Here is a 57,671-nt window from a genome sequence, read left to right on the forward strand (position 1 = left end):
GGTGCAGCATTATTATTTGAGAATATTGAAGATGATTTCTTGCAATACTTTGCATGGAAAAATGGTGGTCGTTATTATCAAGGCTTCTATTTAGCTAAACCTGCTTTTGAACTTGGTTCGACCGAGACAGTAAACGTAAATATTAGTGAAAAAGTCTCGGAATATATCCAACGGGAAAAATCATTGATTGAAGAGCGTTTAGGTTATATTTTATCTTGGGAAGAAAAACTGAAACAGTTACTACCACAGTGGAAAGATCCGGAAAATGTTGATGGCTTTATTGAGGTGGTAACAAGTAACTTTAATCAAGAAAGCTTCCGGATGTACGTTTGTGATAGTAATGGACAACAAGTGTCCGCTAACTTTAGAAAACAATCCACAAGTTGGGAAATTGAATCTGATCGAAAAGGATCGAACTGGGCATTTCGTCCGTACTTTTTAGAAAATATGATGCAAATGAAAATATGGAAAAAAGGCATATTATCTGATATATACTCCGATATTGAGACAAGAGAATTAATCCGAACATTTAGTTATCCACTATCTAGCTCATACTATTTATTTATAGATATACAATATACATTTATTTATGAGAATGAATGTTTATTAATTTGAGCACTAACACATAAAGAGGGTTCCGCTAAACCATGCGGAACTTTCGCCATTTATAAACAGAAGAAGTAGGTGTATTCATGCATGTTTATCACCAGTTTGTCCGGCGTATTATTATAAATTATTTACTTGGTTCCTTTGTTGCTGTCTTACTTGTCGGAGGGACGTTTATCTTTACAACGTTAGAAATACCTGAAGTTGAGCTATCTGTTATGCTCGCTACGATTCTTCTGTCGCTTGTTGTCATGATGGGGGCGGAATTATATGTGTTACACAAAGATTTACACTTGATTAAGTTTGCGACGTCTCATAGGGAACTTTCGATGGAAGAAATTACTGCAGCGTATAAACAAACACATCGCTTTCCATTTTTAACGGTGCGTAGAATTTTGTTACCTCATTTCCTTGGATTTTCGATTCCAGCTGGAGCTATCTCTATTCTATTTATTCAAATGGGGATCTTACATGTTTCCTATCAATATGTGGTATATGCGTATATTGGATCTGCTTTAGTTGCCGTTATGCATGGACTTGTTGAATATTACCTGAGCATTGAGGCTATTAAACCAGTTTTAGCTGATATAAGAAAAAAAGCAAGGACGATGCACCAAGTTGAACTATCTACACATGGTTATATACTCGTAACAATTAGAAAAACGTTAATAGCTAGTGCTTTAGTAATTGGTGTATCACCAATCTTATTATTTACGGTAGCTGCTCAAATTCGTTTAGAAGAGGTGGCACCTGAAATTGCCGCTGATTATTGGAATTGGGCTGGAGCAATTATTGTCATGAGCATGTTGTTCGCCTCTTTGAGTGCATGGTTATTTGCTAAATCAATTCAAGATCCAATTACAGAATTACAAGTTTCGATGAAAAAAGTACAGGAAGGGAATTTAGCAGTAGATGCACAAGACAATTATTCCAATGATTTTTCAAAACTAATCGATGGATTTAATCACATGGTCATCTCTCTAAAGGATAAAGACACGATTAATCAAGAGCTTTTAGAAAGTTTTATTACCACTTTGGCTGCAGCATTGGATGCACGCGATCCATATACAGCTGGTCATTCAATTCGGGTTTCGCAAAATGCAGTGAAAATAGGAGAAGGACTGGGTCTAGATGAAAAGGAATTAATTCTTTTACGCAAAACGGGTCTTCTTCATGATATTGGTAAAATAGGTGTAGAAGATAGTGTTTTACTGAAAGATGGTAAATTAACAGACGAAGAGTTTACTAAAATACAAGCACATCCAGTTTTGGGTGAAAATATTCTTAAACAAGTTAAACCACAAGAAGCAATGGAGCAAATGTTGCCTGGTGTTAGATCACATCATGAAAGATTTGATGGGAAGGGGTATCCTGATCAGTTAAAAGGAGAAGCCATTCCATTGTTCGGACGCATTATTGCAGTGGCAGATGCATTTGATGCGATGACCTCAAACAGGCCATATCGAAATGCGATGCCAAAAGAGCGTGCATATGACATTATAAGAAGTGGAGCAGGAACACAGTGGGACGCTGAGTGTGTATCAATCTTTTTAACACAACATGGGCAAGCTAAATAAAAAACAGGGTAACGACAAAAGTAGTCGGCACCCTGTTTTTTTATAAGTAGATAGGGAAAATAACCAAATCATGCAAACCTCTTTGTTGGTCTTTCTTGCAGTCTTCAGAAATTTCATCGCCTCGAACTGCTTACTTCTATTTTGTTGGCTTTTTGAACTCATTATTATAAGAATACCAATCTCCAATTCGATCGACATCTTCTTCTTCAAGCTCAGCTAATATATAGTTTCTCCCAAAAAAATTATTAAGGATAGAGCCTTTTAAAGTGGCCAGCCCTTGTTCGCGATGAAGTATGTGCTGCTTCTTTTCAAAAGCTTGAATACGCTTTTGCTTTAGCATAATCGTTTCTTTTGATAACTGACGCATCTGCAGTGTTAACATGGATTCGGTAAGCTTGAAACCAGTTGTGCGGTGAGTCAGGATACCTAACAGAATAGATAAAGCTAATATGATAAGTGGAATCCATATCCAATCGATAAAGAAGATACCTACAGCAATTGATGCAAGTATGGGAATCCAAGTTGAACGTAAAAGATAGTAAGGTAATGCCCGTTTTGGTAAGGCTGTATAGTTCTCAGGTAGATCACTATACTCTGGGATTATTTCATCTAAAAAGTCGTGTATCTTATTTTTGCTTAATAGAGGAAACAGAATCGTATTTGTTCCTTCTTGTTTATCTGTTTCCCCACCTGCAATCTCAACAAAAATTGTTGCTAATCCTAGCGGTTGGCGAATAATAGATTGTGTGATACCGACAGCTTGAATACGTTTCAACGGAATAGTTGTCTGTTTCTTTTCTAACAATCCGCGCGTAATATATAACTCCTCTTCATATCTCGTAATTGTGAAATTTCCATATTTTATCATCGTACCTAATATACCAACTAGCCAAACGCCAATAAAGAATAGGATCGATAATAGCACAATTGTTTCAATCGCTTGTGATATAAGCCAAGTGGTTGTTTCTTGGTAGAATTTATCTGGAATAAGTGTTTCAACCTGAGATGAAAGAAAAGCTAGTAATGCTAAAATAATTCCAAAACTTCCAGATGTTGTTCCTGCAATAAATAATTTGCGAAATGAAATTGTTCGAGATGGATAATCCCCCTCAGACTTTGTGTCGTCTTCAACGAGTTTCTCTTCACTATTAGTTGTAGTAGGTCGCTTTGCTTTTAATTGATCATGCAACCATTGACCTTCCGTAAATGTAACCGCACTTAGTGCCGCATCAACATCTTGATCACTACCAGCCGTTTCAATTTGTACTTTGGTTAATCCGAAAATACGGTGGATAATATTCTGTGATAGATCTATCGATTGAATTCTATGTTTAGAAATCGTCCTTTTTTTACGAATGAAAATACCTTGTTCAATCCGTAATTGATCTTCGTCAAGCTGATAAGTGAATTTCATCCAACCTATGACGTTCAAAACGATGAAAACAATAGTTAAAACGATAACGCCTAGTATGACATACTTGAAGAATCCATCATTAGAAGCTATTAAAATAATCGGAAGTAAGCCAAAGATAGATTGTCTTATCGTGTTTATTGCACGAAAAATAATTGCCGCTGGATGTAGTCTTTTTGGTTCAGACATCATCTTGCTCCACCCTCGCTAATTCAGAAATTTGATCGCGTAATGCGGATGCTTCCTCTTCAAGTAATGCTGGTATCTCATGTGTTGTTGCTGCAGTTGAAATCGTTAGACTTGATAAACCGTACCTTTTTAAAATTGGTCCTTGCTTAGTATCGACGTGTTGGACGCGAATCATCGGTACAAGTGTACGTGTGACAATAATAATACCATGTTGAATATAAATCTCTTGATCATAGATTTGATATCGCCACCTGTTCCAACGTATTTTCGGAATAAAGAAAATAGTGACGATGCTCTCTACTATGGTTATTACCAATAAACCAATTGCGTACCAATAAGAAAATGAAAAAATATTAGCTAAAACAAATAAAGCAATCGTAACAATAAGTGGAATGAGTGCCATTAGAGTAGCATTTAATTGCCAAGCTTTAATTGCATCTTTTGCAATCCGTTCTTTTGGTGATTGTCTCAAAAAATATCTTCCTCTCTAGAAAAATTAGTCTACTATATATACGGAAGGAAAAGGTAAATCGTTTCATTAATCTATACTTTTATTTTTTTATCAAACGCCAATTAATAAGAAATAAACCTAGACTTGCGATTAGAAGAACCCAATAAGGTATGTTAATTGCGATACCAAAATCAGGAATAAGAAAAAAGACAGCAAACAAAGTACTTATCGAAATTGTACTAACTAGCCAGAGAATAAAAAACTCTTTCACCTTATGAATTTTTTTAAATGCACTCCAACGTAGATACTGAACACATAGCCAAATAAATAATAAAGCCAGCAAGACGGAAAGTACACCTTGTATCAGAATGGATGGAAGATAGGTAGTTCTAAGCGCTTCACCAATGCCAAAGATATAAAATAACACAACTCTTATAATACTAGAGGCAAAAATAAGTGCAGCTAAAAACGACAAAATTCCAGTACTAACAAAAGTAATTCGTTCTTTCGTGACCATTTTTGGTAATTCGCCTACGATCTCATATGCATATTGTTTCGGATTATCACTGAAGATATCTTCAGCTGGCCGCCCCTGATCCTGAGCTATTAGTAAATGATCGAGTAGCTCCGTTAATATTTCCTCTGTTGCTTGTTCGGATTTATCATAGGAGAGTCGAATATATACAAGCATTTCTTCATAATAATATAAATTTTCATCATTTAACTGTTTGCGTTTTTGATTGTTTTCTTCAATTAAGTCTTTTACGTGCATCAAAATTCACCATCTTCCTTTAATAGTTGATCAACGGGTGATTTAATCATCTCCCAGTTCTGTTTAAATAGTTTAAGTGCAACATTGCCTGATTCTGTTAAGGTGTAATATTTTCGATTAGGACCACTAACTGACTTACGCATTTCACCCGCAATTAATTTCTCTTTTTGTAAACGTAATAAAATTGGATAAATTGATCCCTCACTGACTTCTAGGCCTTGTTCTTCCAATTTAATCGATAATTCGTAACCGTAGACTGTTTGTCGCGAAATAATTGCTAAAATGCATCCTTCTAAAATTCCTTTATATAATTGACTTCGAATTGCCAAAAAAATCATCTGCCTTTATCAGTAACTTGTTATACATAATAGCGTAACATGTCTTTCGCTAACTTGCAATGCATAGTAGTGGAATATGCTCTTTTTATTTTTAGAAGTAACATCGAATAAGTAGAACTCTGTGGTAAGAGGCATAAAGTTCTTACCCGCTCCTCAAATGAAATTGACTCCCTTTCCGCAGGCACGGCTTCAGCTAACTCGGATAAGCACAGTACGCTTTCCGAGTGGATCTTCAGCTCACGCTGTTCCTTCCTGCAGGAGTGTCGCCAATTTCACTTGATCCGCTAGTTTTGTCTTTACACATTTTATGAACTACAAATAAACACATTAGTCATTAGTCTCTTGAAAATATTTCGATTGATTCTGTGTCTTACGCTTAAAAATAGTTCCACTAATTAGCGAAGGAAGCAAATGCTTGACACTCCTACGGGAACAGCGAATGTTTTTGATGGGATGAGTAATCGCAATCCCACGAGCCGAAGATCCACTTAATAAAGCGTTCTTTGGACCTGCGATTACTCGGCCCACCGAAAACATTTGCTTTATTAAGTTAGCTGAGGCCGTGCCCGTGGAAAGGGAAAGCATTTGTTTGCGTAGCGAGTAAGACCAAAATGTTACGTCACAGTTGATATATACTCTGGTAAAAGGTAATTGCTATGTTAATTCTTTCATTGACAACAACCTTTTAGAAATCAGACCTTTTTAAAGAATGTACGTAATAGAATAAATATAATCCAAACACAATACAGCAAACGATTAGCGTTTAATTTTTAACTGAGTAAGTTGAGTTAGTTATATTAAATCTAAGCAATATGATAGAAAAGAGCTAAAAAAAAGAGGTCACACAATTTGTGTGACCTCTTTACTATTAGTCGGTTGTATCCTATTTTGATAGTGAACGTAACGAGATTTTTTACTGCTATTTCACGTCCATATAGGGCTTATTAATATAATGATATACCCAACCCATTAAGAAATGTCCACCAATAATGTTACCAATTGTGACAGGTATTAAGTTAAAAATAGCACCACTAATAGAAATAGTATCAGGATGGTCTAATACTAATGCAATCGCAAATGTACACATATTTGCAATACTATGTTCATACCCAGAAATGAAAAATCCGAATACGAAAAGCATCATTGTAAATAATTTTGCGCCATCTCCTTTCATTTTCATCGGAATGAAAAAGGCGAGACAGATAAGCCAATTACACAATATTCCCCGAAAAAAGAGTTCCCAAAAAGGAATGTGCATTTTCTTGGCTGCCGCATCCAGTAAATATGTATTAACAGAGCTATCTGCAAAAAGACCAGTTGCATAAATAAAGATCGCAAAGCCAATTGCACCAATAATATTACCTGCATATGTTGCTCCCCACATACGGAAGACAGTTATCCAGTGCATTTTTTTGTTTAAAGCTGTTATCGTAAAATAAAACGTATTACCTGTAAATAAATCTCCACCGCCATAAACAATTAAAATAATCGCAGCACCAAATGTAATAGCGGCCAAAGGATAAGCAAAAGGAGAACCTTCAAGATAAAAATAATTTCCTGTTTTAAAGGCAACAATAACACCAAAACCAATAAACATGCTTGCCAATGCAGCCCGAATGAGATAGATCAAACGACTATGTTGAAACGTTTTTTGCTTCTTTAATGCTAGTTCTTCAACTTGTTTTAATGCTTCCATTTCCATTTTATCACCTGAAAACCTATAGAATTTTATGTCATTTATTCTTTTCCAAAGTCTGTGAAGTATTATACAATTTTATCATACAACTATTTGTACATATGTTCAACCATCAACCTGAGATTTTACACACAGTATTTGTTTTCTTTGTTTCTGACGTGTAAAGTGTAAGCAAATAAAGTTCTACTGAGAGGAGTACAAGTTAATGAAAAACTCGGAACGATTTATTATTGCTTTTAATAAAATTGAAGCTTTTTTTGATAAAGCAATTAATGAAAAAAGACACCTTTCTTTTTATCGATCTGTTCAATTGTTAAAAAGGTCAAATGCGATAGTAGATCGGTATCAAGACGATTTATTAGAATATGCAGAGCTACGGAATGCTATTATTCATGAACGAACCGATACCAATTATGCGATTGCGGAGCCACACGATGATGTAGTCGAAAGAATGGAAAAAATAAAAGAGAAGCTGACTGCACCAGAATTAGTAATACCTAGGTTCTTTAAGGAAATGCGTCAAATTCAAGCAGAGGCTACTTTAAATGATGTTTTACAGGTTATCCGCGAAACAGACTATTCCCAATTTCCTGTTTATCGTGACAAGGAATTCATTGGCTTGTTAACAGATAAAGGTATCACGCATTGGTTAGCGAGACATGCAAAAGGAAATGCAGATCATTTATTTCAAACCGCAGCATATGAGGTCATAAAAGATGATGATAGAGCACACAATTATAAGTTCATTAGTAAATCAATGAGTATATATCAAGCCGAGCACTATTTCCTAGAGCAAATAAAAGAAACAAAACAACTTGACGCATTGCTGATCACGGAAAATGGTAAGCTAGAAGAAACGTTAATAGGTATGATTACATCAAAAGATTTAATTGAGATCCCTTAAATAGTTTATTTTTAATAGGGTGCTCAAGTAGAGCGCCCTATTAAAAATAAACTTAGTCTTTTTCGTGCATAGTAAATGAAGAAACAGGAAGAGGAGTAATTGGATCAAGACAAGTGATACTACAAAAACAATTTAAATCTACTGTTATGCAGATACCGGTAGATTGGAAATCTTTAATACTATTACCAGGGAAATAATCACATACATCACGACCACCCGGACATGGAGTAGATCCACCAGCTGTAACTGGAAGTAATAGTTCTAGTTTGACACAGCATTCACTACCTTCGACAAATTTCTTCGCGCGGAAGATAGGTGTTTCGACACACCCAAAATAAGTGTTGCCTGACTTTCCTAGCTCATCTTGAAAGACACCATTACCAATAAAAGGTTTACAATCTTGACAATAAAGAATGAAAGGTATCGTTGTATTAGTACCATTTACCGTTTGTGTTTGTGGTGAAAGTAATTGTTGTATAGACTGTTCACAACTCGTTACGCAATGATTATTATTATTCGCAACTTCATCTTGTGCATCGACAATTTGTTGGACAATGTCACATACACATTGATCAAATTCTGTATTTAGATTAGTACTCAAGTTAATTCCTCCCTTCTATTGAAGATACTTTACTATACGCAATAGAATAGGAAAGGATTGAGATAGATATCTAGTAAATATAAAAATAGGATAATGACTGCGTCTAAATATAATAAAACTATTCGGTTACCCCCTGATAGATTTTCTGTAATCGTTCTTCAAACAATTCAAGTTGGACGATCCTTGCTTCTCGTAAATATTCTTTTCCATCTACAAATAACAGTAGAACAGGGACAGTGAAAATAGAAAACTTGCCAGCAACTTCAGGCAATTGATCCACCGCTACATGTCCAAGTGCGATTTCTGGATACCTTCTCATAATAGCTTCTACTTGCGGTAATAAACTATGACAAACACTGCAATTCTGCTTTGAAATATAGAGAAAAGCTAGGTTATTTTGGTTAATAAAGTGATCTAGTTTGTTGATAGATTTAATTATCTGAAATGTAGTCATGATCTATTCCTTTCCTATTCTGTATTTTAGGTATGCTAAATTTGTCTTAAAAAAGATGGGGATAGTTTATCATAATTTCTATAAAAGTACATAAAAATAGTTATTTGTCGATTATATGTCGAAAAAGAAAGAAAAACATTTAAAAAACTATACATTTTTATAAATCGCGACCGATAATAGTAAAGTCAAAACAAAACAAATTAATATAAAAATAAAGGGGAGTATAAAATGAAGAAATTAACACAATTTAAATCGATTCGAACTAAAATTTTACTTGGTTTTTCAATTATTATCGTATTAATCTTTGGTTATAGTGCTTATAATATTATTTCTTCAAATATTATGCAGACAGATACAGAGGATATTACAGATCATCAATTGCCATTATTAATTGCAGATGAGCAATTAAAATTTAATATAGTTCAACGAACAGGATTTGCACGTGCATATTTTTTATATGGGGATCCACTATATAAAGATTTGTTTAATCAACTTACTGAAGAAAGTGTTGCATTACAAGAAGAGGCCTTAAATTATAGCGATTCAGATGAATTAAAACAGTTGATTGCTGCTAGCAAGGAATGGCGAGCTTTAATTGAAGAGAATGTATTTACATTATATGATCAAGGAAATGAAGTAGAAGCACAGGCGTATTTTAAAAGTACTGTAGAGCCAATGGGACAAGAAATTGTAATGGGTTTTATTTCTTTAGTAGAAACAAGAGAAAACCTCATTAGAGAAGCTGGTAATGAGCTTTTAGTTCAAAATAAAGCAAACAGTACAGTAGGTATTGTTATTGGTATAACACTTTTCATAATTGCTGTAATCATTGCATTATTTATAGCTAAAATTATTACGAAGCCAATTAAGCGTGTTAATGAACAAATGAATGAAATTGCGAGTGGTAATTTATCAATAGAACCGTTAGAAGTTACTTCACAGGATGAAGTTGGCCAGTTGATTGAGGCTATGAATCAAATGCAAGTGAATTTAACAGAAATTGTTGCTGAAATTCAAGAAGTTTCTGGAGCTGTCGCAAGTCAAAGTGAAGAGCTGACACAATCTTCTAATGAGGTGCGAGAAGCAAGTGATCAAGTTGCTACGACAATGGAAGAATTATCATCTGGTGCTGAATCACAAGCTGATACAACAACAGACCTTGCGAGTTCAATGGCAGATTTCTCAACTAAAATTCAAGATGCTAATAAGAAAGGTGAAGATGTATATCAAGCTTCACAACAAGTCATTACGTTAACAACAGAAGGTAGTCAATCAATGAATAGCTCGATTGAGCAAATGCGTTCGATATTTGATGTTGTGACAGAAGCAGTTAATCAGGTTAAAGGATTGGATACGCAATCAAAAGAAATTTCAAAACTAGTAAGTGTTATCAAAGACATTGCAGAGCAAACAAATTTATTAGCTTTAAATGCAGCAATTGAAGCTGCTCGTGCAGGTGAACATGGAAAAGGGTTCGCAGTTGTTGCGGATGAAGTTCGTAAGTTAGCAGAGCAAGTTGGCGTTTCTGTAACGGATATTACAGGCATAGTAGGGAATATTCAAAAAGAAACTAAATTAGTAACGTCTTCGCTTGAAGGTGGGCATAAAGAAGTTGAAAAAGGTATGAGCCAAGTTACTTCAACTGGAGAAACATTTAAACAGATGCACAGTGAATTAAATGGTATGGCTACAGGTATTCGTGATATTTCGAATAATTTAGAATTAATAAACCAAAATAGTGATACAATGAATAATGCAATTGAAGAAATTGCTTCCGTTTCGGAAGAATCAGCAGCAGGAATTCAAGAAACAGCAGCTTCGATCGAACAAACAAGTACATCGATGGAAGAAGTTGCAAATAGTTCAGGTAAATTAGCAAAACTAGCGGATAGTTTAAATAAAGTTACTGCTCGTTTTAAATTGTAAGTTTCAAAAATCCGATCAGCTTGCTGATCGGGTTTATTTATGTAATGCATAACGCTTACATTGTTGCGTAATGAAAAAACATAAAAAAAAATAAAAGATTTTTATGCTGTGTTTCTTCATATTTAATAATGAAGTCTAAAATGCAATGCATATGCATGTTAACTAATTGCTAGTGAAAAATAAATCATGTATACTTTTTTATATTGTTTGATATAAAGAGGATTCATAAAATAATCGATTACTACTTTATGAAAAATAAACGTTTTTAATTTGAGGAGGTCTAGACACTTGTCTGCATTACATATTGCAATTATCGTACCGTTTTTATTTGCATTAATTGTGCCGTTGTTGTACAACAAAATACCAAAAATTCACACGGGTTGGTTTGTTTTAATTTTACCAACTATTTTATTTGCCTATCTAATAAGTTTTATTCCGACACTTTCAGCAGGTGAAGTTGTTGTTAGGAAATTAACTTGGGTACCGTCACTCGGTATAAACTTTGATATACGTTTAGATGGTTTGTCCTTACTGTTTGGGTTATTGATTACGGGAATAGGTGCACTTGTTGTTTTATATTCCATTTTCTATTTAACCAAAAAAGGGGAAGCACTCCATAATTTTTATTTCTATTTATTAATGTTCATGGGTGCGATGCTCGGTGTTGTATTATCTGGAAATCTAATGGTTATGTATGTATTTTGGGAACTGACAAGTTTGTCATCATCTTTATTAATTGGTTATTGGCATCACAGAGAGAAATCCCGTTATGGTGCACAGAAGTCAATGCTCATAACCGTGACCGGTGGTTTTGCAATGCTCGCTGGTTTCGCCTTGTTATATGTTATGACAGGAACATTTACAATAACTGAAATTATTGCACAAGCAGACGTTGTAGCAGCTAGTAATTTGTTTATCCCTGCTATGTTACTTATCCTTCTAGGTGCATTTACCAAGTCGGCACAGTTTCCATTTCATATTTGGTTACCGGATGCGATGGAAGCACCAACACCAGTTAGTGCATATTTGCACTCTGCAACAATGGTTAAAATGGGCATCTATCTTGTTGCTCGATTAAGTCCTGTTTTCTCAGGTGCCCCTGAATGGTTCTGGATCGTTTCAGGTGTTGGTCTATTAACCTTACTGTGGGGTTCATTTAACGCAGTTCGACAAACAGATTTGAAATCGATTTTAGCATACTCAACGATCAGTCAATTAGGAATGCTTATGAGTATGTTAGGGGTTGGCTCTGCTGCTGCATACTACGGTTATGAAGCTGGTTATACCGCTGCAACAGTTGCTGCGATCTTCCACTTGATTAACCACTCGACCTTTAAAGGTAGTTTATTTATGGTTGCTGGTATTGTTGACCATGAAACAGGCACAAGGGATATTCGGAAATTGGGTGGTTTAATGACCTTTATGCCAATTACCTTCACCCTTTCGATTATTGGTGCTTTTTCAATGGCAGGAATTTATCCGTTTAATGGTTTCTTAAGTAAAGAAATGTTCTTAGCTACAATGTTAAACGCTACCGAAATTGCTGACTTTAATATGCAAACATTTGGTATATTATTCCCGGTAATTGCTTGGGTAGCAAGTGTGTTTACCTTTATCTACTGTATGGTTCTTGTGTTTAAAACATTCACAGGTAAATATCAGCCTGAAAAATTAGAAAAAAAGCCACACGAAGCACCAATTGGTATGTTAATCCCACCAATTATTTTAGCTAGTCTTGTTGTCTTGTTTGGTCTATTTCCAAACATATTGTCACACAGTATCATTGAACCAGCAGTTCAAGCGATTTATCCAGCTTCCTTAACTGGAGTGGAACATTTTGATATTCATATTTCAGCATGGCATGGAATCGATTATGCACCATTGCATATGACAATTGGTATCATTGTAGTTGGTTTATTGCTTTATTTAACACTGCCAAAATGGCAAAAAATATACCAGTATTTACGCTTGCATCAAAAAGATCCAGTCAACTATGCCTATGACTACTTATTAGAGAAGTTGGTTGTTGTTGCAGCTAAAATTACAAATATCCAAATAACAGGATTGTTACGTGATTATTTTGTATACATGTATGTCTTCTTACTTGGGTTAACCTTCTATACGATGTATCGATTTAATGCTTTTGCAATTGATACAATAAATGTTGCACCAATTCCTCTTTATGTATGGTTTGTGGTTGCTGTTGTCACAGCAGCTGTCATAGTAGTACCATTCATAAATAACAAGGTGGTTGCAATTATATCTGTTGGTTTTGTCGGGTTTTTAGTTTCTCTATTTTATGTTTTATTCCGTGCTCCAGACTTAGCGTTAACTCAACTATTAGTTGAGACGGTAACAACTGCATTGTTCTTGCTTTGTTTCTATCATTTACCGGAATTACGAAAAGAAAAGTCTAAACCAACATTTAAATGGGTTAATGTTATTATCTCAGTTGGTGTTGGTGCGTTGGTAACGGTCATGGCTTTAAGTGCTTTGTCATTTGGAAATAAAAAACCATTTGAGTCTATCTCCCAATATTATATCGATAATGCGCATGATCTTGGCGGTGGAGATAATATTGTTAACGTCATTTTAGTTGACTTTCGTGGTCTTGATACGATGCTAGAAATTCTAGTATTGGGGATTGCTGCGTTAGGTGTTGTAACATTAATTAAATTACGTATGAGTGGAAAGGAAGATGTTTAAAATGAAAAATAATTTATCTTTGCATACAATTACGCAAATTGCAGTTTTCATTGTACTCTCCTTTTCCTTTTATCTTTTATTCGCTGGACATAGTAATCCTGGCGGCGGTTTTATTGGTGCGTTGATGACAGCATCAGCGATTGTACTGTTGTACATTAGTTTTGATCTAAAAACAATCAAGAAAGTGTTACCATTTTATTATCCGTATTTTATAAGTACAGGATTACTCATTGCAATGGGGACAGGAGTAAGCAGTACGTTGTTTGGTTATCCCTTCTTAACCCAATTCTTTGAATACGTAAATCTACCTATTCTTGGTGAAACAGAGTTAACGACTGCATTAGTGTTTGATATTGGTGTATTTCTCGTCGTGATTGGTGTAGCTCTATTAATTATTACAACGATTGCGGAGGATGAGGACTAATGGAAATTTTAATTGTCGTATTAATTGGTATATTGTTTTCAGTTGCAACTTATTTAATTTTAACAAAAAGTTTATTCCGTGTTGTCTTAGGTACCGTACTGATCTCACATGGTGCGCATCTTCTCATTTTAACGATGGGTGGACTTGGTGTCGGATCAGCTCCGCTATTAGGTGAAGAGGCTTCTAGTTACACAGATCCGTTACCACAAGCATTAATTTTAACAGCAATTGTTATCAGCTTTGGTATGACAGCATTATTATTAGTAATGACATATCGTACCTATAAAGTACATCAAACCGATGATTTAGATAAATTAAGGGGAAGATCAGATGAGTAATTTTTTAATGCTGCCAATATTGCTGCCAATGTTTATTGGCACGCTATTAATCTTTTTTGCAAAAAAACATAAATTACAACGTGTGATCGCTGGAACTGCAGCTATAGCACAATTAGGCGTAGCGATATACTTAGGCTATATCGTATATGTCGATGCAAGCCAAATCATCACGCTAGAAGTTGGGGATTGGAGTGCACCATTTGGTATTGTGCTAGTAGCAGATATGTTAGCGACAATGATGGTTTTACTTTCCAGCATAGTTGGTGTGGTTTGTTTATTCTTCGCATTTAAAACGATTCATAGCGAACGAGAGAAATTTTACTTTTATCCATTCTACTTTTTCTTACTTACAGGTGTGAATGGCGCATTTCTAACTGGTGATTTATTCAATTTATTTGTTTTCTTTGAAGTAATGTTAATCGCTTCTTATGTATTAATTGTTCACGGTGGAACCGGGTATCAATTACGTGAATCCTTTAAATATGTTGTGATGAATATGGTTGCATCTGCGTTTTTCCTTGTGGGACTCGCATTGTTATATGCAACAACCGGAACATTAAATATGGCTGATTTAGCTGAACGCGTTCAAGTAATGGGACAGGAAGGCATTCTAAATGTTATTGCGATCGTCTTTTTGTTTGTTTTTGGGGCAAAAGGCGCCTTGTTTCCACTATATTTTTGGTTACCTAAGTCATATTACGGACCTCCAGCAGCAATCTCTGCGTTATTTGGTGGTTTACTAACGAAGGTTGGTATTTATGCGATCATTAGAATGTTTACATTAATATTCATTCATAATACAGGGTTTACACATACTATTATTTTGGCACTTGCTGGCGCTACGATGTTTTTTGGTGTCCTTGGTGCTGTATCGCAATTTGATTTCAAACGAATCCTCTCTTACCATATCATTAGTCAAGTTGGTTACATGGTAATGGGATTAGGCATCTACACGCAATTAGCTTTAGCAGGTGCTATTTACTATATTGCACATCACATTATTGTGAAATCTGCATTGTTTCTATTTGCCGGAGCAACAGAAAAAATTACTGGAACGACAGATTTGAAGAAAATGGGTGGTTTATTAAAAACTCATCCATGGGTAGGATGGCTTTTCTTTATATCAGCTATGTCTCTTGCTGGTATTCCGCCACTTAGTGGGTTCTTCAGTAAATTCGCATTGATTTTGTCAGCTATACAAGAACAGAGTTATGTGATTGTTACTGTGGCATTAGTTGTTGGTATTTTAACCTTGTTCTCTATGATGAAAATTTTCATGTATGCATTTTGGGGAGAACCAACTATACCAGTTGAAAAAGTAAATAGGAAAGAAATGTTTTCCTTATTACGTCCTATTATTCCATTAGTAGCTTTAACAGTTTGCTTAGGATTTTTCGCGGAACCAGTATTTCAATACTCACTAGGTGTTGCTGATCAAATTCTAGATCCAGCTAATTATGTAAATGCGGTCTTAGGTTCAAAATAGATCATGAATTAAAGGGGTAGTGCAATGGCTTTACAAATCTTATTAAACCTTAGTATAGCGTTAATATGGATGTTATTAACAAGTCAATTTACTTTTTCATCCTTTCTTATTGGATATGTGATAGGTGTTTTATTATTATACTTATTCCGACGCTTTCTTCAATTTGATATATATTTCTCTAAAATTATCGCTTTTGCTAAACTAGTTATACTTTTTCTAAAAGAAATGGTAATAGCAAATATTGATGTTGCAAGAATTATTATAACACCAAGATTAAAAATGAATCCTGGGATCATCGCTTATCCAACAGAATTAAAATCGGGATTAGAAGTAACGCTGTTAGCAAGCCTGATAACATTGACACCAGGTACACTTGTAATGGCTTTCTCAGATGATCAAAAAACGCTCTATATTCATACCTTAGATATTGACAGTAAAGAAGCTGTCATTGCAGGTATAAAATCCACCTTTGAAAAAGGGATTCTGGAGGTGACAGAATAATGCTAGAAACGGTTGCTTGGATCGTATTAATGTTGTTATCTGTTGCCATCGTATTATGTTTCATTCGAATGATTATCGGACCGTCTATTTTTGATCGTATTGTTGCTTTAGATTTATTAGGTGTAACTATGATAGGTTTTGTTGGTATGTTAATGATCATTCAACATACGTTAGTATACGTAGATGTAGTATTAGTATTGGGTATCTTATCTTTTGTAGGAACAATAGCCTTATCGAAGTATATGGAAGGGGGTGTTGTAATTGACAGAGATAATAATTAGTTTTTTTGTACTACTTGGTGCGTTGTTTATGCTGTTAGGTGCAATTGCTATTGTACGTTTACCTGATGCATATACACGTATTAATGCAGCAACTAAAGCTGCAACACTAGGTGTTATTGGCATTATGATCGGTGTATTCTTATTCTTTGTATTTGCAGAGAATAGTATAAGCGGGAAGATTTTATTAACAATTATTTTTGTGTTTCTTACAGCCCCCATTTCCGGTTTTATGATGGCACGTTCCGCTTATCATACAAAAGTACCAATATGGAAACATAATACGAGAGATGATTTGAAGGATGCATTGAAAGAAAAAAATTAACTAAAAGGCTTGCTAAAAGGTAACCAATTCCTTTAGCAGGCCTTTTTATTGTTTAAAAGTGTTAATGTTCAACTTAAAGGGAATAAATAAGGAGGTAAAACGAATTTACTACTATTCAAATCATTAGAAATTATGCGTGTTTGTCAAAGGAGTGTGTATGCACGATGAAACCTGCTTTAAGAATAAGTGCTATATATCTAATTAGTGGAACACTATGGATTGTTTTTTCTGATTATTTATTGCAATCGATTTCACAGGAAACAATTATTCAAACGTACAAAGGTTTCATATATGTTTTAGCTACTGCCATTTTATTGTTCTTCATGGTTCGTCAATTAGTCAAAAAGCTTCAAGATGAAATAGATCATCGACTGTTGAAAGAACAAGTGCTTTTTCAGGTAATTAGCGAAAATGAACGATTTCGTCATTTGTTTGAACAAGCTCCTTCAGGTATGATGATTACCGATCCTTCAAAGAATGACAATCCACTTGTCTATGTAAATGATGGTTTTGAAAAAGTCACCGGATATAAAAGTAACGAGGTGATTGGTAAAAACCCTCGTTTTTTACAAGGGAAAGCTACCTCAGAGGAATCAAAAGATAAAATCAAACAGGCTTTAATCAAAAAAGAGTCGATTCAATTAGAAATACAAAACTACAAAAAAGATGGATCGATTTTTTGGAATGAATTAAAAATTACACCGATATTTAATGACAATAACCAATTGAACTACCTTACTGGTATTCAAAACGATATTACAGAGAAAAAGAATCAAACAATCTTAATTAAAAATCAATTAGATTTTGTAAAGACAATGCTCTCGACTACAAACCATTCCGAGATATTTTCGCAATTTACGCAAACGATTGAAAGACATTTAAACGTGCCATGTACTATTCTTCGAATGAATGAGGATAACGAAACATATCAATTATTCGCTTCCACATTAGTAACTGAATCGTTTAAAAAAGTTGTATATGACTTCTTTGGCGATAAGCTAGGCGATAAAGAAAAGATAGAAACATTTACTAAAAAAACACTTGTAGTTGAGGATATTTTAGGAGATGAGAGATTTAAAGCATTTTGGCCAATAGCAAAAAATAATGGTTACCGATCGTTTTGGTCCACACCAATAAAAACAAAAGAAGGAGAAACAATAGGTATCTTTAAGGTGTATAAGCAGGTTGATTTACCCTTTACTGAATTGGATTTACGTGTACTCGAGAGTTATTCATCGATTTTCGCAATGGCAATGCAAAATGTGCAATATAATGAAAAACTACAAAAAAGTGAGCGAAGATATCGTCTCATTGGTGAAAATTCTTCCGATATGATTTGTCTCTTAGATGAACAATTAAAAGTAGAATACTTTTCCCCATCGAATGTTCGTCTACTTGGAGCTGTTGATAAATTTGTCGATGTACAGAAAGCATTAACGGAAGAATCATTGAGTCGCTTAACTTCTTTTATCGAAATATTAAGGGAATATGGCCGACCAGATACGATTGAAGTTGAGCTTAAAGCAATTAATGATACTTGGCATTCATTAGATATTAGTGGAAGTCAATTTTATGATAGTGAAGAACAACAAACTAAAATATTGCTAGTAGCGCGTGATATTACCGAGAGAAAGGAATATGAAAATAGATTAAATCGTCTATTATATTATGATCCGCTAACACAATTACCAAATAACTATTATTTTAAAAAGACGCTCAAAACAACAATAAACAACAGAAAGCCTTTTAACTTATTGTTGTTGGATTTTGATCAAATGAAAGAAATTCGTAGTCTATATGGTGGTGGCGCGGAAGAAATAGTGTTAACTAAGTTAGCAGATGTCATGAAAAGGTCGTTAGCTGTAACCATGATCGCTCGTACTGGTGAATCCGAATTCTCTGTGTTATTAGAAGCGTATCCTGATCTAGATGAATTAAAACGACAAGTGAAGGGGCTTTTACGAGTTTTGGAAGGTCCATGGCATTATCATGTCCAAGAATTTGTCGCGACCGTTAGTATTGGAATTGTCTATTATAACGATCAATCAGCAGATACGATGCGATTTCAAGCTGAATGGGCATTACAAACTGCACGTAAAAAAGGAAAACATCGTTATCACATCTATCTTGATGAAGTATCACAAGGAACACATACGTCGATATCGATACAAAATGATCTTTATCACGCATTGGATCGAAATGAATTTAAGTTGCTGTACCAACCACAAGTGAACGTCAAAAATAATAATGTAGACGGTGTCGAAGCATTAATTCGCTGGGAACACCGAACATTAGGAATGATTTCACCAGGTGAATTTATTCCGATTGCTGAAGATACCGGTTTGATAATCCCGATAAGCGAATGGATTATTAAGGAAGTTTGTCTCGGAATGGTTCAATGGATCAAGCAAGGTAAGGAGCGTAATGCTTCTATTAATATTTCTTATCGACAAATGGAAGAAGAGGGTTTTGTGGATAAAGTCAAAGCAATCTTAGCCGAGACAAAATGTCCTGCTAACCGTTTAACATTTGAAATTACTGAAAATATGTTAATGAATGATTTATCACTATCTTTGCGGGTTTTAAAACAATTAAAAGCAGTAGGCATTCAACTATCTGTAGATGATTTTGGTATTGGATACTCCTCCTTATCCTATCTTAAAAAATTTCCAATTGATTGTTTGAAGATCGACCGTGCTTTTGTTAGAAGTATTCATGAAGATCCAAATGATTTTGCAATCGTACAAGCAATTATGGAGATGAGTCGAGCACTTGGATTAAAAGTTGTTGCAGAGGGCACAGAAACAGAGGCTAACATTCGGATACTACAAAAGCTCGGTTGTGACAATTTTCAAGGATATTGGTTTAGTCGACCAGTTGATTGTAATGAATTAGAAAAAAATGTGACGAAGATCTATCAAGAAAAACTACCTGTTTTTTCTTAATTAGCAGAGAACATTCAATAATTAAATAAAAAGTCTAATGGATGAAGCCTAATTACTAGCTTCTATAGGAGGTAGTAATTAGGTTGAAAAATAAAATTAAATTTAACACTTGAATTTATACCTTGTAGGGTATATGATATAAAAAGTAAGTCGATGTCATGTTGACGAACTTTTTATTTCTCTAATTTTATACCCGTATAGGTATATAGAGTTAATTTTGAAAGGAGTGGAAAATGTGGAAATTGTCTTTGTTAGTCTCGTTATCTTACTTACTTTTCTAGTAATAAAACGAATGTTTCCTGCGAAAGGAATTCGAATGATTACGACAACAGAATTGAAAAAAGAATTAAAGGACAAAAAGAAACAATTGATAGATGTTCGTACGGTTAACGAATTTAATGGCAATAAGATTAAGGGCTTTAAAAACATTCCGCTACATGAATTGAAACAAAAAGCTTTGACTGAACTAAGTAAAGATAAAGAATTAGTTATTATTTGTCAAAGTGGAATGAGAAGCCAGCAAGCATGCAAACAATTAAAGAAATTAGGATATAACCAGGTGACGAATGTCAGAGGTGGCATGAATGCTTGGCAATAGGAGGTTTTATAAATGAAATTAACTGAAACAACAGCAAAAGAAATAGCACATAAAGTGATTAATAAAAAAGAATTATTCATTTTAGATGTACGAACAGAGGAAGCATTTAAGGATTGGAAGATCGAAGGAGAAAATTTCACTTATTTAAATATCCCTTATTTTGATTTAATTGATGGGGTTGAGGGTATCGAAGACCAACTTCCAAAAGATAAAGCTATACTAGTTGTTTGTGCAAAAGAAGGTTCGTCTGTAATGGTAGCAGAAATGTTAGCTAACGCTGGATTAACTGCCTCGTATCTTAAAGGAGGTATGAAAGCTTGGAGTGAACATCTTGAAGCCATTAAAGTTTCAGATCTGAAAGACGGTGGAGAATTGTATCAATTCGTTCGGATTGGAAAAGGTTGTTTGTCTTATATGGTCATTTCAGGCAAAGAAGCAGTGGTGATTGATCCGGTACGAATGACAGATATATTCACGGATTTCGCAACTGAAAAAGGTGTGAAAATAACACAGGTTCTGGATACACACTTACACGCAGACCATATTTCAGGAGGGCGCGCGATTGCTGAACAAACAGGTGCAACGTATTGGTTACCTCCAAAAGATGCAACAGACGTTACGTTTGATTATAAAGGTTTGGTAGATGGTGAAGTTATTACTATTGGTGCAACAAAAATAGCTATTCAGGCACTTTATACACCCGGTCATACGATTGGTTCAACTTCATTTATTATTGATAAGCATTATTTACTAACAGGCGATATCCTCTTTATCGATTCCATAGGCCGTCCTGACTTAGCGGGTATGGCAGAGGATTGGGTAAGAGATTTGCGTGAAAGTCTCTATGAGCGCTACAAAGAGCTGTCTGATGACTTGATCGTATTGCCAGCACACTTTATGATTATTGATGAATTAAATACTGATGGCACAGTAGCTGCTAGACTAGGTGATCTTTTTGCTTCAAATCACGGATTGAATATAGAAAATGAAAATGCGTTTAGAAAAATGGTAACGGAAAATTTACCACCACAGCCTAATGCATATCACGAAATTCGAGAAACAAATATGGGGAAAGTAACACCAGATAATGAAAAACAACGTGAAATGGAAATTGGTCCTAATCGCTGTGCTATCCGATAAAGGGGATTAGGGGGGATTCGTAAATGGTTTTTAGTGATATGAATATAGAATTTGTGCTTGTCATTTTTCTAATTGGATTTATTGGGTCTTATCTTTCTGGAATGTTAGGAATTGGTGGATCGATTATAAAATATCCAATGTTACTCTATATACCTTCACTTTTTGGAATAACAGCATTTTCTGCTCATGAAGTATCGGGTATAAGTGCAGTGCAAGTTCTTTTTGCAACGATTGGTGGCGTATGGGCATACCGTAAAGGTGGTTACTTAAATAAAGATTTAATTATCTATATGGGAGTGAGCATTTTAATAGGTAGTTTAATAGGTGGATATGGATCAAAACTAATGCTAGGTGAAGCAATTAATTTTGTTTACGGTGTCCTCGCTTTAATTGCTGCTGTGATGATGTTTATACCGAAAAAGGGAACGGATGACATTCCTTTTGATCACGTTACATTCAACAAACCGTTGGCAGCATTTCTAGCACTGATTGTCGGAGTTGGAGCTGGTATTGTTGGTGCAGCAGGCGCATTTTTACTTGTACCCATTATGCTCGGTGTCCTAAAAATACCAATAAGAATGACAATCGCTTCATCTTTAGCAATTACCTTTATTTCATCGATCGGTTCGACAATTGGGAAAGTCACAACAGGACAAGTGGAATATATGCCAGCGGTTATTATGATTGTCGCCAGTATACTAGCATCACCACTTGGTGCTAAAACAGGTAAAAAAACAAATGCAAAACTATTACAAATTATTTTAGCGGTATTAATTGCAGGAACCGCAATAAAGATTTGGTTGGATATTTTAGATAATTAAGCTATTTTTTTATAGTCAATTAAATACCTGTACACGTATAAGTATTTATAATAAGTAAGAATAGGAGGATAACTATATGGGAGCAACAAAAAAAACAACAATTGTCTTATTTAGTGGAGATTATGATAAAACAATGGCAGCTTACATTATTGCAAATGGTGCAGCGGCATACGATCATGAAGTAACAATATTCCATACGTTTTGGGGTCTAAATGCACTAAGGAAAGAAAATCACGTTCCTGTTAAAAAAGGTGTCCTTGAAAAAATGTTCGGCAAAATGATGCCTAAAGGTGCTGATAAAATGGGCTTATCAAAAATGAACTACATGGGAATGGGACCAAAAATGATTAAGCAAGTAATGAAAAAGCATAATTCGATGCCATTACCAGACTTAATTGATATGGCTAAAGAGCAAGACGTCAAGCTAATTGCTTGCACGATGACAATGGATTTATTAGGCTTACAGAAAGAAGAGTTACTAGACGAACTAGAATATGGAGGGGTTGCCGCATATATCGGTGATGCCCAAGAGGGTAACGTTAACTTGTTTATCTAATTATAATTAATGGAGGGTGTAAATAATGAAAGAAATTACGGCAGAAGAACTAGCAAATAAAATAGCAGACAAAGAGAAAGTAAACTTAATTGACGTTCGTGAGGAATTTGAAGTGGAAGAAGGGAAAATCCCACAAGCAAAACATATCGCATTAGGCGAAGTTGAAGAACGGATGGATGAATTAGATAAGAATAAACATTACTACTTGATATGTCGTTCTGGTGCTAGAAGTGGTAACGCAGGACAATTTTTAACTGAAAAAGGATATGATGTAACGAATATGACAGGTGGCATGCTTGCTTGGCCTGGTGAAGTAGAGTAATAACTATAAAAGTGTAAAAACAATTAGGAGGAATTAGAAATGGAAAGTACAAAAGTGTTAGATGCAAAAGGTTTGGCTTGTCCAATGCCAATCGTAAAGACTAAGAAGGCAATGGCAGATTTGCAAGCTGGGGATATTTTAGAAGTACATGCAACAGATCAAGGTTCACAGAGTGATTTAACTGCATGGGCTAAATCAGGCGGACATGCATTAGTAAAAGATACAGATGAAGGCGACGTTCTTAAATTTTGGATTAAAAAAGGCGAATAATATTACGCAAGAGAAAGGTGGTAGATTAGATTGTTTCATTATACGGTAGAATCAAATAAAACAATCCAAGAAACGGTACAAGCCTTAGAGGTGAATTTAAAAGAAGAGAAGTTCGGTATCCTTTGGCAATTTGATATTAAAGAAACGTTAAACAATAAAGGAATTGATTTTGAACAACCTTATCTTGTATTAGAAGTATGTAATCCAAAGGAAGCCGCTAATCTTTTAACTAAAAATCAATTGGTTGGTTACTTCTTACCATGTAAAATTGTATTATATCAAGATACAGGTAAGACAAAAATCGGTATGCCAAAACCAACAGCATTAATTGATTTAGTAGAAGAGGAAGCATTAGTGGCATTAGCAAAAGAAATAGAAGATAAGTTGATTCGTGCAATAGACAAGAGTATATAATAAAAGCGGTGGATTCATTCACTGTTTTGCTCAAGTGAAAGTTGAAACGCTTCATGCATTGGCATGGAGCGTTTCTTTTAGCTGAGCAAAAAAAGTAAAAACAACAAAGCAAACTGGTGCAGAAAACGTTTGAATTATAGCGAACGATTTGATCGTAAAGTTAGACTTGAATCATGTAAAAAAAACTGTATAATTGTAAGTCATATAAATTGAATATTCTAATAAATCGGAGAAGGGGAGGATTAATAAAATGGCAAAAACAAAATTTGATGCGCATAATAGATGGCAAATGCCTGATACATATGTCATCCTATTTCTCGTATTATTATTAGGTGTGGTAGCTACATATCTCATCCCATCAGGATCATTCGAAAGAGAAATGATAGATGGCGTAGAGCGTGTTCTACCTGGTACATATAGTGCAGTTGCCGGTTCAAATCTGGGAGTTATGACGTTATTCAATGCTATTCAGATGGGGATGGTACAATCAGCTGATATTATTTTCATGGTATTATTTACTGGTGGTGCTTTTGAAATTATTGAACGATCTGGAGCGTTAAAAGGTGCTATTAATCGAGCAGTACTGTTGACTCGTGGGCGTGAATTCTGGATGATTGCAATTATATCTACATTATTCGCCTTAGGTGGAGCAGTTGGAGCAGTTGCTAACGCAGTAATAGCCTTTGTTGTGATTGGTGTTATTATTGCTCGTACATTAAAATTAGATCCAATTGTTGCAGTAGCCATTACATTTGGTGCAAACTTTGCAGGATTTAATGTCGGTTTTATTAACCCATACACAGTAGGGATTGCGCAGGATATTGCTGGCTTACCTCTTTTCTCAGGTTGGTTGTTACGTCTTGTTGTTTTCATAATTATTCTTTCGATAACGATAGGCTACACATGGCGTTACGCTAAAAAAATTATGGCTGATCCAAGTAAGAGTTTAATGGGTGTCTATGAAGATGAAGACGAAGTAGAAAAACTGGAAGATGAATTTACTATTAGACATAAATTAATGCTTAGTTTTGTTGGGCTTGGTTTGGTCTTTTTTGTTTATGCCTCCACACAATTAGGATGGACAATTAGTAATATGGCTGCTTTCTTTGTGTTAATTGGGATTGTGTCTGGTATTATTGCGGGTATGCACTATAATACCATTGCAATAACCTTTATGGATGGCACAAAGAAACTTGTTTATGGGGCACTTGTTGTTGGTCTTGCCCGTTCAGTTATAATCGTATTAGAGGATGGACAAGTACTTGATACCATTGTTTATGCGTTAAGCGTACCACTTGAAAACTTCCCGCCAATACTATCAGCAATAGGAATGTTTATTTCAAATGGCGTATTAAACTTTTTGGTTAACTCTGGTAGTGGTCAAGCAATGATTTCAATGCCAATGCTTGCACCTTTAGCAGACATGGTTGGTGTGACGCGTCAAGTAGCAGTTCAAGCTTATCAATTTGGGGATGGATTGACTAATAGTATATTCCCTACATCAGGTATATTGATGGCAAGTCTTGCAGTTGCTAATGTACCATGGACAAAATGGATTAAATTTATGTTTCCGTTATTTGTTATTTGGTTTATTATTGCAATTATTACCTTATCAATTGGTGTTCTCATTAATTGGGGACCATTCTAAATAAAAATTCTGCTATGTTAATTACACAAATGTAGATAGTTTAACCATTTTAACGATGATTCCTGCATGAAACAGGATTAAAGTATGTAAAGGAGTATCCTAAAGTGAGACGTTGTTCAAGTGTCTTCTCTATAGGATACTTATCTTTTTTTAAGTAAATTCTATTAATTTTTATCTTATCAAGTTTCACGACTTGCCCCCACTAAACCTTCATATTTAAGTCTTCTAGTTCTAAGTAGTCTAGTTTCACATAAGCATCTTTTATATTTTCTTCATAGTTATCTTTTGTGGATTCAGCAATTTCTAATATCGATATAAGCTTTGGTATATACAGTCGGTCATTCTCTTCAGAAAAATCAGTATGTTGGTATACATCTGACAAGCTTATAGCATTCCTTTTACTTTAATAGTTTGCTTTCTGTGATTGGTCTATTATACTAGAATAGATCAGAAACTTTCATGTCATAAACAAATTTTATTAAAGCGGTGAATAGAATGTTAGAGGATACAGGAGAACGTGTTATTCCTGAAAATATGAGCATAATGAATGATTTATTAATTGAGCACGTTGCAAGATATCACTTTGCGCTTTCATTTATTAGTGGACGTGTATTAGATTTTGCTACTGGAACGGGTTTTGGTACCCATATTATTGCGAAAAAGTTAAAGAAAGAAATAGTTGAAGTAATTGGATTTGATATTAATAACGAGGCTCTGGAGTATGCTAAATATCATTATTATCATCCAAAATCATCTTTTTTTCAAGAAGATGTGACCGATCTGAGTTTACCTGCGCGTTATGGTACATTTGATACGATCGTTAGTTTTGAAACAATTGAACATGTAGAAGCAGAAGAGCAATTTTTATCGAATGTGTATCGTTTATTAAAGCCCGGGGGGAAATTAATTATGTCTACTCCTTTCGGTAATGGAAGAGGTAAACCATGTGGCTCACCGTTTCATATTCATCAATTGACCCCAGAAGAGTTTGAACGTTTATTCACTGATTATTCAACAGTCACCCATTACGTCCAAAATGGTGCACTAATCGAACCAAGAGACCATGCAACATTAGACTATCACCCCATAGGAATTGTAGTTTGTGAAAAATAAAAGCTATCTTCTAGAAAATTATAATTTATGCCTGAATTTCTATAAACTACGACATAGCGTCCTTGCGCTGAAATTATCATTAACTGTGAATTAATAGGATTTCTTGACCCGCTACTCAAGTGAAATTGACTCCCTTTCCGCAGGCACGGCTTCAGCTAAATCGAAAACAAAGTACGTTTTCGATTGGATCTTCAGCCCGTGGGATTGCGATTACTCATCCCATCAAAAACATTCGCTGTTCCTGCAGGAGTGTCGCCAATTTCACTTGATACGCTAATATTCATCTGCCTATCGCTAACAGAGAGTATAAATCTGCACATAAAAATGAATGGATTTAAATCATGTTTTATTAGCTGGAAATTAGCATGTAAATTATTATTTTCATCTAGTTTAATCCATCTTTTCTATCTATACGGATATCGTTTGTAATTAGACATCAGCTAAGGAAGCAAATGGATGACACTCCTGTGGGAACAGCACAAGTTGAAGATCCACTCGGAAAGCGATTTTTGCTTATCCGAGTTAGCTGAGACTGTGCCCACGGAAAGGGAATCCATTTGCTGACGAAGCGGGTAAGAGGGCCTTCTGTTACGTCGCAGTTTCGCTCAACTAGAATCTTAAACAATAATAATTTTTGTGAAGACATATTCCAAAATAAATATTCAGATAAGCTAGACATTAAAATTGTTTGGCTTCTTTTTTGTGTGAATTTTTTTGTTTATTCTAAATAGGAATGAAAAATAATGGACAATCATATTTTAAAGTAGAAAGGTAGGTATGCTATGCAACAAGGAATAGATTTAACTATAGGAATAGTTTTTGGTGCCGGAATGTTATCTTTTTTATCGCCATGTACCTTACCCATTTTTCCTGCTTATTTATCCTACATAACTGGAATGAGTGTAAAAGAATTACAAGAACACAAAGATATAAATGTACAGGCACGTTTATTACTCCATGCTGTTTTTTTTCTATCAGGAGTATCAATGGTTTTTTTAGGCTTAGGTATTGGCGTTACGTTATTCGGACAGTGGCTGCAAGACATATTATCCGGACATTCTGGAATACTTTTGCAACGAATGGCAGGGATATTCATCATAATGATGGGATTATTTGTAGGTGGTTGGTTAAAAATTATGCCACTTATGAAAGATACACGTAAAAGATTTAAAAACAAACCTACAGGCTTAATTGGTAGTTTCTTTATTGGTATTGGCTTTGCTGCTGGATGGACACCTTGTATTGGTCCGATATTCGCTTCTGTATTGGTTATCGCAACTAGTAATCCGACTCAGGGAGCTATTTATACAATTATTTATATTATTGGCTTCGCATTACCATTTTTAATATTCACCTTTTTCTTAAGTTATGCGAAATGGCTTGTGCGTTATACCGGGATTATCACAAGAGTTGGCGGTGCAATGATGTTATTATTTGGTATGTTATTATTCACTGGCCAGTTAGCTAAACTATCAAATTTCTTACTAAAAATTATTCAAGATACATGGTTATCCAATTTAGGTTAGGAGGCGTTTAGTTGAAAAAGAAGATGATGATCCTTATCTTAGCGGGCACGTTTAGTTGGGCTGTATATGACTTTATAAACAATAAGGAAACAGAAGTTGAAATCATACAGCTAACAGAAAATGTGGAAAACCAGATGCAACAAACAAGTGAAGGATTAGATATTGGTGACATGGCACCAAACTTTCGTTTAAAAACAGCAACTGGGGGGAATATAGAACTAACAGCATATCGTGGGGAACGAGTAATGCTAAATTTTTGGGCAACTTGGTGTCCGCCTTGTCGAACGGAGATGCCTGATATGGAAAGATTATATAATGAAAAGGATGTACAAGTTATTGCGGTTAACTTGACACAATCAGAGGCTAAAATAGAAGATGTTACGGATTTTATTACAGAAAATAAATTAACTTTTCCTATTCTTTTAGACGAACAACTAGAAGTAGCGACAACGTATGGTGTTAGACCAATCCCAATTACTTATATGATTGATTCGCAGGGTGTAATTCAAGATAAATCTTTAGGAGCATTGAGTTATGAACAGATGGTGGAAGCAGTAGACAAAATGGAATAATATCTATATAGATTTTATTTTTTTAATATGTGATATAATTAACAAAGTGTAGATTTCATTGTTAAAGCTTTTGCATATTTTAATGAAGAACTAGGAACAGTAAATGTAATTCATTATGCACAATTAGTTAATTTGTGGGATAAATCTTGGAAAAGACTAGACATTTTCAAGTCATTAGATTATAATGATTATAAAATGATAACAATTATAATTAATTGGAGGAATTTATATGACAACTAAAAATCAAACATTACAAGATCAATTAAATCAATTAGTAGCAACACATGGTGTGTTTTTCACGAAGTTACATCAGCATCACTGGTACGTAAAAGGGCATAACTTTTTTGTTCTTCATGAAAAATTTGAAGAATTATATAATGAAGTAAATGAAAAGTTTGATGAATTTGCAGAACGACTTTTAACTATTGGAGGAAATCCTTATTCTACGTTAAGCGAATTTTTAGCTAATGCAACGATCAAGGAAGAGCCTTATACAGAGCATGTTCCAGCTGAATCTATGGTTAAGTCAGTAATTAGTGATTATCAGATAATCCAAAGTGATTTAGCAAAAGGGATCGAACTTGCTGGAGAAGCAGGTGATGATATCACAGAAGATATGTTAATTGGTTACAAAACTAGTGTAGACCAAACATTATGGATGTTATCAGCATATGTAAGCAAATAAGGCTAGACATACAAAAAAGCATTACGACCTTCATTAAGGTCGTAATGCTTTTTTCTTTTGGATTTTTAATAATAATCCGGTTAAATATGTACACTTTTTTGTAGATCATATAAAATACGTTAGTATAATAACGTTAGTATTCCCAAAGGTAGGTGAGAAAATTGTGCAATATAGAAACTTGGGGAAGTCATAAAATTGTAACAATTCTCACCTACATTAAAATTGTAACAGACTATGTTGAGTAAGGGAAGTAATCGATTAAAAATCGGTCCAAAAGAGGAGCGTTTTAGGTCTTAAGATGTAGAAAATCTTCTTATATGTAAGAAGGCAGAGCAAGTAATTTACCTTGCTTTGCCTGTTCATTAATTTTACATTATCTTAATAAAATGACGCACCTACAATAATTAAAAGAATAAACAACACAACTATTAGCGCAAATCCGCTACCAGCACCTGTCGCTACAGGAGTAGCACAACCAGCACCATAGCCGGCACCATATCCACCATGATAACCCATGTTCTATCACCACCTTACTGTCTTAACTACTTATAGACTATGTAAAAAACAATAAGTGTTGAGGGCAAATGACTATATTAATATGAATTGGGCTTTATATAATTATAAAATTGCATAGGAACAGCATTTTACATGCATTTTTGTTTTTTTGAAAATAGTACGTAAGAATATCTTACAAAAGAAGCGAAACCTCTAGAAACCTGTGTTACATTTAATACATAGAAATTGTGAGTATCCCAACAATACTTACAATATTCATTTCATTGCTCTCCGTTTATTTTAAAGTGTCTGCTATGTAAAATTAGCAATAAAGAAGCCAAAATACCCCCTGTGTTTTGGTTTTTTTATGCTCTTTTTTAGTTGGCATTGTTAAAGTATGTTTTTGCTCATTTGATTTACAGGAATTAATGTCCTGGAATGAATTTAATTATAACAAGAGAGTATAAAATATTTTAATACAAAATATGGTAATTAATGATATACTTATCTAAAATAGAAGGAGAGATTATAATGACAAATAACATTGATGCATTTTCGAATAGTTTAGAAAGTTATCGTAATTACACAGAAATGCCTTGGGGAAAGTTATTTTACTCAACAGTTCTCTCACAAATAGAACAACATTTAAGTGGTCAAAAATACGTTTTAGACATTGGATGCGGATTTGGCTTAACGGCTTTATCTTTAGCACAGAAAGGTTTTAAAGTAATGGCAGTTGAACCTAATAAAGAGTTGTTAAACATGGCTAAAGAGAAAGCACTTGATAGCGGTGTCGCTATTGAATTTAGGAATTTAAATATGACACAACTGGATTCTTTTGAATGTACTGTTGATTTTTTAATTTGTCATAATGTGCTTGAATATGTGGACAATCCCGAAAAAGCGATTAGAGACTTGGCTGATAAGACAAAAAATAAAGGATATCTATCGTTAATTACTCATAATCCATTGGCAAACGTATTGAAAAAGGCAATAGTAGATAAATCACCGGCAAAAGCGTTAACTTATATTGGGAAAAAATCAGATTATAGTGCAGTGATTGGTGCAGAAACGTCACTCTATACAAATGATGATATTCAGAAATGGTTGAATAATGCTGGATTTAAGGTCGTGAATCGTTATGGTGTTCATAATTTATACGGATACATAGACAACGAATTTAAGTTTGATCCTGATTGGAATAAACAAATGACTGAACTGGAGATGCAAGTCAGTAGTATTTCTCCTTATCGAGATATTGCTGTTTTCACGCATACAATTGCTCAGCTAACATAATTAAGCTAATCCAAAAAGGAAAAGTAGTATGTTAATTCATGAAATGAGAAAATATATGTGGAACAGTGGATCGAAATGTTCATTTCACAATATAGATCAATCGGTTTAGAACGGAAGGAGAAAGATTTTGTCTGGGTATATAACGATTAGAAACAAGCGGATTTATTATGAGGTTCACGGCGATGCCGATCTACCTGTAAGTTTGTATTTACATGGTGGCCCTGGAGTTGGTTCCTATGACTTCATCGAACAGCAAGGTAAAAAGCTTTCAAAATTCATGAGGGTCATTGCAATTGATCAAAGAGGAGTGCTACGATCGGATCCAATTGAAGATAAAGAGTCATTCGGACTTCTTGATCTGGTAGAGGACTGCGAAACTATCCGTAAACAACTTGGTATCGAAAAGTGGGGTATCATTGGTCATTCTATTGGTGGATATTTGGCAGTACACTATCAATTAAAATATCCTGAGCAGGTGACATATCTTTTGTTTGAATGTCCGACGTTTGATTTGGGAAGTTCTGCGCGATCTCTAATTACAGGAGCAGTTCAGCAATATGAACGATTAGGAAAAGATGGGATGATCAAAGAGTGCCTGATAGCTTCAAAAATAACGGATACCAAAAAGGTATGGGAAAAATGTATAGAGTTTCTTATTGATTTAGGTGAAAATAAAGACAATTTGTATGTCCATGGTGAAGATAAGCATTTTTTTGATCGACTTGTTGAAAAATCCGATATTCCAGAGGTGAATTGGAAAAGGGCCTTCAATCATCAACAAAAACTCTATCAAGAGGGGAAAATATTTGAATCATTGTTAACGAAACTCGATTCTATTACCTGTCCAATGCTACTGATGAAAGGTAAATATGATTGGGTAACGGGTGATGACCAACTGCTCTCGTTTACGAACGGAAAGTCCAATCGTAAGGTAGTTATGTTTAATCAAAGTGGCCACTTTCCGAGGGTTGAGGAACCCAAAATGTATGCCAGGACAATAAAAGATTTCATATCGGTTAACTGAAAAATCATACATATTGACCTGAAACAAACGGTTCCTTTATTATAACAACCTACCACTACTGTTGTTCAACTATAGTGGTAGGTTTGTATGAGTAAATAAAACTTTTAATTTAATAATCTAGGTTAATGGAACTTCCTAATTTGCGGAAGTTCCATTAAGTTTAACAGCGTATTTTATTTAACTAAACCTAATTGCTTTAGTCCGTTAAAAATACCATTATCATCGACACTTGTTGTACGATGTTTTGCGAAAGCGAACAAATCTGTATGCGCGTTTCCCATTGCAAAACCTTCTTCTACAAATGCAAGCATTTGTTTGTCATTCATCCCGTCCCCAAATGCAATCGTACTATCTTTTTCGAAACCAAGAAGTTCAATAACATGTTTAATAGCGCGACCTTTGTTTACACTCTCTCGGATTACGTCATAACTATGCATTAGACCTTCAACATTAACCTGCGAGAAAAAGATCGGTTCATCTGTTTCATATAATCCGGGATCATCTTCATTTAGGTTCATTAGTGTAATTCCTAAAATATTATCCACATATGCCGATGTATATAGTGATGTGTCTTTTAAATCAAAGTAACTAGAAAAATCTTTAATAACATCTGCTTCCATTGATGTCATCAAACTTTTATTATGTGTATATAAAACCATTTCATGCGGATTCGCTTCACAAACACGAAGGAAGTGTTCGACTGTCTCCTGTTTCATGGGTTTGTTCAATATTTCTTTATCTTGATATATAGCATAAGCACCGTTGTAGCCAATAAAAGAATGTACATCTAGTTCTTCAGCAATGTCTATAACTTCATGTAGTGGTCGACCAGTAGCCAAGAAGATCTCTATTCCTTGTTCTTTTACTTGTTTTATTGCATTTTTTGTCGAATCATCAATCGTGTGATCTGCTTTCAAAATAGTTCCATCAATATCTAAAAATAATATTTTATAATTTGTCATGGTAGGCTCCTTTTGTAGTAGACGCTATAATGAAAAGTTTATCATAAATTTGTCATATAGAGAATGGAAATACTGTAGTTTACCATCTAAGAAGAAAATGATATAGTAATGGATAGCTTCACGTTGATAAGTAATTGATTAACCTTATTTTCGTAGTTCGGATAAAGGACTTTAAAACTTATTTAAAAGGGCGAATGTAGATGAATATAAAAAAAATCTTAAATAACAATGTTGTTGTAACGGAAAACGAGCAGCAAAAAGAGTTAGTTGTGATGGGGAGAGGCCTAGCTTTTCAAAAAAAGATCGGTGAAGAAATTGAAAGCGAAAAAATTGAAAAGACCTTTGTTTTAGAAGGAGAAGGTTTTACAGACAAATTAGCAGAACTTTTAAGTGAGATCCCAGAACAGTATTTTGAAATCGCTTATAAAATAATTAATTTTGCAACGAAACGGTTACCGTATGAATTAGATGATTATATTTATGTTGCCCTTACTGATCATTTGAGTTTTGCAATTAGCCGCTTTAAACAAGGGGTTAATTTACCGAATGCCCTATTATGGGAAATAAAAAAGTTCTATAAAGAAGAATATCAAATTGCAAGAGATGCACTTGTTATTATTAAAGAAGAAATAGGAATCGATCTTCCAGAAGACGAAGCAGGTTCTATTGCTTTACACTTAGTTAACAGTCAGCTCTCGGGGGAAAATGTCGAAGCAACCGTGAAAGTTACAAAGATGGTTAATAGTATTTTAACCATTGTGAAATATCATTATAATATTGAAATAGATGAGACTTCGCTTAACTATGAAAGATTTTTAACACACTTAAAATTCTTTGCCTTACGATTCATACGAAATGAGGGTAAGGGACAGGAAAGTATGGATACCTTTTTATTTGAACAGATAAAAACGAAATATAAAAAGGCATATGATTGTAGTGAAAAAATTGTTGCGTTTGTAGCTAAATCATACGATTGGGATATATCAGATGACGAAAAAATTTACTTGAGTATCCATATTCATCGTGTTACCAATAGAGAAGTACAACAGCAACAATCAAACAAATAGATTGATTAGCTAAAACCTAAGACTACATTTCATACAGAAACTGCTCAAGCGTAGTTGGTTTGTATCGAACTGTTAGTTTAGGTTTTTTTATTAGGGAAAGAGAGTGGGATCTAGTATGAATTATAATCAGTTAGCTGAGAAAATTATTCATTATGTTGGTGGAGAAGAAAATATTGAGTCTTTACATCACTGTACAACCAGATTGCGATTTAAATTAGTTGATAAATCTAAAGTTGATCGACAGGAAATACAACAATTATTAGGTGTTATACAAGTGATGGATAGTGCCGGTCAACTACATATTGTTATTGGGAATGATGTTAGTGACGTCTATCGGAAAATAATAAAACAAAGTGAGTTAGACGGTAAAACACAAACTAAAACGCAAGAAAACAACTCTATACTGAATTATTTTATTGATATTATTTCAGGTGTTTTCACGCCATTATTAGGTGCAATGGCTGGTGTCGGTATTTTAAAAGGCATATTGATTTTATCCCTTGCATTAAACTGGTTAAATGAAGATAGCGGTACCTATCAAATTTTACATGCGGCAAGTGACAGTTTGTTTTATTTTTTACCACTTATATTAGGTATAACAGCCGCACGAAAATTTGGCACGGATCCTTATGTAGCTTTTGTTATTGCAGGAGCATTAGTATATCCAGATTTGATCACTACATATGAATCAGGGTTAGAATTAACTTTTATGGGCTTACCTATTTATTTAACGAACTATGCAACATCTGTTATACCGATCATTTTGACGGTTTTTGTCATGTCTAAAATAGAACCACTACTAAATAAAATTTTTCCTAGTGCGATAAAAACATTTTTTACACCACTAGTGTTAATTGCGACGTTGGTTCCGTTAACTTTATTAGTGTTTGGTCCTTTTGGTAACTATGTAAGTGGAGGTCTTGCTGATGGATATAGCTGGATTTATAGTAATAGTGCAGTAGTAGCAGGAATTGTAATAGGTTTCTCGTGGCAAATACTTGTCATGTTTGGTCTGCACTGGGGATTAGTTCCTATCGCAGTTAATAATTTAAGTCAATTTGGTGGAGATACCCTTATTGCGATGTTAACGCCAGCAATTTTTGCTCAGGCTGGAGCGGCGCTTGGTGTATTTCTTAAATCAAAGAAAAAACAGGTTAAATCAATCGCTGCCCCTGCGGCAATAGCGGGCTTGTTTGGGGTGACAGAACCCGCTATATATGGAATTACACTACGTTATAAAAAACCATTCATTATAGGCTGTATTGCTGGAGGGATTGGTGGTGCAATTGCTGGGCAATCAGGCGCAAGTTCTTCATCTTTAGCAGTACCAGGACTTGCTTCCTTACCGGTATTCTTTGGACGCGGTTTTACATTATTTTTATTAGCAATAGCAATAAGTTTCATTTTTGCTACTGTATTTACTTATTTCTTTGGATATCAAGATGAAATGAGCGCACAAACTGCAACTAATAATCAAACAGAAACAGTCATAAAGAATGTAGCGATAGCAAGTCCATTTAATGGGGCACTTCTTTCATTAGAAGAGGTACCAGATGAAGTGTTTGCTTCAGGTGTGGTTGGTAAAGGTATTGCGGTTGTACCAATTGATAAGAAGTTATACGCGCCAGTAACGGGAGTAGTTTCAAGTGTCTTTCCAACGAGTCATGCGATCGGTTTTACATCACAAGAAGGTGTAGAAGTATTGATTCATGTAGGGATTCATACAGTGCAATTAGATGGTGAATATATGGAAGTATTCGTCAAACAAGGTGACCTGGTAGAGCAAGGTCAGCATATCGCAACAATAGAAATCGAAAAAATTACTGCACGGGGATATGATATCATCACGCCGATTCTTGTAACGAATACAGGAGAATATACAGATGTTTTACCAATAGATGAAGAGAATATAGTGGTAGGAGAACGACTGATTACAGTTATTATTTAATTATATACGACTATCACTTTATGTAGGGAGATTTTAATTTGGACGGATTTAATCAGCAATTCATCTATTCCATTTTAATTATTGGTTTAGGTTATTTATTAAAACAAACAAAAATAATCAAAGAAAGTGATGGAGAAGGACTAGCACGTCTTATATTTAATCTTACATTACCAAGCTTAATTGTAGTAACATTTTCAGATATTGTGATTGAGCCATCTTTATTTTTCTTAGTAATAGCGGCAATTATTGCAGGTTTTTTCTTCGTATCCATCGGTTTATTTGTTTTTAGAAATGAACAGAACAGTACAAGAGGCATGTTACTTATGATGATACCAGGATATAATGTAGGCTTATTCGCTTATCCTTTGGTAGAAGGGCTTTGGGGTGCGGAAGGGATTAAATATTTTGGAATGTTTGATGTAGGGAATGCTTTTATTGTATTTGGATTAAGTTATTTAATGGGTAGTTTTTATGCAAGTGAGGAAACCAAGATCACAACGAAAGAAATTACACTTAAGTTAGTAAAATCAATTCCATTGATGACATATATGATTGTATTTCTATTAAATATTATACATATTCCATTGCCAAATGTATTAATTGATACAGCTTCTATTATTTCTGGTGCGAATATGCCATTATCTTTATTATTATTAGGTATTTATTTGAATTTTACTTTTGATAAAAAATATTTGTATTTAGTTGGGAAGTTCCTTGTAGCTCGATTTGGAGTTGGTCTGCTTATTGGAATTGCACTCTTTGTTTGGTTGCCAGTTGATTTAATGTTTCGCTATACACTCTTGATTGCTTTAATCTTACCGACTTCAATGTCCTTATTGCCTTATGCAGTTGAATTTGGTTATGATAAAAAGTTTGTTGGGACTGTATCAAATATCACCATGTTACTTAGTTTCTTTTTAATTTGGTTAATTATTAATATATGAGAGACTTCATTCATTTCGTTTATGTGATCTACATTAAAATAAAAAGTCCACTATTCCTAATTAAGAATAGTGGACTTTGTTTTATTTATTTATGAATACTTCAATTGCTTTAGCAACACCGTGTTCATTGTTACTTACTGTCGTGAAATTACATGCTTGTTTAATGGCCTTTTCAGCGTTACCCATTGCGACACTATGCCCAACAATCTTTAACATGGATAAATCGTTAAAATTATCACCAATTGCCATTGTGTCTTCTAAAGCGATGCCATTTTCAGCTGCAAAAAGTGATAAAGCAATCCCCTTTTGTGCATCTGGATGATTAAATTCTGCATTGTCAAAACCAGAAGATGTAATGATGACGTTATCCTTGACTGAAAACTGTTTTTTTACTTTTTCCAATGTATCTACTTCTAGAGAAAAGGCAAGTGCTTTATAGACTTCAATGTCTTTATCTGCAAGAAGTCCGTTGAAATCATCTGTTATTTTAAACTCTTCTTCTTGAAAACGCAATGCTGCTCGCTCTTCCACTTCTTCACGCGAAACTTCTGGGTGAGAAGAGAGCATGATATTCAAAAGGACTTCCATGAATTTTGCGCGGTCAGGAGAATAGATACCTTGATTGGTATATAATTCAAAATAGGCTTCACTTTCCTGACATTGCTGTATAATTTTTTTGCTGATTAATTTAGAAAGTGGGATATTACGTAACCTTTCCCCTTTTTCTGTAAAAACATTTGCACCATTTAAACAAATAATAGGACAAGTTATCCCAACTGCTTGTAATGGCTTATTTGCAGCGGAATAGGACCGGCCAGTTGCAACAACTACTTTTATTCCCGCTTGAATTGCTTTCTTTAATGCTGTTTCATTTTCTTTGCTAATTTCCCCATTTTCATTCAATAATGTGCCATCTAAATCTGTCGCAATAAGTTTCATTTCATTACTCCCTTTGTATGTAGGATGTTAGTAAACATCACAATCTCTCTAACATTAGAATACACAAGAAGTAGGTCACATGCAACGACTGCGAACCTACTTCTACAATTCTTAACTATTCTTTACATAGTATATTTTTAACCCATCTATCTTTTTTGTCTCTAAATTCACTTAGCTTAATTTTACTTACTTTCCTATTATTTTGCATTTGTACAATCAGTTCTCTTTTATTCTTCATCGGATTTCACCTCCTTATCTAATAAGGAAGTCATCATATCGGTCATGGACTTTAATTTTTCTTCATCTTGAAGCATATCTTGCATCATTGACATTGCTTCTTTAGATAAATCTGGATCTTTTAATACTTTGTTCATTAGTTCCGGTGTATCTCCATTTTCCATTAGTTTTTTCATCAACTTACTTAGATTTGTATCAGTCATTTTTTTCATTACTCCTTTCGTTGTATCATGCATAAAGAATGCTTTTATTTTTTGGGAAAGTTGAGCTAACCGAGCACTATTTTCAGGTTGTCTAAAAATAGTAATAAGACTTTCTAATTTATCAATCGATTCTGTATGAAGATTTTTTTGCTTCCAATCTAGTCTGATTTGTTCCAGAATGGTTTGGTCTTCTACTGATTGATTAATCGTTGAATTTTTAAATCTTTTCGCTTTTACTTCTCGAAAACGACCTTGAGCCGTTCGCTCGAAATATAGTATATTATCTTTCAAATTTTACACCTACCTTTATTTTTTATAGTACATAGATACGCAAATAGAAATGTTTCGACCGTGTTTTTGTCTTATATAAAGGTTAAAATAGCGTGTATACCTACACCTATTTATAAAATATAGGGAAGGTAATCCTATTAAAATAACCATTTTTAAAAAAATTGATAATTGTCCATTCATTTTTCTCTATCAATCATAGATTAACAGTGTGAGGCCTCCACAAGTTTAATAAATGATTGATAGGAGGGAATAGAATGGCTATTATAGCTGCTTTGGTATTGTTGTTCTTTTGGTTCTTTATTTTCACACCAATTATTTTGTTAGTTGCGGTATTGGCCGCTTTAGGTATCTAGTAATGAAGCGCTAGTTTAACTACTAGCGCTTTTTACCTTATAAGGACAAGTGACGTTTTAAAAAAGCATTTTTGAAAAATAGTACGTATATATTTCCTAATATATCTAGAAATCTAATGATAATTAAGGTATGATAAAAAAGAAGATAGACATGCAACCAAGGGGAGGAATATTGTTGAAGCAAAATAAATGGAAACTAGAATTAATAGGAATAGCTATAGTAGGTAGTCTTTTTTTAACGGGTTGTAATGAAAACGCTAACAAAGATATGGAAGCAACAGATCTGGATGCACCTAATTATCAAAATGTAACGGTACATGACCCATCCGTTATCAAAGATGATGATACTTTTTATGTGTTTGGATCACATTTAATGTCCGCTAAATCAGATGATTTAATAGAGTGGGACCAAGTGTCTAATGGCGTACATGAAGGTAATGTACTAATACCAAATGCAGCTGAGGAAATGGAAGAAGCGCTAACTTGGGCTGAGACCGATACCTTTTGGGCTGCAGATGTCATTCAATTAGAAGATGGGAAATATTATATGTATTACAATGCCTGTAGAGGTGATTCACCTTTATCAGCAATGGGAATTGCCACATCTGATTCTATTGAAGGACCATATGAGGACCAAGGCATTATTTTGAAATCTGGTATGACCGAAGAGCTTAGTGAAGATGGTGATACTTATGATGGAACACAAGATCCAAATGTTGTTGATCCAGACGTATTTTACGATAAAGATGGTAAGCTTTGGATGGTCTATGGATCCTATTCAGGAGGGATTTTCATCTTGGAACTGGATGCAGCTACTGGAGAACCATTACCTGATCAAGGATATGGCAAAAAACTATTAGGTGGAAATCATAGTAGAATAGAAGCGCCATTTATGCAATACAACGCTGATACCGGCTATTACTACTTATTTCTATCTTATGGTGGCTTAGATGCCGTTGGTGGATATAATATGCGTGTCGCTCGTTCTGAAAACCCTGATGGTCCGTTTGTTGATGCAGAAGGAAAAGATATGATTGAAGCGAAAGGAGCAGCTGGAAGTTTCTTTGATGATGAAGCAGTTGCACCATATGGCGCTAAAATAATGGGTAACTTCACATTTTCTGAAGGAGATGGTTATGTATCTCCTGGTCATAACTCTACTTATTATGAAGAAGAAACAGATGAGTATTTCATTTATTTCCATACACGCTTTCCAGATCGTGGTGAAGAACATGAATTGCGTGTACACCAAATGTTCTTTAATGAAGACGGTTGGCCAGTTGTTGCTCCTCACCGCTATGGTGGCGAAGAAATAGAGACATATAGTGAGGATAAAGTAACGGGTAGTTATGAATATATTAATCATGGAAAAGATATATCCGAGTTCGCTAAATTATCAGAAGCAATAGAGTTAGAAGCAAATGGTGAGATTAGCGGTTCAGTTACAGGTGAATGGGAATTAGAAGGTAATCAGATAACGATTGTTATCGATGGCACAAGTTATGATGGTGTATTCCTTTCGCAGTGGAACCCATTTTCATCTGAACAAGTTATGACATTCTCGGCAATGTCTGATAACGGTGTTACAATCTGGGGTAGTCAAGCAATAGAATAAGTGAAAGAAAAGTGGTCTAGCGAAAAAGCTAGATCACTTTTTTACAATTATTTTAATAACTTTAAAGAATAATTGTAATTTTATGTTAAAATAAATGAGGAGTTTTGGACGATATTAGTATGTAAGTCTATTTAGTTTACTAAAGAAAGCGGGAATAGTATGAAATATATTGTACAATATCTGCTAGCATTAGTGGTAATTGTCTTTTCAACAGTGTTTACGTGGTATGAAGGAAGTGAAATAAGAAATAATACTTGGGAACGGAAGTATTCCGCTTTTTTTTCAAAGCTGTTTACTAATGAGCTTACAACAGGTGCTGATATATCACAATTAGATCATTTCATATATGCAGCTAAATTCAAACCACTATTTCCAACATTGCTAATAGTAAGCCTATCGTATGTTTTAATGCTAAGTGGCTATTTGTTATCAAAACAAAACAAGAGAAATCTGATTATAATTCAGTGTTCATTTGGAATCTTATATTTATTATTAGGACTAACAATATCTGACTCACCAACTTTAGGAGGAAAATACTTAACTACCGTCTTTATAATACTTTGCATTGCAAATTTTATAGTTGCAATAATGGTTTTTTTGAAATTAAAAAAGGATAGAAAGATAATATATTCATCGATCTGATTGTTGGAATTTCTTTGTAAACAGTTACTTAGTTTGATAAGTTTAAAAGAATGGTATATGATAAACAAGAAACGAACAAACGTTCTTTTTTAAGGGAGGAAAAAAGGATGAAAGCACTACTGGTTATTGACGTTCAAAATGGAATGTTTCAAGAAGGTAATAGCGTATATAAAGCTGAACGATTATTACAAAACTTAAAAAGTTTAATAGCAAAAGCACGCTATGCTAAAACACCTATTTTTTATATACAACATAATGCACCTGTTGGCAAGCCCTTAGAATATGGTACAAAAGGTTGGGAGATTCATTCTGAAGTCACGCCAAACACGGAAGATATAATCATTCAAAAAACTACTCCAGATTCATTTTTAAATACGTCTTTAGAAGCTGAATTGAAAAAACATAGGATTGAACATTTAATAATTGCAGGCATTCAAACAGAAGTTTGTATTGATACAACTTGCAGAAGAGCATTTAGTATGGATTACAAAGTCAGTTTAGCATCAGATGCACACAGTACTTGAGATTCACAAGACATCAACGCTAAACAAATCATAAATCATCATAACACCGTATTACGTTGGTTTGCAGATGTTTACTCAAGCAAAGATATTACTTTTGATAGTTGATTGTAAAGAAAATATACATACAAAGCTTTTTCAAGAGCGACGGCAACTAATGTGGCGGTCAATTAGAATGGATTAACTGTTTAGCATTCTTCCTCAAGTTATTCATCTCTAATTTTATATTTATTTTCACAAGTATAAAAGTTAAAAGTAATTTAAAATTTTTCTATATCAGTTACTACGTCTTTTAAAGTATCTATTGACTTAGCTATGTCTTCTTCATGGTCAAGACTATGATTAACCCCAGGAATTAATTTTGAAGTAATATTTTTATTTGTTCTTATTTTATTGAACTTTTCCTCTGTATAGAAACGATCTCTGTCACCCATAAAACACAAACCTTTGTTTTTGCTATCAACCATAGTTGTAAAAACCTCATCTAAATCTAATAGAGGTGTTTTAGCATTCTCGAAAATAGTTCTTTTCAATTCAGAACTCATTGCAATGGTTCCTATGGATTTACCAATAATATAAAAATTTATATACGAGTTAGTGTTGAGTATCTTATCTATGACTAATTTCGAATCACTTTTAACCGCTTCATATAATTCATTTTGAGAGAAATTGTTATAAAACGGATCACTATAAGAATAATTAACCGCTAAGATGTCTTTATTTTTATTGAAAAATACTCCAGTAGAATAATGAAAAATTGGACTGTTAGCCGTATAACCAGCACCTGGAAGTATTATCACTAAATCGTGTGAAGAATCAGTTTTTCCGTATAAAGTATAAGGTATATTCTTTCCTTTATAACCCTCGATACTTTCATTAATGTATTTCATTGTTATTCCTCCTTGTATAAAGTCAATATATCTTTGCACTTCCATTTTATCAGAGTTCCAAGAGTAAGCTATAAAGAAATTTTTTGGTAAATTTCTCTGTTAATACCCTTTCAAGCTACAAAATATGCTAAAGTAACTATAGAAGTAATGAGCGGAAAATGGTTTTTGGGGGAAAGTTATGAATAAGTTTCGGATTGTTTTTATTGGTCTATTATTAATTCTAATGATTGGCGTAATTGTGCCACTCGTATTAAGTGGTCAACCAGGTCAACAAGAAGCTAAAAATGATGTTGAAGAAGACGTTGAATTAAGTGATAGTAAAAGTGGAAAGACAATAAAATTAGCACAAGATATAAATAGAGGAATTGTTTTAAAAGAAACAATTGAGATTGAAGAGACTGAGAACGAAGAGGATGACTTAGAAGAGGAAAAAGAAGAAGAGCTGGCAGAGTTAGAATTAGATCAGACGGATGAAGATAGTACAGAAGTCGCGGAGGAATCAACGGTTGCAACACAAGATCAGACTAATTATAGTAGTAGCACTGGCGCTGGTTCTAACAATAGCTCTAGTTATTCTAGTACATCAAGTAATAGCACTGAAACAAAATCAGAAAGTGTAGCGACAAATAAAGAAACTACTAGTAAGACAGATGATGAAGATGAAAAGAAAAAAGAAGTGGCAGAAGAAGAAGCTAAAAAAGCAGAAGAAGAAGAAGAAGAAAAAATAGCAAAAGAAAAAGAAGCGAAAGAGGAAGCAGCACAAGCGGAGAAAGAAGCTGAGGAAAAAGAAAAAGCAGAACAAACACAAGAACAACAAGATTTAGAGGAACAAATTGAAAAAGAAGCAGAAGAGTTAGATGAAGAACCAAAAGGATAAAATACTTATAAGTAAAGCATGGGGTGCATTTCTCCATGCTTTTTTTATTTGATTAAAGCATATGAATTTAATGTTACATAAATATACGTTATAATTATATTATGTAACATAAGGTGGTGTGATAATATGCATACTGTACAACCAATAAAACGAATAGATCAACTAGAAGCAATGAAACAAATTTTACATAAACGCTCAAAACGTGATTATTGTTTATTTTTAATAGGTATTAATACAGGTATGCGAATCTATGATTTGATTAACATTCGTGTAGATCAAGTTATGAGTCAGGCAAATGAAATTCATCCTTATATACAAAAATCAAGCTATCTTGATCCACCTATTTATTTTAACCAATCTCTACAAGCATTAATTCATGAAGTAATAGAAAAGTCAGATCTTAAAAGAGAAGATTTTCTGTTTAAATCACGCAAATCAAAAGCTCCAATAACACGTCAACAAGCATATCGTATCATTCATTATGCGGCAGAAGAAGCTGGAATAGATGAACCAATTGGTATGCACACACTTCGAAAAACGTTCGGTTATCATGCTTATACAAATGGCATTGCAATCTCCCTTATAAAAAAACGTCTACAACATCAAACAACAACTGAAACTCGGCATTATCTCGGTATTTCAAAAATAGACAGTTCTGAAGTAAAACTTGATATTAATTTATAGAAAGGAGAAATAATTCATGATTAATGGAATTTTTCAGACAGACTCACTTATTTTATTATTCGCAACCTTATTTATCTTAGGTGTAGTTACTACCAAATTATCTTCTCGATTTGGTGTTCCAGCATTAGTATTATTTATTGTGATTGGGATGGTAATGGGTAGTGATATATTAGGACTTATTTATTTTGATAATGCGCAAACAGCACAAATAATTGGTGTGTTCGCTCTAATCATTATTTTATTTGAAGGTGGTTTACAAACAAATTGGAGTGATCTGAAACCAGTAATGAAGCCATCATTGTCATTAGCAACGCTCGGTGTCGTACTTACATCAGCGATTGTAGCGGTGGCTGCAAAATACATACTACAAATTGATTGGACTCTTGCAATGCTATTTGGGGCGATTGTTGGATCTACGGATGCGGCAGCAGTTTTTGCTGTATTAAAAGAACAACCGATAAAGAAGAGAATTGGAACAACACTTGAGGCCGAATCTGGATCAAATGACCCAATGGCTGTTTTCTTAACAGTTGCAATGATTGAATTAATAACGAATCCTAGTACAAATATTTTTTGGTTAATCATAACATTCTTTTTACAAATTGGTCTTGGACTACTTCTTGGCTTGTTATTAGGAAAAATTGCGGTCATGGCAATAAATAAGATTAACTTAGATTCAAGTGGTTTATACCCGATTTTTGCTATTTCTTTCGCACTATTAACATATGGTTTAACCTCTGCTTTAAATGGAAGTGGCTTGTTAGCTGTGTATGTATTAGCCATCGTTATGGGAAATGCTGAAATTGCCTATCGCTTTTCTGTATTCCGTTTCTCTGAAGGTTTTGCTTGGATGATGCAGATTCTAATGTTTGTTATTTTAGGATTACTCGTTTTCCCATCTGAACTATTTCAATGGAACATCATCTTCCAAGGTGTAACGTTATCGATTATTTTAATGCTGATTGCACGTCCAATTGCAGTGGCTATTTCAACTATCTCTATGCATTATACAAAGAAAGAACTAATCTTTTTATCATGGGCGGGTTTGAAAGGTGCAGTACCAATTGTTTTAGCAACCTTTCCTTTACTTGCTGGAGTGGAAGGTAGTCAGCAAATTTTCAATGTTGTCTTTTTTATTGTACTAACGAGCTGTCTTATTCAAGGGACGACAATAGCTCCTTTGGCCCAAAAATTAGGATTATTTGGTCCTAAGAAAACAACTCCGATTCATACGTTAGAGTTGATATCATTAGGAAAAGCTAATGCTGAAATGATTGAGTATGAAATAGAAGAAGATGCTGAAATTGTTGGTAAAACATTAAACGATATTTCCTTTCCGAAAGACACACTCGTGAATGCGATAATTAGAGAGGAACAGCTAGTTACACCAACAGGTGATACAGTAATTTCAGCTGGTGATTTTCTTTATATGCTAACATCCCGTTCAAGTAAAAAATCGTTACGATTGTTATTGAGAAGAAAATCTTAAACATCTAGTGAAATTATCGAAAAAGAATTATAAATAGCGTGTGCGTGTTTTTCCAAAATGTTCTATACTAGAGTAGTAAAAATCTTTAGGAAAAGGACTGATATCAATGGCACGTATTACATGTGATTTTTTTTCCGAAACACTTATGTTAAATACATCGATGACAGTAATTTTACCAGAGCAAACAGCTAATCAAATAGGCATGCAAAACAATAAAAGACAGGACCAAAAGCATCCAACGCTTTATCTATTGCATGGGCTTAGTGATGATCATACAATCTGGACGCGTCGTACTTCGATTGAACGTTATGTAGCTGAATTAGGAATAGCGGTAGTAATGCCAAATGTTGATCATAGTTTTTATACCGATATGACGTATGGCAAAAATTATTGGACATTTATATCAGAAGAGTTGCGTAGGATTGCGCGCTCGTTTTTTCCATTATCTGACAAACGAGAAGATAATTTTATTGCCGGATTATCTATGGGTGGTTATGGAGCAATGAAATGGGCTTTAAATAAACCGGATCAATTTGCAGCGGTAGCAACGTTATCTGGTGTATTAGATATTGCTAGTCATGTTGCTAATCAACAAGAACCTAATCCAATGGCTGCAACATTATATAACGCTTATGGAGACCAGGATTTAAAGAGAACGATGCATGATGTGTTGGATTTAATCAAGAAAATAGATGCCTCAGATGGTGAGAAACCTAAAATCTATCATGCGTGTGGCACAGAGGATTTCTTGTATAATGATAATTTACTATTTAAAGAAGTTTGTGATCAAACTGATTTAGATGTCGTTTCAACTTTTGATAGTGGTTCACATGAGTGGGGGTATTGGGATTATCATATCCAACGTGTATTGAAATGGTTACCTTTAAAATAATTTAATACATATAAACTTTTTATTAGCTGATCCAACTAGTTTATATGAGAGCGTCTAACTTATTAGTTAGATGCTTTTTTGGATATAATACCCAAAGGGCTTTCTTACATAAATAGACTAGAGAAAGAAGGGATACTGTTTGAAACAGATTTATAGCGACATGATTGAATTTAGAGGTTCTCATTATGATTTTGGTCTAATACAAGCGAAAGAATTAAAGGATTCTTTATATATTAAAAATCGTCTAAAACAGTGGAAAACAAGAAAACCGCGTTTTTCAATTGATATAGAGGAAGCAAAAACGGCGATTAAATCAATTTCACCAAAAATATGGTTTGAACTAGAAGGTCTTCGGGATGGTTTAGAATGGCCAATCGAAAAAGTTCTGCATGAATTTGGTGGATATCGGCTTGATTATGAACGTTCCGGTTGTTCTGTAATGACAGGTGATGGCTATCTTGTACGTAACTATGACTATCATCCAAAAACATATGATGGTCGTTTTGTCTTTTATCAACCTGTTGATAAAGGGTATGCGACGATGGGCGCGAGCCAGCGAATTACAGGTCGTTCTGACGGTATTAACGAAAAGGGCTTAGTGATGGGTTATAATTTTATGCACCGAAAAAAGCCAGGTGAAGGTTTTATTTGTGGTATGATTGGTCGTTTTGTTTTAGAAACATGTGCGACCGCCTTGGAAGCAATAGCGTTACTAAAAAAAATACCGCATCGCCATTCATTTAGCTATATTCTGTATGACAAGATTGGAAAAACATATGTTGTAGAAGCAACACCTCGTAATGTATTTGTTAGAGAATCAACAATATGTACCAATCATTTTAAGACAATGGAAGAGGAGAATCGTCATTATTTAGTTGATTCTAAACGGAGAGAAATGATACTTGCAAAAGAAGCGGATTCAGGATTAAGTGCAAAGCAAGCATTTCAGTTATTAAATGGTCGTCAGCGTGGAATTTTCTCGGATGAATATCGTAATTGGGCAGGAACGATACACACTACTGCTTACTTTCCAAATGATTTAAAGGTATGGATAGCACTTGGTGCTGATCAAGATCCAACAGAAGTAGACTTTGAAAAGTGGTTACAAGGGATAGTGCTGTCCATAAATCATGTTACAGGTGAGGTTGATACAGCTATACCATTTGCACATATGGATGAAGGAGCACATTGGCAACACAAAAAAAACGAACCAGATTAATCTGGTTCGTTTTTTATTTAATAGCTGTTATTAGTTTTTTTCAACGTTAGCAGCTTGTGGTCCACGGTTGCCTTCTTCGATGTCGAATGTTACAGTTTGACCCTCTTCAAGTGTCTTAAAGCCTTCGCCTTGAATTGCAGAGAAGTGAACGAATACATCGTCTTGTCCTTCTACTTCGATAAATCCAAAACCTTTGTCTGCGTTAAACCATTTTACTGTTCCTTGTGCCATATTACTTTTCCTCCTAGTGTGGATCGTCCACACAATGTATTACTATTCTTGCTCATGCATCAAAACGAAAACTTTCACGTTGCTAGTTACTTGAAGTGTTTTGTCGAACAAAATAGCTAAGTTCATTATAACAAGTGATTTTCCAAAAAGCAATGTTTTGTAAGAAAAAAATAAAAGGAATTTTTCAAAATACAAAGAAATTAATCTTTAATTGGCTATAATACTTGATAGATAGGACGATTGTATGTAGTATAGACAAAGGAGTTTTTTATTAATAAGGTTTAAAAGAGGGGTAACTATGAGCGATAAATATTCCATATATGGATTGACACAAGATAAGCTTACAGAGTGGCTAGTTGACCGTGGGCAAAAAAAGTTTCGGGCATCACAAGTTTGGGATTGGTTGTATAAAAAACGTGTGACAACGTTTGAAGCCATGACAAATCTTAATGAAGAAAGTATCGCTTTATTAAAAGCTAATTTTTATATAGAGTCTTTGACAGAAGATTTAAAACTAGAATCAAAAGACGGAACGATCAAGTTCTTATTTAAACTGGAAGATGGTAACTTGATTGAAACGGTATTAATGCGTTTTTCCTATGGTTTATCGGTTTGTGTCACAACGCAAGTAGGCTGTAATATTGGTTGTACATTTTGTGCAAGTGGTTTACTAACGAAAAATCGTGATCTCTCGGGTGGAGAGATAGTAGAACAAATTATGAAAGTACAACATCATTTAGATAAATTAAATAATGGTGATCGCGTTAGTCATATTGTTATTATGGGAATTGGTGAGCCGTTTGATAATTATGATAATACAATGGATTTCTTACGTGTTGTCAATGACCAACAAGGTCTATCAATTGGTGCAAGACACATTACGTTATCTACAAGTGGATTAGCACATAAGATTCGCGACTTTGCGAATGAGAATTTCCAAGTTAACTTGGCGGTTTCTTTACACGCTCCAAATGATGAACTACGTACACGCATTATGAAAATTAACAAAGCATTCCCGCTTGCGAAGTTAATGGATGCAGTTGATTATTATTTAGAGAAAACAAATCGACGAATTACGTTTGAATATATTTTGCTGAAAGATATTAATGATCATCAAGAAGAAGCTGTGCAGTTAGCAAAACTTTTGAAAAATAAACGCCATTTATCCTATGTCAATTTGATTCCATATAATCCTGTTGAGGATAACCAATATGATCGTAGTGAAAAAGATGCCATCGTATCTTTTTATGAAACACTATTAAATGCTGGAATCAACTGTGGTGTTCGTGTTGAACAAGGTTCCGATATTGATGCAGCATGTGGACAATTACGTAGTAAGCAAATGAAAAAGGCCAATTAATAGTAACCACACTTCGAAGTTTAAAGAAGTGTGGTTTTTTTTAAACCATAATGCTTTATTCCGATTAAACAAGTGTGTATAATAAGAATAAAAGGGGATGAAGAGATGACTATTCCAAAACCATTAGTCCAATTAAATCAATCTTTCATCGTTACTACCGTTATCATCGCATTAATCTTCGTTAAGTCGCTGTTACTTTTACCATTTATAATTGGCGTATATACATTAGCTACAAAACAAAACCCAATTATTCTTTTTGGCAAAATGTTTTTAAGAAAACCAGTAACTAGCTATCAACAAGAAGATAAGGAACAGCAAATCTTCAATCAATGGATAGCAACGATATGTTTAGGAGTATCGCTCTTATTTTTTACTATTAATTTAAATGTTTTAGGATATGTTTTTAGTCTCATGGTTGTATTAGCTGCAGGAATTGCTTTAATGGGATACTGCATTGGTTGTACAATTCGTTATCGCTATATGATGTGGAAATATAATCGTTCCAAAAAACAGTCTGCTTAACTGACATGTTATTGAAAATATGTCTAAATATATAAAGAAAAGGCCAAATCACTAGTGATTTGGCCTTTTCTTTTGCATGTTTCCCACTAGAGTTTAACCATTATTATTGCTCCAGTTTAGAATTGAGTGAATGTATTTTTACGTACATGTGGATAAACTTCTCGGCCCGCAATGGTATTTATGATTTGAATATTACGGTCTACCGCTAATCCTAGATTTGTCGCTCCGGTACCATGTGAATGTTCTAAATTTGTTACTGTGAAGAAGCGAGCTGGTTGCTCCTGTTTAAAAACAAGTTGATAATCTCTTGTTACTTGATAATGTTTATCATCTTCCCAAACAATTTTATCTTTAAAACGTTCAAAGAACCAAACAGGTATATTGGGTTTGTACCCAGTAGCTAGTATGATTTTATTACTTGTATAAGTGGATTGTTTATCCTCTTGCCATTGATGACACAACAATTGATAGTTTTTATCTTTTGCTGTGATACGCTTTATTTCTGTAAGTGGCTGAATGGTGACGTTTGGGTTATTGCCTCCGACCGATTGATGATAAAGCAGTTCATAAATCTTATGTAAAGTAGACTGATCAATACCCTTCCGTAGTTGACTCAGTTCATCCAATGCCTTCATTCGTTCTTTATAAGATAGGGCATGAAAATAATCTACATAATCGGGCGTGAATACTTCTTGTCCAATTTTCGATGCATCTAATTGAAACAAACCAGCAGATCGAGTGATCCATGAGAGATGATAGTGATGGAATTTCTGTTCATGAAGCAAATCATAAAAAACCTCTGCAGCGCTTTGACCTGAACCGATAATCGTAATTGATTTTGCAAGTTGGGTTTCTGATTTGTAGTCTAAATAATTATTCGTATGATAGACATCTGCTGAAGATAAGTTTTCCGTACCCTCTAGAACAAGTGGCTTACTTCCTGTTCCCAACACGACATGTTTTGCTTGATAACATTTCACTTTGTCCTCATTCCAATGCTTCACTTTAACAATGTAATATGTATGATGATCTATCACATCAATCACTTCAGAGTGAAAGTAACAATTTGGTAATTGCTCAGCTACCCAGCGTCCATAGGAATCATATTCTTGCCTTGGTATAGTGAATTTCTGAAAAAAGTAAAAGGGATAAAGCCTATTTTGCGCGTGCAAGTAATTTAAAAATGTGTATTGGCTTTTGGGATTAGCGAATGTTACAAGATCGGCAAGAAACGAAACTTGTAAGTCTGTCCCATCGATTAGCATCCCAGGATGCCAGTGAAATTCAGGCGTTTGATCGAAAAATAGCGCATCTAATTCTGACTGTTCATCTATGAGTGCTGCTAATCCAAGATTATAGGGGCCGATACCAATGCCAATAAAATCTAAGGTAGTAGTTTGCATCCGGAAAACCTTCTTTCATTTATAAGTATAATATTTATATACCCGTAACGTTATGTGATCAATCAAACGTCGCTTAATAATTATATATAGTCACATGAAGCAGCGTTCGTAAAATGTAATCATGATTTTAAACCACTATCGTTGGATATTTATGTTAATATTAATTCACCAAAAGATTATCAGGGAGGAATTTGAATATGGAGATCTATCAAGCCACGAGTGAAGATTTAGAAGGAGTAGCAAATTTATTTAATGATTATCGTGTATTTTATCAACAAAAATCAGATATAGAAGGTGCTAAGTCTTACATTAAAAAACGTTTAGAAACCAAGGATTCTGTTATATTTATTGTGAAAGCTAAACAAAAATATCTAGGATTCACACAACTATATCCGACATTTTCTTCCATATCTATGGCTAGAGCGTGGATTTTAAATGATTTGTTTGTAGATGGAGAAGCAAGAAAGCAAGGTATAGGAGAAATGCTTTTGCAAAGGGCGAAAGAGTTTGTCAGTGAAACAGGTGCTAAAAGTATAAGCCTGAGTACAGCGCCAGATAATTATTCGGCTCAAAGGTTATATGAAAAAAATGGTTACATACGTGATACGGAATTTTATCATTATGAATTAATTTTGACTAAGTAACTGTTTGAGACGTTATCCAATAAAATAGACCAATATAAAATAGTAAAACCTGATTTCAATTTTTGGTGAGAAATCAGGTTTTACTATTGAAAGCTTGATTGGATTCAATAGTCATTTAGAGATGAATTAATGTCTGGATCAATAAATTGTGCATACGTTTGCTTTAAAATCCATATATATTAAAGTTAAAGGAGGAAGCATTGTGATACGTGAGCCAGTTCCCCACAAGTTCGTTATGAAATAATAGGATAAAAAAAGCCAATTAATTATTAATGTAAGCGTTTAAATTTTTTTAAAAAGTTATTGCTTTATAAAAAGGCCTATGGTATTGTTTGTTTATACAAGTTAATGCAAACGATTGCTTAAATTGAATAACAAAGCAATTAATGCAAGGGAATCACAAAATTCTACATTAATTTGTAAAACGCTTTCTTTAATAAATAATAAAGGGGAGATTTACAATGAAGAACAAAAAATTTCTGTTTTTATCTCTAGCTTTCGTATTAAGTATTTTGCTAGCTGCTTGCGGGTCCGAAGATAGTAGTTCTGGTGACACGGAAACAGCAGAAGGAGATAAAGTAAGTATTGAGATATTCCAAGGGAAAGTAGAGTTTAAAGATCAATTCGAAGATTTAGTCGCTAAGTATGAAGAAGAAAACCCAAATGTTTCAATTACAGTTGAAACTGTAGGTGGGGGAACTGATTATGCGCCAGTGCTAAAGTCAGCATTTTCTTCGGGTGATGCACCAGATATTTTTAATGTTACTGGTCCACAGGATGTAATCGATTATAAAGAATACTTAACAGACCTTTCTGATACAGCAGCAGCTCAGGCCGCTCTTGAGGGTACACTGACGGCAGTTACAGATGGTGATCAAATTCTTGGCTTACCATTTAATCAAGAAGGCTATGGTTTAGTTTATAATAAACGAATTTTTGAAGAAGCAGGTGTTAATGCAGAGGAGATACTCACTTTTGAAGATTTAGAAGAGGCTGTCAAAACAATCGATGGTATGAAAGAAGAACTAGGCATAGAAGGTGTGTTTGCATTACCTGGTAAAGAAGCATGGGTTATGGGTGATCATTTAGCAAATGCGTTTTTAGCACCTGAATTTAATAATGATATTATGGAAGCGTTTAATGCTGAAACAGTAACATTTGAAAGAGGAGATGAAATGAAGCGTTTCCTTGATTTACAAGCTGAATATTCTGTTGGACCTGTTTTAAGTCTAGATTATTCACAACAAGTCGAAGAGAACTTTTCGCTTGAACGTGTAGCGATGATTCAACAAGGTAACTGGGTTTACCCATCTGTCCAACAAATGGATGAAGAGTTAGCGCAAAACATTGGTATGTTACCAATTCCAGTTGAGGGATTAGAGGGACGCCTTCCAGTTGGCGTACCAAATAACTGGGCAGTTAATAATGAAGGTTCAGAAGCGGAAATTCAAGCATCTAAGGATTTCTTAGATTGGATGTATACATCTGAAGAAGGAAAGAGAGCAGTATTAGAAGACTTTAAATTCATTCCAGCTTATGAAGGTTATGATACAGAGATGATCTCAGATCCACTTTCAAAAGACGTCTATACGTATTCTGAAGCAGGTAATACAATTGGATGGATCTTCGGCGGATATCCAAGTAATCCATGGGGTACAGACGTAATGGGATCAAACATGCAACGTTATTTAGCTGATGACATGACATGGGAAGAAGTAGTAGAAGATTCGATTGCTAAATGGGAAGAAAAGAGATAGGTAACTAACATATAGAATCAAGCGATGTATATACATCGCTTGATATTTTCATACAAACGGAGGGGATCAACATGCGAAATCGTGATCTAGCTTTTTGGTTATTTTTAACACCTGTTTTATTAGGGTTAGGTTTAGTGGTAATTGTTCCATTGATTTATGGTACGATATACTCCTTTACGAATTGGAATGGTTTAACAGCTGATAAATTTGTTGGATTAGAACATTACATTAATCTATTTCAAGATAAAGGTTTTTTAAACTCGATTTGGTTCACGATAAAGTTTTCGGTTGTAACGGTATTTTTACTTAATTTTTTTGGTTTAAGCTTAGCATTACTTGTAACACGAAAACTAAAGTCTGCTAATTTTTTACGAACAATCTTTTTTATGCCTAACTTAATTGGTGGTTTAATACTAGGTTTTATCTGGCAGTTTATTTTCGTTAGTGTATTTGATGATGTCGGACAATTATTAGGAGTTGAAAGTTTACAAGGTTGGCTAGCGACAACTGCTACCGGTTTTTGGGGCTTAGTTATTTTAACTGTATGGCAAATGTCTGGTTATATTATGATTATTTACATTGCTTATTTACAAAACATTCCAAATGAATTAATCGAATCCTCTAAGATAGATGGTGCAAATAGTTTCCAACGTTTCAGAAGTATTACGTTTCCATTAGTTGCTCCAGCTTTTACAGTTAGTATGTTCTTGACACTATCAACATCATTTAAAATGTATGATCAAAACTTATCATTAACAAATGGTGGACCATTCGAATCAACGCAAATGGTAGCGATGAATATTGTTCGGACAGCATTTGGAGCTAATGAAATGGCTTATGGACAGGCTAAAGCAGTCGTATTCTTCATTATTGTAGCGGTAATTTCATTAACACAAGTGTATTACAACAAGAAACGGGAGGTTGACATGTAATGAAGCATAAGAGAAAAAAATATCTTGGAGAAATAGTAGCAGTATTACTTGGTTTAATCTGGCTTTCCCCGTTTTATTTAATGCTTGTTAATGCATTTAAATCAAAAAGAGAAATCTTTACTGATGTTTTAGGTTTACCAGAAGGTCTAGAAACAACCAACTTTGTTGAGGCGTTTGTTGATTTAGACTTTATTAACTCCTTAATGAATTCGTTAATTGTGACAGGTGTAAGTATTGCCATTATTGTGTTTTTCTCTTCTATGGCAGGTTATGCTTTAGCGCGAAATAAAAGTAAACTAAGTGGACTGATTTTGCTTCTTTTTGTTGGTGCGATGTTAATCCCGTTCCAATCTGTAATGATTCCATTGGTTGCACTATTTGGGAAGGTTGAATTGCTAAATCGCTTTGGACTCGTTTTCATGTACTTGGGTTTTGGTTCTAGTTTATCTATTTTCTTATACCATGGTGCAATGACTGGAATTTCACGCTCACTAGATGAGGCAGCGATTATCGATGGTGCAAATAAATTCCAAACATTTCGTTATATTATCTTTCCGTTATTAAAACCAATCTCGATGACAGTTGGTATTTTAAATGTCATATGGATCTGGAATGACTATCTCTTACCATCTCTTGTGTTAAGTGAGAGTAATGCGACGATCCCATTGAAAATGTTCTATTTCTTTGGTCAGTATACAAAACAATGGCATTTAGCCTTAGCTGGTTTAACGATTGCTATTATTCCAGTAGTTATTGGTTATTTCTTCGCACAGAAACAAATCATTGCAGGAGTAGCAGAGGGTGCTGTAAAATAACAGTATTAACTAATTGAATTTAGTAGTAAGTAGGTGAAGAGATGGCAGTTACAATAAAAGATGTAGCTAAAGAGGCGAATGTGGCAACTTCAACGGTTTCACGTGTTATTTCAGATAGTCCTAATATTAGTGAAAAAACAAAGCGAAAAGTACGCAAAGTAATGGAGGAAATGGGTTACTATATTAATTTAAACGCGCGTGTTTTAGTACAACAGTCTACACAAAACATTGGAATTGTGATGAAAAACTCAACGATTGAGTCCTTGCATGATCCATTCTTTCCAGTAGTGTTACAAGGTATTAGTTCTTATGCGAACAAGCAAGACTTTAGTATTAGTATAACTACCGGTGATACCGAAGAAGCGATTTTACATGATGTAGAGAAGATGGTGCAAGGGAAACGTGTAGATGGCATGGTGGTTACTTATTCGAAAGAGAATGATAAGGTAGTACCCTATTTATTAAAATGTGGAATTCCCTTTGTAGTAGTTGGTAAGCCAGTTGTACACACAAACGAAATCATGTACGTCAATAATGATAATGTTCTAGCAGCAAAAGATGCGACAGAACACCTTATAAAATTAGGACATGAAAAAATAGCCTTTATTGGTGGAGATAATGAATTCGAAGTTTCCATTTCAAGATTAAGAGGTTACCAAGAAACAATGCAATTACATGCACTCAAGCTGAATGAATCATACGTTAAAGAAGCGCCAAGTTCGGATTGCATAGAAAGAATTGTTACTGAATTGTTAGCATTGCCAGATCGGCCAACCGCTATTATAGGAACAGATGATTTAACTTCGTTGCATATTATGTCTGTATTAAGAAAAAAGCATGTCCATGTTCCAGAAGACATTAGTTTGATTAGCTTTAATAATACGATGGTTGCACAATTATCGAACCCTAGTTTAACATCAATTGATACGAATGTTTTTCAACTTGGCTATGAAGCGGCGCGTTGTCTAATTGAGGAGATTAAAGAACGGTCAACCTATGCAAAAAGTGTCATTATACCAACTAAGATAGAGATAAGAGATTCCACTGCACCTATTTAAAATAAAGGCAATTTTTTTTAATAGATAAAGCAAACGTTTGCTTATGATTTGCATAAAAGTGTCATGATGTAGGTGATTAAAGGAGTAGAGACTTATGAATACAATGATGAGCGGACTTTTCAGAATAACGGAATGGATTATGCGATTTTCGGTCGTAAATCTATTATGGCTAGCCTTTAATTTGCCAATTGTTTTGTTACTAGTAAGTGCAATCTATACAGAAGGAGCCTTTCCGTACTTCTTTTATATACCAATCATAATCCTCGCGCCATTTCTTTTCTTTCCAGCAACAACAGCGATGTTTGCAATGGTAAGAGATTGGATTATGGAACAAGAACAAAAATCTCTTATTAGTAGCTATTGGAAGTATTATCAGACAAATTATAAAAACAGTTTGATTAGTGGTTTAGTATTAACGTTGATTTGGACGGTCCTAATTGTTGACTTTTATTTCTTCCAGCAGACAAATGTTATTTTATTTTTCACATTTATCTTATTTGGGATTGTTTTATATGTCTATACACTTATCTTTTTCGCAGTACTTGTGCACTATGACATTGCGTTAAAAGCAGTGTTTAAAAATTCCTTTTTACTCACATTAGGCAGTCCAATTCTTTTTCTTGCGGTACTAGTTACCAGTGTAATTATTTTATATGTAAGTATTAATGGCTTACTTTTTTTATTTCTATTCTTTACTGGTAGTTTGATCGCTTTTATTACCTTCTCAGCATTTTACCGTCTATATATGAATTTGAGTAAATAATATAG

The 57,671-nt window shown here is 34.3% G+C and carries 60 protein-coding genes and 1 pseudogene (1 of these 61 cut by a window edge); 45 read left to right on the plus strand and 16 right to left on the minus strand.

Annotated features, from left to right (window positions below; genetic code table 11):
- Positions 1-615 carry the 3' portion of an EAL domain-containing protein gene (locus DM447_RS07215; protein WP_112180572.1) on the plus strand. Its footprint begins 600 nt before the window's first position, so only the last 615 of its 1,215 coding nucleotides appear in the window; the start codon falls outside the window, past its left edge; its stop codon occupies positions 613-615.
- A 77-nt stretch (positions 616-692) separates the two neighbouring features.
- The gene (locus DM447_RS07220; protein WP_112180573.1) at positions 693-2,183 is read left to right on the plus strand and encodes an HD domain-containing phosphohydrolase; all 1,491 of its coding nucleotides are present in this window, start codon (positions 693-695) and stop codon (positions 2,181-2,183) included.
- 136 nt (positions 2,184-2,319) lie between these two features.
- Here the strand turns inward: DM447_RS07220 and DM447_RS07225 are convergent, their stop codons facing one another.
- The 5 genes from DM447_RS07225 to DM447_RS07245 all read right to left on the minus strand — a co-directional run bounded on the left by DM447_RS07225 (position 2,320) and on the right by DM447_RS07245 (position 7,046).
- Entirely contained in the window at positions 2,320-3,783 is a 1,464-nt protein-coding gene (locus tag DM447_RS07225) for a PH domain-containing protein (RefSeq protein WP_232824286.1), read from the minus strand.
- A complete protein-coding gene (locus DM447_RS07230; protein WP_112180575.1) occupies positions 3,776-4,255 on the minus strand; it encodes a PH domain-containing protein in 480 nt (159 codons plus the stop codon). Before DM447_RS07230 ends, DM447_RS07225 begins: the two co-directional genes overlap by 8 nt.
- A 79-nt stretch (positions 4,256-4,334) precedes the next feature.
- Complete coding sequence (locus DM447_RS07235; RefSeq protein WP_112180576.1) at positions 4,335-5,006, minus strand: DUF1129 family protein; 672 nt, start codon at positions 5,004-5,006, stop codon at positions 4,335-4,337.
- On the minus strand, positions 5,006-5,335 hold the full coding sequence (locus DM447_RS07240; RefSeq protein ID WP_112180577.1) for a PadR family transcriptional regulator: 330 nt from the start codon (positions 5,333-5,335) through the stop codon (positions 5,006-5,008). Before DM447_RS07240 ends, DM447_RS07235 begins: the two co-directional genes overlap by 1 nt.
- Positions 5,336-6,263: 928 nt before the next feature.
- The gene (locus DM447_RS07245; protein ID WP_112180578.1) at positions 6,264-7,046 is read right to left on the minus strand and encodes a formate/nitrite transporter family protein; all 783 of its coding nucleotides are present in this window, start codon (positions 7,044-7,046) and stop codon (positions 6,264-6,266) included.
- Between the two features lie 199 nt (positions 7,047-7,245).
- Here DM447_RS07245 and DM447_RS07250 point away from each other — a divergent pair, with 199 nt between their 5' ends.
- Entirely contained in the window at positions 7,246-7,944 is a 699-nt protein-coding gene (locus DM447_RS07250; RefSeq protein WP_112180579.1) for a CBS domain-containing protein, read from the plus strand.
- A 52-nt stretch (positions 7,945-7,996) separates the two neighbouring features.
- Here the strand turns inward: DM447_RS07250 and DM447_RS07255 are convergent, their stop codons facing one another.
- Together DM447_RS07255 and DM447_RS07260 are read right to left on the minus strand one after the other, a co-directional pair.
- Positions 7,997-8,545: a CotY/CotZ family spore coat protein gene (locus tag DM447_RS07255; protein ID WP_232824250.1), complete on the minus strand. Its 549-nt coding sequence runs from the start codon at positions 8,543-8,545 to the stop codon at positions 7,997-7,999.
- Positions 8,546-8,663: 118 nt separating this feature from the next.
- Positions 8,664-8,999 (minus strand): thioredoxin family protein, encoded by a 336-nt coding sequence (locus DM447_RS07260; protein ID WP_112180581.1) that lies wholly within the window; start codon positions 8,997-8,999, stop codon positions 8,664-8,666.
- A 228-nt stretch (positions 9,000-9,227) separates the two neighbouring features.
- Here DM447_RS07260 and DM447_RS07265 point away from each other — a divergent pair, with 228 nt between their 5' ends.
- From DM447_RS07265 to DM447_RS07345, 17 genes are all read left to right on the plus strand, one after another.
- Positions 9,228-10,925, plus strand: coding sequence for a methyl-accepting chemotaxis protein (locus DM447_RS07265; protein WP_112180582.1), 1,698 nt, complete (start codon positions 9,228-9,230; stop codon positions 10,923-10,925).
- A 288-nt stretch (positions 10,926-11,213) separates the two neighbouring features.
- Positions 11,214-13,631: a Na+/H+ antiporter subunit A gene (locus DM447_RS07270; RefSeq protein ID WP_112180583.1), complete on the plus strand. Its 2,418-nt coding sequence runs from the start codon at positions 11,214-11,216 to the stop codon at positions 13,629-13,631.
- A 1-nt stretch (position 13,632) separates the two neighbouring features.
- Positions 13,633-14,055 (plus strand): Na(+)/H(+) antiporter subunit B, encoded by a 423-nt coding sequence (locus DM447_RS07275; protein ID WP_112180584.1) that lies wholly within the window; start codon positions 13,633-13,635, stop codon positions 14,053-14,055.
- The gene (locus tag DM447_RS07280) at positions 14,055-14,393 is read left to right on the plus strand and encodes a Na(+)/H(+) antiporter subunit C (protein WP_112180585.1); all 339 of its coding nucleotides are present in this window, start codon (positions 14,055-14,057) and stop codon (positions 14,391-14,393) included. Before DM447_RS07275 ends, DM447_RS07280 begins: the two co-directional genes overlap by 1 nt.
- On the plus strand, positions 14,386-15,879 hold the full coding sequence (locus DM447_RS07285) for a Na+/H+ antiporter subunit D (RefSeq protein ID WP_112180586.1): 1,494 nt from the start codon (positions 14,386-14,388) through the stop codon (positions 15,877-15,879). Before DM447_RS07280 ends, DM447_RS07285 begins: the two co-directional genes overlap by 8 nt.
- Positions 15,880-15,903: 24 nt before the next feature.
- Positions 15,904-16,380: a Na+/H+ antiporter subunit E gene (locus DM447_RS07290; protein ID WP_112180587.1), complete on the plus strand. Its 477-nt coding sequence runs from the start codon at positions 15,904-15,906 to the stop codon at positions 16,378-16,380.
- The gene (locus tag DM447_RS07295) at positions 16,380-16,661 is read left to right on the plus strand and encodes a Na(+)/H(+) antiporter subunit F1 (protein WP_112180588.1); all 282 of its coding nucleotides are present in this window, start codon (positions 16,380-16,382) and stop codon (positions 16,659-16,661) included. Before DM447_RS07290 ends, DM447_RS07295 begins: the two co-directional genes overlap by 1 nt.
- The gene (mnhG, locus tag DM447_RS07300) at positions 16,642-16,983 is read left to right on the plus strand and encodes a monovalent cation/H(+) antiporter subunit G (RefSeq protein WP_112180589.1); all 342 of its coding nucleotides are present in this window, start codon (positions 16,642-16,644) and stop codon (positions 16,981-16,983) included. Before DM447_RS07295 ends, mnhG begins: the two co-directional genes overlap by 20 nt.
- A gap of 164 nt (positions 16,984-17,147) precedes the next feature.
- Positions 17,148-19,928, plus strand: a complete 2,781-nt coding sequence (locus DM447_RS07305) for an EAL domain-containing protein (RefSeq protein ID WP_112180590.1) — start codon at positions 17,148-17,150, stop codon at positions 19,926-19,928.
- 292 nt (positions 19,929-20,220) lie between these two features.
- Positions 20,221-20,526, plus strand: coding sequence for a rhodanese-like domain-containing protein (locus tag DM447_RS07310; protein WP_112182686.1), 306 nt, complete (start codon positions 20,221-20,223; stop codon positions 20,524-20,526).
- A 12-nt stretch (positions 20,527-20,538) separates the two neighbouring features.
- Positions 20,539-21,666 (plus strand): MBL fold metallo-hydrolase, encoded by a 1,128-nt coding sequence (locus tag DM447_RS07315; RefSeq protein WP_112180591.1) that lies wholly within the window; start codon positions 20,539-20,541, stop codon positions 21,664-21,666.
- A gap of 38 nt (positions 21,667-21,704) precedes the next feature.
- Positions 21,705-22,487, plus strand: coding sequence for a sulfite exporter TauE/SafE family protein (locus DM447_RS07320; protein ID WP_112182687.1), 783 nt, complete (start codon positions 21,705-21,707; stop codon positions 22,485-22,487).
- Positions 22,488-22,563: 76 nt separating this feature from the next.
- Positions 22,564-23,043, plus strand: coding sequence for a DsrE/DsrF/DrsH-like family protein (locus DM447_RS07325; protein ID WP_112180592.1), 480 nt, complete (start codon positions 22,564-22,566; stop codon positions 23,041-23,043).
- A 25-nt stretch (positions 23,044-23,068) separates the two neighbouring features.
- Positions 23,069-23,365 (plus strand): rhodanese-like domain-containing protein, encoded by a 297-nt coding sequence (locus DM447_RS07330; protein ID WP_112180593.1) that lies wholly within the window; start codon positions 23,069-23,071, stop codon positions 23,363-23,365.
- 39 nt (positions 23,366-23,404) lie between these two features.
- On the plus strand, positions 23,405-23,635 hold the full coding sequence (locus DM447_RS07335) for a sulfurtransferase TusA family protein (protein ID WP_112180594.1): 231 nt from the start codon (positions 23,405-23,407) through the stop codon (positions 23,633-23,635).
- Between the two features lie 30 nt (positions 23,636-23,665).
- The gene (locus tag DM447_RS07340; protein ID WP_112180595.1) at positions 23,666-24,049 is read left to right on the plus strand and encodes a DUF302 domain-containing protein; all 384 of its coding nucleotides are present in this window, start codon (positions 23,666-23,668) and stop codon (positions 24,047-24,049) included.
- A gap of 250 nt (positions 24,050-24,299) precedes the next feature.
- On the plus strand, positions 24,300-25,697 hold the full coding sequence (locus DM447_RS07345; RefSeq protein ID WP_232824252.1) for a YfcC family protein: 1,398 nt from the start codon (positions 24,300-24,302) through the stop codon (positions 25,695-25,697).
- Between the two features lie 202 nt (positions 25,698-25,899).
- Here the strand turns inward: DM447_RS07345 and DM447_RS07350 are convergent, their stop codons facing one another.
- Positions 25,900-26,079 carry a hypothetical protein gene (locus DM447_RS07350; protein ID WP_112180596.1) on the minus strand — a complete coding sequence of 60 codons (180 nt, stop codon included), beginning with the start codon at positions 26,077-26,079 and terminating at the stop codon, positions 25,900-25,902.
- Positions 26,080-26,192: 113 nt separating this feature from the next.
- Here DM447_RS07350 and DM447_RS07355 point away from each other — a divergent pair, with 113 nt between their 5' ends.
- The 4 genes from DM447_RS07355 (at position 26,193) to DM447_RS07370 (ending at position 29,593) form a co-directional block, all read left to right on the plus strand.
- The gene (locus DM447_RS07355; protein WP_112180597.1) at positions 26,193-26,810 is read left to right on the plus strand and encodes a class I SAM-dependent methyltransferase; all 618 of its coding nucleotides are present in this window, start codon (positions 26,193-26,195) and stop codon (positions 26,808-26,810) included.
- A 782-nt stretch (positions 26,811-27,592) separates the two neighbouring features.
- The gene (locus DM447_RS07360) at positions 27,593-28,336 is read left to right on the plus strand and encodes a cytochrome c biogenesis CcdA family protein (RefSeq protein WP_112180598.1); all 744 of its coding nucleotides are present in this window, start codon (positions 27,593-27,595) and stop codon (positions 28,334-28,336) included.
- 11 nt (positions 28,337-28,347) lie between these two features.
- Complete coding sequence (locus DM447_RS07365; protein WP_232824253.1) at positions 28,348-28,908, plus strand: peroxiredoxin family protein; 561 nt, start codon at positions 28,348-28,350, stop codon at positions 28,906-28,908.
- 229 nt (positions 28,909-29,137) lie between these two features.
- Entirely contained in the window at positions 29,138-29,593 is a 456-nt protein-coding gene (locus DM447_RS07370) for a Dps family protein (protein WP_112180599.1), read from the plus strand.
- 378 nt (positions 29,594-29,971) lie between these two features.
- Here DM447_RS07370 and DM447_RS07375 read toward each other — a convergent pair whose 3' ends face one another.
- Positions 29,972-30,109: a YjcZ family sporulation protein gene (locus DM447_RS07375; protein ID WP_112180600.1), complete on the minus strand. Its 138-nt coding sequence runs from the start codon at positions 30,107-30,109 to the stop codon at positions 29,972-29,974.
- Positions 30,110-30,619: 510 nt separating this feature from the next.
- Here DM447_RS07375 and DM447_RS07380 point away from each other — a divergent pair.
- Complete coding sequence (locus DM447_RS07380) at positions 30,620-31,384, plus strand: class I SAM-dependent methyltransferase (RefSeq protein ID WP_157967368.1); 765 nt, start codon at positions 30,620-30,622, stop codon at positions 31,382-31,384.
- Between the two features lie 127 nt (positions 31,385-31,511).
- On the plus strand, positions 31,512-32,408 hold the full coding sequence (locus DM447_RS07385) for an alpha/beta fold hydrolase (protein ID WP_157967369.1): 897 nt from the start codon (positions 31,512-31,514) through the stop codon (positions 32,406-32,408).
- A gap of 173 nt (positions 32,409-32,581) precedes the next feature.
- Here DM447_RS07385 and DM447_RS07390 read toward each other — a convergent pair whose 3' ends face one another.
- On the minus strand, positions 32,582-33,370 hold the full coding sequence (locus DM447_RS07390) for an HAD family hydrolase (protein ID WP_112180603.1): 789 nt from the start codon (positions 33,368-33,370) through the stop codon (positions 32,582-32,584).
- 200 nt (positions 33,371-33,570) lie between these two features.
- Between DM447_RS07390 and licT the strand changes: the two genes are divergently transcribed.
- The 3 genes from licT to DM447_RS07405 all read left to right on the plus strand — a co-directional run bounded on the left by licT (position 33,571) and on the right by DM447_RS07405 (position 37,329).
- Positions 33,571-34,437: a BglG family transcription antiterminator LicT gene (licT, locus tag DM447_RS07395; RefSeq protein WP_112180604.1), complete on the plus strand. Its 867-nt coding sequence runs from the start codon at positions 33,571-33,573 to the stop codon at positions 34,435-34,437.
- 115 nt (positions 34,438-34,552) lie between these two features.
- Positions 34,553-36,385 (plus strand): beta-glucoside-specific PTS transporter subunit IIABC, encoded by a 1,833-nt coding sequence (locus DM447_RS07400; RefSeq protein ID WP_112180605.1) that lies wholly within the window; start codon positions 34,553-34,555, stop codon positions 36,383-36,385.
- Between the two features lie 38 nt (positions 36,386-36,423).
- Complete coding sequence (locus tag DM447_RS07405; RefSeq protein WP_112180606.1) at positions 36,424-37,329, plus strand: AEC family transporter; 906 nt, start codon at positions 36,424-36,426, stop codon at positions 37,327-37,329.
- A gap of 81 nt (positions 37,330-37,410) precedes the next feature.
- On the opposite strand, the gene DM447_RS07410 is transcribed toward DM447_RS07405, so the two are convergent.
- The 3 genes from DM447_RS07410 to DM447_RS07415 form a co-directional block, all read right to left on the minus strand.
- Positions 37,411-38,268 carry a Cof-type HAD-IIB family hydrolase gene (locus DM447_RS07410; RefSeq protein ID WP_112180607.1) on the minus strand — a complete coding sequence of 286 codons (858 nt, stop codon included), beginning with the start codon at positions 38,266-38,268 and terminating at the stop codon, positions 37,411-37,413.
- 115 nt (positions 38,269-38,383) lie between these two features.
- A complete protein-coding gene (locus DM447_RS18650; protein ID WP_255421349.1) occupies positions 38,384-38,506 on the minus strand; it encodes a hypothetical protein in 123 nt (40 codons plus the stop codon).
- Positions 38,496-38,999, minus strand: a complete 504-nt coding sequence (locus tag DM447_RS07415) for a hypothetical protein (protein ID WP_112180608.1) — start codon at positions 38,997-38,999, stop codon at positions 38,496-38,498. Before DM447_RS07415 ends, DM447_RS18650 begins: the two co-directional genes overlap by 11 nt.
- 621 nt (positions 39,000-39,620) lie before the next feature.
- Here DM447_RS07415 and DM447_RS07420 point away from each other — a divergent pair.
- From DM447_RS07420 to DM447_RS07430, 3 genes and pseudogenes are all read left to right on the plus strand, one after another.
- Entirely contained in the window at positions 39,621-40,967 is a 1,347-nt protein-coding gene (locus tag DM447_RS07420; protein ID WP_198671271.1) for an arabinan endo-1,5-alpha-L-arabinosidase AbnB, read from the plus strand.
- Between the two features lie 159 nt (positions 40,968-41,126).
- Complete coding sequence (locus DM447_RS07425; protein WP_112180610.1) at positions 41,127-41,609, plus strand: DUF4306 domain-containing protein; 483 nt, start codon at positions 41,127-41,129, stop codon at positions 41,607-41,609.
- Between the two features lie 107 nt (positions 41,610-41,716).
- Positions 41,717-42,238, plus strand: a pseudogene (locus DM447_RS07430) (cysteine hydrolase family protein).
- A 152-nt stretch (positions 42,239-42,390) separates the two neighbouring features.
- Here the strand turns inward: DM447_RS07430 and DM447_RS07435 are convergent.
- The gene (locus DM447_RS07435) at positions 42,391-43,020 is read right to left on the minus strand and encodes an alpha/beta hydrolase (protein ID WP_112180611.1); all 630 of its coding nucleotides are present in this window, start codon (positions 43,018-43,020) and stop codon (positions 42,391-42,393) included.
- 178 nt (positions 43,021-43,198) lie between these two features.
- On the opposite strand from DM447_RS07435, the gene DM447_RS07440 reads away from it, so the two are divergent.
- The 5 genes from DM447_RS07440 to DM447_RS07460 all read left to right on the plus strand — a co-directional run bounded on the left by DM447_RS07440 (position 43,199) and on the right by DM447_RS07460 (position 48,181).
- Entirely contained in the window at positions 43,199-43,897 is a 699-nt protein-coding gene (locus DM447_RS07440) for a hypothetical protein (RefSeq protein WP_112180612.1), read from the plus strand.
- Between the two features lie 126 nt (positions 43,898-44,023).
- Positions 44,024-44,581 carry a tyrosine-type recombinase/integrase gene (locus DM447_RS07445; protein WP_112180613.1) on the plus strand — a complete coding sequence of 186 codons (558 nt, stop codon included), beginning with the start codon at positions 44,024-44,026 and terminating at the stop codon, positions 44,579-44,581.
- A gap of 16 nt (positions 44,582-44,597) precedes the next feature.
- Positions 44,598-46,070 (plus strand): potassium/proton antiporter, encoded by a 1,473-nt coding sequence (locus DM447_RS07450; protein WP_112180614.1) that lies wholly within the window; start codon positions 44,598-44,600, stop codon positions 46,068-46,070.
- A gap of 106 nt (positions 46,071-46,176) precedes the next feature.
- Positions 46,177-46,962: an alpha/beta hydrolase gene (locus DM447_RS07455; protein ID WP_112180615.1), complete on the plus strand. Its 786-nt coding sequence runs from the start codon at positions 46,177-46,179 to the stop codon at positions 46,960-46,962.
- Between the two features lie 139 nt (positions 46,963-47,101).
- On the plus strand, positions 47,102-48,181 hold the full coding sequence (locus tag DM447_RS07460) for a C45 family autoproteolytic acyltransferase/hydrolase (protein WP_112180616.1): 1,080 nt from the start codon (positions 47,102-47,104) through the stop codon (positions 48,179-48,181).
- Positions 48,182-48,211: 30 nt separating this feature from the next.
- Here the strand turns inward: DM447_RS07460 and DM447_RS07465 are convergent, their stop codons facing one another.
- The gene (locus DM447_RS07465; protein ID WP_112180617.1) at positions 48,212-48,412 is read right to left on the minus strand and encodes a cold-shock protein; all 201 of its coding nucleotides are present in this window, start codon (positions 48,410-48,412) and stop codon (positions 48,212-48,214) included.
- Between the two features lie 298 nt (positions 48,413-48,710).
- On the opposite strand from DM447_RS07465, the gene rlmN reads away from it, so the two are divergent.
- On the plus strand, positions 48,711-49,772 hold the full coding sequence (rlmN, locus tag DM447_RS07470) for a dual-specificity RNA methyltransferase RlmN (RefSeq protein WP_112180618.1): 1,062 nt from the start codon (positions 48,711-48,713) through the stop codon (positions 49,770-49,772).
- A gap of 105 nt (positions 49,773-49,877) precedes the next feature.
- Positions 49,878-50,294 carry a DUF4395 domain-containing protein gene (locus DM447_RS07475; protein ID WP_112180619.1) on the plus strand — a complete coding sequence of 139 codons (417 nt, stop codon included), beginning with the start codon at positions 49,878-49,880 and terminating at the stop codon, positions 50,292-50,294.
- A 116-nt stretch (positions 50,295-50,410) separates the two neighbouring features.
- Here the strand turns inward: DM447_RS07475 and DM447_RS07480 are convergent, their stop codons facing one another.
- The gene (locus tag DM447_RS07480; protein WP_112180620.1) at positions 50,411-51,697 is read right to left on the minus strand and encodes a lysine N(6)-hydroxylase/L-ornithine N(5)-oxygenase family protein; all 1,287 of its coding nucleotides are present in this window, start codon (positions 51,695-51,697) and stop codon (positions 50,411-50,413) included.
- A gap of 197 nt (positions 51,698-51,894) precedes the next feature.
- Between DM447_RS07480 and DM447_RS07485 the strand changes: the two genes are divergently transcribed.
- The 6 genes from DM447_RS07485 (at position 51,895) to DM447_RS07510 (ending at position 57,666) form a co-directional block, all read left to right on the plus strand.
- Positions 51,895-52,341, plus strand: coding sequence for a GNAT family N-acetyltransferase (locus DM447_RS07485; protein WP_112180621.1), 447 nt, complete (start codon positions 51,895-51,897; stop codon positions 52,339-52,341).
- Positions 52,342-52,802: 461 nt separating this feature from the next.
- The gene (locus DM447_RS07490; protein ID WP_112180622.1) at positions 52,803-54,098 is read left to right on the plus strand and encodes an ABC transporter substrate-binding protein; all 1,296 of its coding nucleotides are present in this window, start codon (positions 52,803-52,805) and stop codon (positions 54,096-54,098) included.
- 71 nt (positions 54,099-54,169) lie between these two features.
- On the plus strand, positions 54,170-55,030 hold the full coding sequence (locus tag DM447_RS07495; protein WP_112180623.1) for a carbohydrate ABC transporter permease: 861 nt from the start codon (positions 54,170-54,172) through the stop codon (positions 55,028-55,030).
- A complete protein-coding gene (locus DM447_RS07500) occupies positions 55,030-55,845 on the plus strand; it encodes a carbohydrate ABC transporter permease (RefSeq protein ID WP_112180624.1) in 816 nt (271 codons plus the stop codon). The genes DM447_RS07495 and DM447_RS07500 overlap by 1 nt, the downstream gene beginning before the upstream one ends.
- 41 nt (positions 55,846-55,886) lie before the next feature.
- A complete protein-coding gene (locus DM447_RS07505; protein ID WP_112180625.1) occupies positions 55,887-56,903 on the plus strand; it encodes a LacI family DNA-binding transcriptional regulator in 1,017 nt (338 codons plus the stop codon).
- Positions 56,904-56,997: 94 nt separating this feature from the next.
- Positions 56,998-57,666: a YesL family protein gene (locus tag DM447_RS07510; RefSeq protein ID WP_112180626.1), complete on the plus strand. Its 669-nt coding sequence runs from the start codon at positions 56,998-57,000 to the stop codon at positions 57,664-57,666.
- Positions 57,667-57,671: the final 5 nt, after the last annotated feature.

The sequence above is a fragment of the Paraliobacillus zengyii genome (assembly GCF_003268595.1).
Lineage (GTDB): Bacteria > Bacillota > Bacilli > Bacillales > Amphibacillaceae > Paraliobacillus_A > Paraliobacillus_A zengyii.

Bases quoted from the DNA above. Each gene is read 5' to 3' on its own strand.
- DM447_RS07220 (WP_112180573.1), top strand. From the start codon at position 693: ATGCATGTTTATCACCAGTTTGTCCGGCGTATTATTATAAATTATTTA.
- DM447_RS07225 (WP_232824286.1), bottom strand. From the start codon at position 3,783: ATGTCTGAACCAAAAAGACTACATCCAGCGGCAATTATTTTTCGTGCA.
- DM447_RS07235 (WP_112180576.1), bottom strand. From the start codon at position 5,006: ATGCACGTAAAAGACTTAATTGAAGAAAACAATCAAAAACGCAAACAG.
- DM447_RS07245 (WP_112180578.1), bottom strand. From the start codon at position 7,046: ATGGAAATGGAAGCATTAAAACAAGTTGAAGAACTAGCATTAAAGAAG.
- DM447_RS07250 (WP_112180579.1), top strand. From the start codon at position 7,246: ATGAAAAACTCGGAACGATTTATTATTGCTTTTAATAAAATTGAAGCT.
- DM447_RS07260 (WP_112180581.1), bottom strand. From the start codon at position 8,999: ATGACTACATTTCAGATAATTAAATCTATCAACAAACTAGATCACTTT.
- DM447_RS07265 (WP_112180582.1), top strand. From the start codon at position 9,228: ATGAAGAAATTAACACAATTTAAATCGATTCGAACTAAAATTTTACTT.
- DM447_RS07275 (WP_112180584.1), top strand. From the start codon at position 13,633: ATGAAAAATAATTTATCTTTGCATACAATTACGCAAATTGCAGTTTTC.
- DM447_RS07280 (WP_112180585.1), top strand. From the start codon at position 14,055: ATGGAAATTTTAATTGTCGTATTAATTGGTATATTGTTTTCAGTTGCA.
- DM447_RS07285 (WP_112180586.1), top strand. From the start codon at position 14,386: ATGAGTAATTTTTTAATGCTGCCAATATTGCTGCCAATGTTTATTGGC.
- DM447_RS07290 (WP_112180587.1), top strand. From the start codon at position 15,904: ATGGCTTTACAAATCTTATTAAACCTTAGTATAGCGTTAATATGGATG.
- DM447_RS07295 (WP_112180588.1), top strand. From the start codon at position 16,380: ATGCTAGAAACGGTTGCTTGGATCGTATTAATGTTGTTATCTGTTGCC.
- DM447_RS07305 (WP_112180590.1), top strand. From the start codon at position 17,148: ATGAAACCTGCTTTAAGAATAAGTGCTATATATCTAATTAGTGGAACA.
- DM447_RS07310 (WP_112182686.1), top strand. From the start codon at position 20,221: ATGTTTCCTGCGAAAGGAATTCGAATGATTACGACAACAGAATTGAAA.
- DM447_RS07315 (WP_112180591.1), top strand. From the start codon at position 20,539: ATGAAATTAACTGAAACAACAGCAAAAGAAATAGCACATAAAGTGATT.
- DM447_RS07320 (WP_112182687.1), top strand. From the start codon at position 21,705: ATGAATATAGAATTTGTGCTTGTCATTTTTCTAATTGGATTTATTGGG.
- DM447_RS07325 (WP_112180592.1), top strand. From the start codon at position 22,564: ATGGGAGCAACAAAAAAAACAACAATTGTCTTATTTAGTGGAGATTAT.
- DM447_RS07330 (WP_112180593.1), top strand. From the start codon at position 23,069: ATGAAAGAAATTACGGCAGAAGAACTAGCAAATAAAATAGCAGACAAA.
- DM447_RS07335 (WP_112180594.1), top strand. From the start codon at position 23,405: ATGGAAAGTACAAAAGTGTTAGATGCAAAAGGTTTGGCTTGTCCAATG.
- DM447_RS07345 (WP_232824252.1), top strand. From the start codon at position 24,300: ATGGCAAAAACAAAATTTGATGCGCATAATAGATGGCAAATGCCTGAT.
- DM447_RS07355 (WP_112180597.1), top strand. From the start codon at position 26,193: ATGTTAGAGGATACAGGAGAACGTGTTATTCCTGAAAATATGAGCATA.
- DM447_RS07360 (WP_112180598.1), top strand. From the start codon at position 27,593: ATGCAACAAGGAATAGATTTAACTATAGGAATAGTTTTTGGTGCCGGA.
- DM447_RS07370 (WP_112180599.1), top strand. From the start codon at position 29,138: ATGACAACTAAAAATCAAACATTACAAGATCAATTAAATCAATTAGTA.
- DM447_RS07375 (WP_112180600.1), bottom strand. From the start codon at position 30,109: ATGGGTTATCATGGTGGATATGGTGCCGGCTATGGTGCTGGTTGTGCT.
- DM447_RS07380 (WP_157967368.1), top strand. From the start codon at position 30,620: ATGACAAATAACATTGATGCATTTTCGAATAGTTTAGAAAGTTATCGT.
- DM447_RS07390 (WP_112180603.1), bottom strand. From the start codon at position 33,370: ATGACAAATTATAAAATATTATTTTTAGATATTGATGGAACTATTTTG.
- licT (WP_112180604.1), top strand. From the start codon at position 33,571: ATGAATATAAAAAAAATCTTAAATAACAATGTTGTTGTAACGGAAAAC.
- DM447_RS07400 (WP_112180605.1), top strand. From the start codon at position 34,553: ATGAATTATAATCAGTTAGCTGAGAAAATTATTCATTATGTTGGTGGA.
- DM447_RS07410 (WP_112180607.1), bottom strand. From the start codon at position 38,268: ATGAAACTTATTGCGACAGATTTAGATGGCACATTATTGAATGAAAAT.
- DM447_RS18650 (WP_255421349.1), bottom strand. From the start codon at position 38,506: ATGAAGAATAAAAGAGAACTGATTGTACAAATGCAAAATAATAGGAAA.
- DM447_RS07420 (WP_198671271.1), top strand. From the start codon at position 39,621: ATGGAAGCAACAGATCTGGATGCACCTAATTATCAAAATGTAACGGTA.
- DM447_RS07425 (WP_112180610.1), top strand. From the start codon at position 41,127: ATGAAATATATTGTACAATATCTGCTAGCATTAGTGGTAATTGTCTTT.
- DM447_RS07435 (WP_112180611.1), bottom strand. From the start codon at position 43,020: ATGAAATACATTAATGAAAGTATCGAGGGTTATAAAGGAAAGAATATA.
- DM447_RS07440 (WP_112180612.1), top strand. From the start codon at position 43,199: ATGAATAAGTTTCGGATTGTTTTTATTGGTCTATTATTAATTCTAATG.
- DM447_RS07445 (WP_112180613.1), top strand. From the start codon at position 44,024: ATGCATACTGTACAACCAATAAAACGAATAGATCAACTAGAAGCAATG.
- DM447_RS07450 (WP_112180614.1), top strand. From the start codon at position 44,598: ATGATTAATGGAATTTTTCAGACAGACTCACTTATTTTATTATTCGCA.
- DM447_RS07455 (WP_112180615.1), top strand. From the start codon at position 46,177: ATGGCACGTATTACATGTGATTTTTTTTCCGAAACACTTATGTTAAAT.
- DM447_RS07465 (WP_112180617.1), bottom strand. From the start codon at position 48,412: ATGGCACAAGGAACAGTAAAATGGTTTAACGCAGACAAAGGTTTTGGA.
- rlmN (WP_112180618.1), top strand. From the start codon at position 48,711: ATGAGCGATAAATATTCCATATATGGATTGACACAAGATAAGCTTACA.
- DM447_RS07475 (WP_112180619.1), top strand. From the start codon at position 49,878: ATGACTATTCCAAAACCATTAGTCCAATTAAATCAATCTTTCATCGTT.
- DM447_RS07480 (WP_112180620.1), bottom strand. From the start codon at position 51,697: ATGCAAACTACTACCTTAGATTTTATTGGCATTGGTATCGGCCCCTAT.
- DM447_RS07485 (WP_112180621.1), top strand. From the start codon at position 51,895: ATGGAGATCTATCAAGCCACGAGTGAAGATTTAGAAGGAGTAGCAAAT.
- DM447_RS07490 (WP_112180622.1), top strand. From the start codon at position 52,803: ATGAAGAACAAAAAATTTCTGTTTTTATCTCTAGCTTTCGTATTAAGT.
- DM447_RS07495 (WP_112180623.1), top strand. From the start codon at position 54,170: ATGCGAAATCGTGATCTAGCTTTTTGGTTATTTTTAACACCTGTTTTA.
- DM447_RS07500 (WP_112180624.1), top strand. From the start codon at position 55,030: ATGAAGCATAAGAGAAAAAAATATCTTGGAGAAATAGTAGCAGTATTA.
- DM447_RS07505 (WP_112180625.1), top strand. From the start codon at position 55,887: ATGGCAGTTACAATAAAAGATGTAGCTAAAGAGGCGAATGTGGCAACT.
- DM447_RS07510 (WP_112180626.1), top strand. From the start codon at position 56,998: ATGAATACAATGATGAGCGGACTTTTCAGAATAACGGAATGGATTATG.